At 40.4% G+C, this 56,901-nt stretch carries 64 protein-coding genes, 1 pseudogene, 1 riboswitch and 1 other annotated feature (1 of these 67 only partly in view); of the genes and pseudogenes, 9 read left to right on the forward strand and 56 right to left on the reverse strand.

Annotation, left to right across the window (positions count from 1 at the left end; all coding sequences use genetic code 11):
- The 31 genes from ACFSMW_RS05670 to gpr form a co-directional block, all read right to left on the reverse strand.
- Window positions 1-216, reverse strand: partial view of a pyruvate, water dikinase regulatory protein gene (locus ACFSMW_RS05670; protein WP_390353755.1) — the beginning only. 603 nt of this gene lie to the left of the window's left edge; only the first 216 of its 819 coding nucleotides appear in the window; the start codon lies at window positions 214-216; the stop codon falls past the left edge of the window.
- Window positions 217-273: 57 nt separating this feature from the next.
- Window positions 274-900 carry a helix-turn-helix transcriptional regulator gene (locus ACFSMW_RS05675; protein ID WP_390353757.1) on the reverse strand — a complete coding sequence of 209 codons (627 nt, stop codon included), beginning with the start codon at window positions 898-900 and terminating at the stop codon, window positions 274-276.
- 44 nt (window positions 901-944) lie between these two features.
- A complete protein-coding gene (gene glyS / locus ACFSMW_RS05680; protein WP_390353758.1) occupies window positions 945-3,029 on the reverse strand; it encodes a glycine--tRNA ligase subunit beta in 2,085 nt (694 codons plus the stop codon).
- Entirely contained in the window at window positions 3,029-3,907 is an 879-nt protein-coding gene (gene glyQ, locus ACFSMW_RS05685; protein ID WP_390353942.1) for a glycine--tRNA ligase subunit alpha, read from the reverse strand. Before glyQ ends, glyS begins: the two co-directional genes overlap by 1 nt.
- 59 nt (window positions 3,908-3,966) lie before the next feature.
- Window positions 3,967-4,142 (reverse strand) — a binding site (T-box leader).
- 53 nt (window positions 4,143-4,195) lie between these two features.
- Window positions 4,196-4,939 (reverse strand): DNA repair protein RecO, encoded by a 744-nt coding sequence (gene recO, locus ACFSMW_RS05690; protein WP_390353760.1) that lies wholly within the window; start codon window positions 4,937-4,939, stop codon window positions 4,196-4,198.
- Window positions 4,940-5,234: 295 nt separating this feature from the next.
- Window positions 5,235-5,369 carry a YqzL family protein gene (locus ACFSMW_RS05695; RefSeq protein WP_390353762.1) on the reverse strand — a complete coding sequence of 45 codons (135 nt, stop codon included), beginning with the start codon at window positions 5,367-5,369 and terminating at the stop codon, window positions 5,235-5,237.
- 186 nt (window positions 5,370-5,555) lie between these two features.
- Entirely contained in the window at window positions 5,556-6,452 is an 897-nt protein-coding gene (gene era, locus ACFSMW_RS05700; RefSeq protein WP_390353764.1) for a GTPase Era, read from the reverse strand.
- Window positions 6,453-6,997: 545 nt separating this feature from the next.
- Window positions 6,998-7,366 carry a diacylglycerol kinase family protein gene (locus tag ACFSMW_RS05705; protein WP_390353766.1) on the reverse strand — a complete coding sequence of 123 codons (369 nt, stop codon included), beginning with the start codon at window positions 7,364-7,366 and terminating at the stop codon, window positions 6,998-7,000.
- Window positions 7,356-7,820, reverse strand: a complete 465-nt coding sequence (ybeY, locus tag ACFSMW_RS05710) for an rRNA maturation RNase YbeY (protein ID WP_390353768.1) — start codon at window positions 7,818-7,820, stop codon at window positions 7,356-7,358. Before ybeY ends, ACFSMW_RS05705 begins: the two co-directional genes overlap by 11 nt.
- Entirely contained in the window at window positions 7,810-9,960 is a 2,151-nt protein-coding gene (locus ACFSMW_RS05715) for an HD family phosphohydrolase (protein WP_390353770.1), read from the reverse strand. Before ACFSMW_RS05715 ends, ybeY begins: the two co-directional genes overlap by 11 nt.
- A gap of 317 nt (window positions 9,961-10,277) precedes the next feature.
- Entirely contained in the window at window positions 10,278-11,240 is a 963-nt protein-coding gene (locus ACFSMW_RS05720) for a PhoH family protein (protein WP_390353772.1), read from the reverse strand.
- A 36-nt stretch (window positions 11,241-11,276) separates the two neighbouring features.
- A complete protein-coding gene (gene yqfD / locus ACFSMW_RS05725; RefSeq protein WP_390353774.1) occupies window positions 11,277-12,503 on the reverse strand; it encodes a sporulation protein YqfD in 1,227 nt (408 codons plus the stop codon).
- A gap of 14 nt (window positions 12,504-12,517) precedes the next feature.
- The gene (gene yqfC / locus ACFSMW_RS05730; RefSeq protein WP_390353776.1) at window positions 12,518-12,799 is read right to left on the reverse strand and encodes a sporulation protein YqfC; all 282 of its coding nucleotides are present in this window, start codon (window positions 12,797-12,799) and stop codon (window positions 12,518-12,520) included.
- A 105-nt stretch (window positions 12,800-12,904) separates the two neighbouring features.
- Complete coding sequence (locus tag ACFSMW_RS05735; RefSeq protein WP_390353777.1) at window positions 12,905-13,477, reverse strand: hypothetical protein; 573 nt, start codon at window positions 13,475-13,477, stop codon at window positions 12,905-12,907.
- A 29-nt stretch (window positions 13,478-13,506) separates the two neighbouring features.
- On the reverse strand, window positions 13,507-14,505 hold the full coding sequence (gene floA, locus ACFSMW_RS05740) for a flotillin-like protein FloA (protein ID WP_390353779.1): 999 nt from the start codon (window positions 14,503-14,505) through the stop codon (window positions 13,507-13,509).
- Between the two features lie 201 nt (window positions 14,506-14,706).
- Window positions 14,707-15,999 (reverse strand): NfeD family protein, encoded by a 1,293-nt coding sequence (locus tag ACFSMW_RS05745; RefSeq protein WP_390353944.1) that lies wholly within the window; start codon window positions 15,997-15,999, stop codon window positions 14,707-14,709.
- Between the two features lie 282 nt (window positions 16,000-16,281).
- Window positions 16,282-16,728 (reverse strand): GatB/YqeY domain-containing protein, encoded by a 447-nt coding sequence (locus ACFSMW_RS05750; protein WP_390353781.1) that lies wholly within the window; start codon window positions 16,726-16,728, stop codon window positions 16,282-16,284.
- Between the two features lie 14 nt (window positions 16,729-16,742).
- Window positions 16,743-16,919: a 30S ribosomal protein S21 gene (gene rpsU / locus ACFSMW_RS05755; protein WP_018931586.1), complete on the reverse strand. Its 177-nt coding sequence runs from the start codon at window positions 16,917-16,919 to the stop codon at window positions 16,743-16,745.
- Window positions 16,920-17,045: 126 nt separating this feature from the next.
- A complete protein-coding gene (gene deoC / locus ACFSMW_RS05760) occupies window positions 17,046-17,708 on the reverse strand; it encodes a deoxyribose-phosphate aldolase (RefSeq protein WP_390353782.1) in 663 nt (220 codons plus the stop codon).
- Window positions 17,709-17,850: 142 nt separating this feature from the next.
- Window positions 17,851-19,206: a tRNA (N(6)-L-threonylcarbamoyladenosine(37)-C(2))-methylthiotransferase MtaB gene (gene mtaB / locus ACFSMW_RS05765; RefSeq protein ID WP_390353784.1), complete on the reverse strand. Its 1,356-nt coding sequence runs from the start codon at window positions 19,204-19,206 to the stop codon at window positions 17,851-17,853.
- 13 nt (window positions 19,207-19,219) lie between these two features.
- On the reverse strand, window positions 19,220-19,966 hold the full coding sequence (locus ACFSMW_RS05770) for a 16S rRNA (uracil(1498)-N(3))-methyltransferase (protein ID WP_390353786.1): 747 nt from the start codon (window positions 19,964-19,966) through the stop codon (window positions 19,220-19,222).
- 11 nt (window positions 19,967-19,977) lie between these two features.
- Window positions 19,978-20,916: a 50S ribosomal protein L11 methyltransferase gene (prmA, locus tag ACFSMW_RS05775; RefSeq protein ID WP_390353788.1), complete on the reverse strand. Its 939-nt coding sequence runs from the start codon at window positions 20,914-20,916 to the stop codon at window positions 19,978-19,980.
- Window positions 20,917-20,993: 77 nt separating this feature from the next.
- The gene (gene dnaJ, locus ACFSMW_RS05780) at window positions 20,994-22,124 is read right to left on the reverse strand and encodes a molecular chaperone DnaJ (protein ID WP_390353789.1); all 1,131 of its coding nucleotides are present in this window, start codon (window positions 22,122-22,124) and stop codon (window positions 20,994-20,996) included.
- A gap of 144 nt (window positions 22,125-22,268) precedes the next feature.
- Window positions 22,269-24,098: a molecular chaperone DnaK gene (dnaK, locus tag ACFSMW_RS05785; protein ID WP_390353791.1), complete on the reverse strand. Its 1,830-nt coding sequence runs from the start codon at window positions 24,096-24,098 to the stop codon at window positions 22,269-22,271.
- A 34-nt stretch (window positions 24,099-24,132) separates the two neighbouring features.
- Complete coding sequence (gene grpE / locus ACFSMW_RS05790; RefSeq protein ID WP_390353793.1) at window positions 24,133-24,738, reverse strand: nucleotide exchange factor GrpE; 606 nt, start codon at window positions 24,736-24,738, stop codon at window positions 24,133-24,135.
- Between the two features lie 49 nt (window positions 24,739-24,787).
- Window positions 24,788-25,822 carry a heat-inducible transcriptional repressor HrcA gene (hrcA, locus tag ACFSMW_RS05795; protein ID WP_390353795.1) on the reverse strand — a complete coding sequence of 345 codons (1,035 nt, stop codon included), beginning with the start codon at window positions 25,820-25,822 and terminating at the stop codon, window positions 24,788-24,790.
- Between the two features lie 76 nt (window positions 25,823-25,898).
- Entirely contained in the window at window positions 25,899-27,056 is a 1,158-nt protein-coding gene (gene hemW / locus ACFSMW_RS05800) for a radical SAM family heme chaperone HemW (protein ID WP_390353797.1), read from the reverse strand.
- Between the two features lie 82 nt (window positions 27,057-27,138).
- Complete coding sequence (gene lepA / locus ACFSMW_RS05805; RefSeq protein WP_390353799.1) at window positions 27,139-28,947, reverse strand: translation elongation factor 4; 1,809 nt, start codon at window positions 28,945-28,947, stop codon at window positions 27,139-27,141.
- A 168-nt stretch (window positions 28,948-29,115) separates the two neighbouring features.
- Complete coding sequence (locus ACFSMW_RS05810; RefSeq protein ID WP_390353801.1) at window positions 29,116-29,442, reverse strand: hypothetical protein; 327 nt, start codon at window positions 29,440-29,442, stop codon at window positions 29,116-29,118.
- Between the two features lie 17 nt (window positions 29,443-29,459).
- Complete coding sequence (gene spoIIP, locus ACFSMW_RS05815) at window positions 29,460-30,626, reverse strand: stage II sporulation protein P (RefSeq protein WP_390353802.1); 1,167 nt, start codon at window positions 30,624-30,626, stop codon at window positions 29,460-29,462.
- Between the two features lie 129 nt (window positions 30,627-30,755).
- Entirely contained in the window at window positions 30,756-31,853 is a 1,098-nt protein-coding gene (gpr, locus tag ACFSMW_RS05820; protein WP_390353804.1) for a GPR endopeptidase, read from the reverse strand.
- A gap of 185 nt (window positions 31,854-32,038) precedes the next feature.
- On the opposite strand from gpr, the gene rpsT reads away from it, so the two are divergent.
- Window positions 32,039-32,305: a 30S ribosomal protein S20 gene (gene rpsT / locus ACFSMW_RS05825; RefSeq protein ID WP_390353806.1), complete on the forward strand. Its 267-nt coding sequence runs from the start codon at window positions 32,039-32,041 to the stop codon at window positions 32,303-32,305.
- Window positions 32,306-32,381: 76 nt separating this feature from the next.
- On the opposite strand, the gene holA is transcribed toward rpsT, so the two are convergent.
- The gene (holA, locus tag ACFSMW_RS05830; protein WP_390353808.1) at window positions 32,382-33,398 is read right to left on the reverse strand and encodes a DNA polymerase III subunit delta; all 1,017 of its coding nucleotides are present in this window, start codon (window positions 33,396-33,398) and stop codon (window positions 32,382-32,384) included.
- A 324-nt stretch (window positions 33,399-33,722) separates the two neighbouring features.
- Between holA and ACFSMW_RS05835 the strand changes: the two genes are divergently transcribed.
- Window positions 33,723-33,854 carry a YqzM family protein gene (locus ACFSMW_RS05835; RefSeq protein WP_390353809.1) on the forward strand — a complete coding sequence of 44 codons (132 nt, stop codon included), beginning with the start codon at window positions 33,723-33,725 and terminating at the stop codon, window positions 33,852-33,854.
- Window positions 33,855-33,963: 109 nt separating this feature from the next.
- On the opposite strand, the gene ACFSMW_RS05840 is transcribed toward ACFSMW_RS05835, so the two are convergent.
- The 11 genes from ACFSMW_RS05840 to ACFSMW_RS05890 form a co-directional block, all read right to left on the reverse strand.
- Complete coding sequence (locus ACFSMW_RS05840; RefSeq protein ID WP_390353811.1) at window positions 33,964-36,261, reverse strand: DNA internalization-related competence protein ComEC/Rec2; 2,298 nt, start codon at window positions 36,259-36,261, stop codon at window positions 33,964-33,966.
- On the reverse strand, window positions 36,258-36,839 hold the full coding sequence (locus tag ACFSMW_RS05845) for a ComE operon protein 2 (RefSeq protein ID WP_390353812.1): 582 nt from the start codon (window positions 36,837-36,839) through the stop codon (window positions 36,258-36,260). The genes ACFSMW_RS05840 and ACFSMW_RS05845 overlap by 4 nt, the downstream gene beginning before the upstream one ends.
- Window positions 36,840-37,000: 161 nt before the next feature.
- Window positions 37,001-37,615: a helix-hairpin-helix domain-containing protein gene (locus tag ACFSMW_RS05850; RefSeq protein ID WP_390353814.1), complete on the reverse strand. Its 615-nt coding sequence runs from the start codon at window positions 37,613-37,615 to the stop codon at window positions 37,001-37,003.
- Window positions 37,616-37,748: 133 nt separating this feature from the next.
- The gene (locus ACFSMW_RS05855; protein ID WP_390353816.1) at window positions 37,749-38,501 is read right to left on the reverse strand and encodes a class I SAM-dependent DNA methyltransferase; all 753 of its coding nucleotides are present in this window, start codon (window positions 38,499-38,501) and stop codon (window positions 37,749-37,751) included.
- Between the two features lie 11 nt (window positions 38,502-38,512).
- Window positions 38,513-38,860 (reverse strand): ribosome silencing factor, encoded by a 348-nt coding sequence (gene rsfS, locus ACFSMW_RS05860; protein WP_390353817.1) that lies wholly within the window; start codon window positions 38,858-38,860, stop codon window positions 38,513-38,515.
- A gap of 3 nt (window positions 38,861-38,863) precedes the next feature.
- Window positions 38,864-39,439, reverse strand: a complete 576-nt coding sequence (gene yqeK, locus ACFSMW_RS05865; protein ID WP_390353819.1) for a bis(5'-nucleosyl)-tetraphosphatase (symmetrical) YqeK — start codon at window positions 39,437-39,439, stop codon at window positions 38,864-38,866.
- Window positions 39,420-39,992 carry a nicotinate-nucleotide adenylyltransferase gene (locus tag ACFSMW_RS05870; RefSeq protein WP_390353821.1) on the reverse strand — a complete coding sequence of 191 codons (573 nt, stop codon included), beginning with the start codon at window positions 39,990-39,992 and terminating at the stop codon, window positions 39,420-39,422. The genes yqeK and ACFSMW_RS05870 overlap by 20 nt, the downstream gene beginning before the upstream one ends.
- A gap of 28 nt (window positions 39,993-40,020) precedes the next feature.
- Entirely contained in the window at window positions 40,021-40,311 is a 291-nt protein-coding gene (gene yhbY, locus ACFSMW_RS05875; RefSeq protein ID WP_390353822.1) for a ribosome assembly RNA-binding protein YhbY, read from the reverse strand.
- A 1-nt stretch (window position 40,312) separates the two neighbouring features.
- Complete coding sequence (aroE, locus tag ACFSMW_RS05880; protein WP_390353824.1) at window positions 40,313-41,155, reverse strand: shikimate dehydrogenase; 843 nt, start codon at window positions 41,153-41,155, stop codon at window positions 40,313-40,315.
- Between the two features lie 19 nt (window positions 41,156-41,174).
- On the reverse strand, window positions 41,175-42,272 hold the full coding sequence (yqeH, locus tag ACFSMW_RS05885) for a ribosome biogenesis GTPase YqeH (RefSeq protein ID WP_390353825.1): 1,098 nt from the start codon (window positions 42,270-42,272) through the stop codon (window positions 41,175-41,177).
- Between the two features lie 2 nt (window positions 42,273-42,274).
- On the reverse strand, window positions 42,275-42,790 hold the full coding sequence (locus tag ACFSMW_RS05890; protein ID WP_390353827.1) for a YqeG family HAD IIIA-type phosphatase: 516 nt from the start codon (window positions 42,788-42,790) through the stop codon (window positions 42,275-42,277).
- Between the two features lie 531 nt (window positions 42,791-43,321).
- Here ACFSMW_RS05890 and sda point away from each other — a divergent pair.
- Complete coding sequence (gene sda / locus ACFSMW_RS05895) at window positions 43,322-43,465, forward strand: sporulation histidine kinase inhibitor Sda (RefSeq protein ID WP_390353945.1); 144 nt, start codon at window positions 43,322-43,324, stop codon at window positions 43,463-43,465.
- Window positions 43,466-43,812: 347 nt separating this feature from the next.
- A pseudogene (locus ACFSMW_RS05900) lies at window positions 43,813-44,160 on the forward strand (sigma-70 family RNA polymerase sigma factor); the annotation flags it as partial.
- Window positions 44,161-44,183: 23 nt separating this feature from the next.
- On the opposite strand, the gene ACFSMW_RS05905 reads toward ACFSMW_RS05900, so the two are convergent.
- A complete protein-coding gene (locus ACFSMW_RS05905; RefSeq protein WP_390353828.1) occupies window positions 44,184-45,683 on the reverse strand; it encodes a recombinase family protein in 1,500 nt (499 codons plus the stop codon).
- 1,034 nt (window positions 45,684-46,717) lie between these two features.
- On the opposite strand from ACFSMW_RS05905, the gene ACFSMW_RS05910 reads away from it, so the two are divergent.
- Window positions 46,718-46,918, forward strand: a complete 201-nt coding sequence (locus ACFSMW_RS05910; RefSeq protein ID WP_390353830.1) for a helix-turn-helix transcriptional regulator — start codon at window positions 46,718-46,720, stop codon at window positions 46,916-46,918.
- Window positions 46,911-47,327, forward strand: a complete 417-nt coding sequence (locus ACFSMW_RS05915; RefSeq protein WP_390353832.1) for a YhjD family protein — start codon at window positions 46,911-46,913, stop codon at window positions 47,325-47,327. Before ACFSMW_RS05910 ends, ACFSMW_RS05915 begins: the two co-directional genes overlap by 8 nt.
- Here the strand turns inward: ACFSMW_RS05915 and ACFSMW_RS05920 are convergent.
- A complete protein-coding gene (locus tag ACFSMW_RS05920; RefSeq protein WP_390353834.1) occupies window positions 47,324-47,572 on the reverse strand; it encodes a hypothetical protein in 249 nt (82 codons plus the stop codon). The two genes, ACFSMW_RS05915 and ACFSMW_RS05920, sit on opposite strands and share 4 nt — an antisense overlap.
- A gap of 414 nt (window positions 47,573-47,986) precedes the next feature.
- On the opposite strand from ACFSMW_RS05920, the gene ACFSMW_RS05925 reads away from it, so the two are divergent.
- Both ACFSMW_RS05925 and ACFSMW_RS05930 read left to right on the forward strand, forming a co-directional pair.
- A complete protein-coding gene (locus ACFSMW_RS05925) occupies window positions 47,987-48,175 on the forward strand; it encodes a twin-arginine translocase TatA/TatE family subunit (protein WP_390353836.1) in 189 nt (62 codons plus the stop codon).
- 31 nt (window positions 48,176-48,206) lie between these two features.
- On the forward strand, window positions 48,207-48,353 hold the full coding sequence (locus tag ACFSMW_RS05930; protein WP_390353838.1) for a hypothetical protein: 147 nt from the start codon (window positions 48,207-48,209) through the stop codon (window positions 48,351-48,353).
- A gap of 76 nt (window positions 48,354-48,429) precedes the next feature.
- Here ACFSMW_RS05930 and ACFSMW_RS05935 read toward each other — a convergent pair whose 3' ends face one another.
- Window positions 48,430-48,750 (reverse strand): hypothetical protein, encoded by a 321-nt coding sequence (locus ACFSMW_RS05935; RefSeq protein WP_390353840.1) that lies wholly within the window; start codon window positions 48,748-48,750, stop codon window positions 48,430-48,432.
- A gap of 76 nt (window positions 48,751-48,826) precedes the next feature.
- Window positions 48,827-49,000: a hypothetical protein gene (locus tag ACFSMW_RS05940; RefSeq protein ID WP_390353842.1), complete on the reverse strand. Its 174-nt coding sequence runs from the start codon at window positions 48,998-49,000 to the stop codon at window positions 48,827-48,829.
- Window positions 49,001-49,687: 687 nt separating this feature from the next.
- Window positions 49,688-49,770: riboswitch (cyclic di-GMP riboswitch) on the forward strand.
- Window positions 49,771-49,781: 11 nt separating this feature from the next.
- On the opposite strand from ACFSMW_RS05940, the gene sinI reads away from it, so the two are divergent.
- Window positions 49,782-49,901, forward strand: a complete 120-nt coding sequence (sinI, locus tag ACFSMW_RS05945; RefSeq protein WP_390353844.1) for a DNA-binding anti-repressor SinI — start codon at window positions 49,782-49,784, stop codon at window positions 49,899-49,901.
- Between the two features lie 101 nt (window positions 49,902-50,002).
- Here the strand turns inward: sinI and ACFSMW_RS05950 are convergent, their stop codons facing one another.
- The 9 genes from ACFSMW_RS05950 to ACFSMW_RS05990 form a co-directional block, all read right to left on the reverse strand.
- Window positions 50,003-50,329: a hypothetical protein gene (locus ACFSMW_RS05950; RefSeq protein WP_390353846.1), complete on the reverse strand. Its 327-nt coding sequence runs from the start codon at window positions 50,327-50,329 to the stop codon at window positions 50,003-50,005.
- Window positions 50,330-50,378: 49 nt separating this feature from the next.
- A complete protein-coding gene (locus ACFSMW_RS05955; RefSeq protein WP_390353847.1) occupies window positions 50,379-50,942 on the reverse strand; it encodes a YiiX/YebB-like N1pC/P60 family cysteine hydrolase in 564 nt (187 codons plus the stop codon).
- 233 nt (window positions 50,943-51,175) lie between these two features.
- Complete coding sequence (locus ACFSMW_RS05960) at window positions 51,176-52,300, reverse strand: LysM peptidoglycan-binding domain-containing protein (RefSeq protein ID WP_390353848.1); 1,125 nt, start codon at window positions 52,298-52,300, stop codon at window positions 51,176-51,178.
- Window positions 52,297-52,716 carry a phage holin family protein gene (locus tag ACFSMW_RS05965; RefSeq protein ID WP_390353850.1) on the reverse strand — a complete coding sequence of 140 codons (420 nt, stop codon included), beginning with the start codon at window positions 52,714-52,716 and terminating at the stop codon, window positions 52,297-52,299. Before ACFSMW_RS05965 ends, ACFSMW_RS05960 begins: the two co-directional genes overlap by 4 nt.
- Before the next feature lie 165 nt (window positions 52,717-52,881).
- A complete protein-coding gene (locus ACFSMW_RS05970; RefSeq protein ID WP_390353852.1) occupies window positions 52,882-53,415 on the reverse strand; it encodes an HMG-box domain-containing protein in 534 nt (177 codons plus the stop codon).
- Between the two features lie 99 nt (window positions 53,416-53,514).
- Window positions 53,515-53,673: a hypothetical protein gene (locus ACFSMW_RS05975; protein WP_390353854.1), complete on the reverse strand. Its 159-nt coding sequence runs from the start codon at window positions 53,671-53,673 to the stop codon at window positions 53,515-53,517.
- A 64-nt stretch (window positions 53,674-53,737) separates the two neighbouring features.
- A complete protein-coding gene (locus tag ACFSMW_RS05980) occupies window positions 53,738-53,869 on the reverse strand; it encodes a CD1375 family protein (RefSeq protein WP_390353856.1) in 132 nt (43 codons plus the stop codon).
- A complete protein-coding gene (locus tag ACFSMW_RS05985; protein ID WP_390353857.1) occupies window positions 53,870-54,157 on the reverse strand; it encodes a hypothetical protein in 288 nt (95 codons plus the stop codon). It abuts the gene before it with no gap.
- On the reverse strand, window positions 54,151-56,901 hold a 2,751-nt coding region (locus ACFSMW_RS05990; RefSeq protein ID WP_390353859.1), incomplete at its 5' end, for a hypothetical protein. The genes ACFSMW_RS05990 and ACFSMW_RS05985, both read right to left, overlap by 7 nt.

Raw genomic sequence — 56,901 nt, forward strand, 5'->3', positions numbered from 1 at the left:
TCTCAGTTCAGCATCAACAATGGTAAAACCAATAAGTCCCTCATTTTCTTTTGCAAGGATGATGGCGTCATCAACTGTTTCTTTATCTTCTACATAAGGAATTCTTTGTATCTTATATTCTCCATTATTGTATTGACTCAAACCGGCTTTTATAACTAATTCCGCTGTTTCTCCCACAGAATCAGATAATACATAAGCAATCGGCCTTGCGCACATGGATATAACCCCTTTCTCCCCTGAACGAATGAAACATTCGTTGTTTCGATTACTCAATCATCTTTCGTCTGCTGTCAGTTCAACAAAGACTTTTGTGATGGTACTCTTTGTAATCCTGCCTGTAACTTCGAATCCGCCATCTGAGTCTTTTACAACAGGCACACCGTCGATTTGCTTTTCAATTAATAACTTAGCTACATCGATCAGTAAATCTTCCTTTTTGCAAACGGTGATATTAGGCATTCTGGTCATAATGATATGGACCGGAAGCTGATTCAAATCTTTTTGTCCGATAGTAGCACGGAGTAAATCCTTCCGCGAAACAACTCCGCTCAAGTATGACTTTTGATCCACCACGAATAATGTACCGACATCCTCTAAGAACATAGTGGATATCGCATCATAAACGGATACACTTTCCTTGACGACTATTGGTATGGATTGATATTCATGGACTTTAAATTTTTTGATCTTTTCAGTCAGCAGCTCGGAACCAGTTTTACCCGTGAAAAAATAACCGACGCGGGGCCTGGCATCCAGAAACCCGGCCATTGTCAAAATGGCCAAATCAGGACGCAGTGTGGCTCTCGTCAAATGTAATTTTTCAGCAATATTCTCACCGGTGATCGGGCCGTTTGCTTTCACAATCTCGACAATCTCTTCCTGCCTTTTTGATAATTCCACATTTATTCACCACCTGTCAGTCGCTAATATGGAAATTGACTTTCTTAATGATGCTGTTTCCAGGCAATTGCTGCAAAATCTGCAAACTCATAAATCATATTTGCCAGGTTTGCAAGCAGTGTCAAGCGGTTTTGTTTAAGTGCTTCATCTTTCGCCATGACCATATTATTGTCAAAGAAATCATGTATCGGCAATGCAAGTTCATCGAGCATAGTCAGAGCTGCGGCAGCATCATAACTATTATTGGCAGTTTCAAATGCTTCCCGCTTACTTTGGAATGTATCAAACAGCAGCCGTTCACTTTGTGTTTCAAAGCTTTTTTCATCGATGGTACCAGACTTTCCTTTGGATGCGAGATTCAACACACGGCTCAGTGCCTCTTGCGTCGATTTAAAGGTTTCATCATTACGTTTTTTTGAAAGAATACTTGCTTTTTCAAAGGTGTATGGCAATACACCGATACCGTTCGCAGTTACAGCTTCGATAACATCAGGTTCGATTGCCGCTTCTTTCAGCAAATAGACAACTCTTTGCGCGATAAAATCATGCAATTCCGTTTCAAAAATCTCTTTTTCCATTCCCTGAATTGAACTGGAAACAAACAATTCGCTGCACATAGCCAACAATTCTTCAACAGTGACAGACCAGTGCTGTTTATTCAAAATCCGCAATGTCCCCAGTGCCTGTCTGCGAAGTCCGTAAGGATCCTGTGAACCAGTAGGACGCAGTCCTGCATAGATGCCTCCTGCAATACTATCGAGTTTATCAGCTACACTCAACACTGAGCCGATGCTGGTCTTCGGCAATGGTCCTTGCGCATGATCAGGCAGATATTGCTCACCGATCGCCGTGCAAACCGTTTCTTCCTCTCCAAAATGTTTGGCATATTTTCCACCCATGATACCTTGCAAATCGGTAAACTCGTTTACCATATTCGTACTAAGATCGAATTTGCAAATCTCTGCAGCACGGATAGCCATCCGGGTTTGCGCTGGATCATATTGCAGCATTTTACAAATGGATTTTGTGATTAGAACGATACGATCCACTTTATCCTGATAGGTTCCAAGCTTCTCTTGAAAAACGACATTCGCCAATTTTCGTTGATAGAAGGCTATGTTTTGCTTGCGATCGGTATCATAGAAAAATTTGGCATCTGCAAGACGGGCACGCAATACTTTTTCATTCCCCCGCACTACTGTATCCAGATGCTTACTGTCTCCGTTACGGACACCAACAAAATAAGGAAGCAGCTGCTCTTTTGAATCAAAGACGGGGAAATAGCGCTGATGCTCTTTCATAGAAGTGATCAATACTTCTGTCGGTACTTCTAGAAAATCTTCAGAAAATGCACCGTGGAAAACAGTTGGATATTCGACAAGATTTCGCACTTCCTGCAGTAAAGAAGAATCCATCGGAACATGAACCCCTTCTTTTTTCTCCGTCTCCTGAATCCCTATTATAATCATCTGTTCTCTTTCTTTTGCATCAGCAATAACATATTGATTACGAAGAAGTGTTTCGTAATCAGAAGGGTCATCTATCACGATCTTGTCACCGAGGAAACGGTGGCCGTATGTGAGATTTCCTGTAGGCACATGGGCAATATCAAAAGGGATCACTTTTGAACCATATAATGCGACCAGCCAGCGAATCGGACGCACATAGCGTAAATGTTCCGCCCCCCAACGCATATTTTTGCCAAATTGAAGTGAAAGAATGACCTCTTTGAACGCTGGGAGCAGTTCAACAGATGGTTTCCCCGCAATCTGCTTATTGATAAAAATATAAGATACACCTTTTATTTCTTTAGTATAGATGTCTTCTACTGTTTTTCCCTGTCCTTTTGTAAATCCGATTGCAGCTTTCGTCCAATTCCCATCGCCGTCTTTCGCAATTTTTAATGCTGGCCCTTTTACTTCTTCCTCCATATTATCCTGGTATTCCGCTACATTGCAAATCTTGATGGCAAGTCGTCGAGGCGTTGAAAAAGATGAGATTTCTTCGTATGAAATCCTCGATTCTTTCAGCCACTGTTTTGTTTTTTCTAAAAGCTGTTGTTCAGCCTTGTCTATAAAGCGTGCAGGCATTTCTTCCAAGCCGATTTCAAATAATACATGCTCACTCATTAGGCTTCCTCCTTTTTGAGCATTGGGAACCCAAGCTTTTCTCTTTCAGCAACATAGTTTTTGGCTATTTCCCTGGCCAGGTTTCTAATCCGAGCAATATATCCTGTTCGCTCGGTAACCGAAATAAGCCCTTTTGCGTCCAGTAAATTGAACGTATGGGAACATTTCAAGACATAATCATATGCAGGGAAAACCAGCCCTTTTTGCATCGTCTGCTTAGCTTCTTTTTCATACATGTTGAAGAGCTCAAACAGCATTTCCTCATTCGATTCTTCAAATGTATATTTGGAATGCTCATATTCCGGCTGATAGAATATATCCCTAAGCTTAAAATCCCGAGACCATTGCAGATCGAAAACATTTTCTTTGTCTTGAATGTAAGAAGCGAGGCGTTCAATCCCATACGTCAATTCGACAGTAACCGGGTTTGCTTCCAATCCGCCTATCTGCTGAAAGTATGTGAATTGCGTGATTTCCATTCCATCGAGCCAAACTTCCCATCCAAGGCCAGCAGCGCCAAGTGTTGGGTTTTCCCAGTTGTCTTCTACAAAACGAATATCGTGTTCTAAAGGATTTATTCCAAGCTTTTCTAACGAACCGAGATACAATTCCTGAATATTTGCAGGAGAAGGCTTAATAATAACCTGGAACTGGTGATGCTGATATAGGCGGTTAGGATTTTCGCCATATCTGCCGTCAGCCGGCCGCCTTGATGGCTCTACGTAAGCGACACGCCACGGCTCAGGACCGAGACTTCTTAACAATGTCATTGGAGACATGGTACCTGCGCCTTTTTCAACATCATATGCCTGCATCAGCATACAGTTTTGTTCAGACCAATATGTTTGCAAAGTCAATATCATTTCTTGCACATTCATCATTCGCAACCTCCGATTTTAATGTCAATTAAAAAAACCGCCGCTATGCCTGAAAATGGCATAGGGACGGTTTTGATCCGCGGTTCCACCCTATTTGCTCCCATTTATGAAACGGGAGCCGCTTTATTAAACTGCTCAGAAGCGCCTTCTCTAATACACTGACATCCGGCTTTCACTACCCCAGACTCGCTTTGGTCAGAGACTATTAGGTACTACTCTTCATCATAGCAAACAATTTTGATTATGTAAAAATCATACGCCATGCCAGCGGGTTTTGTCAACCATGTGTTATTTCAACTTATCTAACTGATTCAGGAATCTTTTTGTTTTGAGAAAGTACCCGCCATACTGGTCATAATAAGCGTCCAGTAACATTCGGAGCCGATTCAGATTATCTGGTTTAACTGAAATCTGCCCTACTCGTTTCAAATCAGCCTTCGTAAAAAGATGAAGCAACTTGGCAACAGCGTCTGGAAGACCTATGGCATGCGGATCTTTGTATCTGCATTTCGGACATAATAAGCCGCCTTCTGCGATGGAAAAAGCAAAGGGGAATTGTTTCGATTCGCAGCTTACACAGTGATGGACTACTGGTGCGAACCCACTGACAGCATACAGTTTCAATTCATACATCATGATTGGAACCGCCATATCCTTACCGGCCGCAATCCATTCCAGTGTCAAATAAAGTTGCTGGAACAAAAAAGCATTTCCCTGCCTGTTTTCTACCAGTTTATCAGTAAGTTCGAGAATATACGAGGCATAAGCCGTTTTGAATATATCCTGCCGAATCTCACGAAAAGAGTGGATGACTTCTGCCTGTTGTATTGTGCCCAGTCCGGAAGACAAATAGGCCATGAATTCCCCATAAATGAATGGCTGCGTTACGGCAGCCATTCTGCTTTTCGGTTTTTTCGCTCCGCGCGCAACGGCCGAAACTTTTCCGGCATTTGCACTATATATTGTTACAATTTTATTGGTTTCTCCGTAATCTTGTGTCCTGATTACAATTCCCTTGACCTTATCCAGCACAACACTCAACCTTCCCTTTTTAAAAAGGTAAAATGCTACCAACGCATTTCTTGTTAGCTGAAAGAGCCTGTATGCTTACTCGTCCAGCCAGCCATTAAGCATCATCCAGTGCTGAAACCAGCATATCCCGTGTCAGTCCGATCCCAGAAAAAGAAAAGCTTTTCCAGCCTTGGCAGCTCCAATGGGAGCAGTGTTTCTATTTTTTCTAACTGTCTTGAACGAAATGCTTGGTCTTTATTCTCCTTTTTGTATCCACACTTAAAAAATCCATATTTCTTATCTGAGGCTGGGCATTTTAATCATTATTCGTCATTGCTGTGTCTATTTCATTATCTTCTCCAGCATCCGGCTGTGTTTCCAGTTCTTTCATCAATAAATAAGTCTCGATATTGCCGGTTTCACTGAATACTTTCCATGTTAAATCAATCAATTGAAAAACCACCTTCCTATACTTCAAAAGTATAATCCCGTGAGGCTTTAACAACCACATACAACATTATTTGTATACATTTAGAATGACCCCGATCGCTCAAACAATGACTCTTAATTTTTTCCAGTATAGATTTCCGCTAAGAAGGATCTATTGATCAGCATACAACTCTTGTCTGACTAAAAATCAATATTCGTCTTCCCGAAACCCGAATTGATGCAGTTGACCTTGCTTGTTACGCCAATCGGTCTGTACCTTCACCCATAGCTCCAGAAAAACTTTCGTGCCAAGCAGTGCTTCAATATCCTTACGCGCTTTAATACCGATTTCTTTCAGCATACTGCCTTGTTTGCCAATCAAAATCCCTTTTTGTGATTTTCGTTCTGTAATGATTGTAGCTTGTAAATATACCGCGTTTGATGGCCGCTTTTCAATACTGTCGATTGCGACAGCAACTGAATGCGGAATTTCTTCCCTCGTCAGCTCAAGTACTTTTTCTCTGATCAGCTCACTGATGATGAATCTTTCCGGATGATCAGTCACCTGGTCAGCTGGATAATACTGTGGACCTTCAGGAAGATGCTTTTTCAAAACCTCCAGTAAATTGTCCACGTTGTTACCTTCAAGCGCAGAAATCGGAACAATTTCTTCAAAGTCACATTTTTCTTTATACAATTCAATCAATTCCAGAAGTTTATGCGGATGTACCAAGTCAATTTTATTAATGACGAGGAAAATCGGGCTCTGAATGTGTTGCAGACGGTCCAATATATATTGGTCACCTCTGCCATAACCCTCTTCCGCATTAATCATGAACAGGATAGCATCCACTTCATTCAATGTGTTTTCAGCAATTTTCACCATGAAGTCGCCCAAACGATGCTTGGGCTTATGAATCCCTGGTGTGTCAATAAATACAAATTGTGCGTCATCCTGCGTTAAAACGCCTTGTATCTTATTTCTGGTTGTTTGTGGTTTATTGCTCATGATTGCTATTTTTTGACCGACAACACGATTTAAAAATGTTGACTTACCAACATTTGGCCGGCCGATGATAGCGATAAATCCTGATTTATGGTTCATTTTTCTGTTTCCTCCAAGGCGTCAAGTTAATACTTTATTTTATCATACTATAAAATAGCTTCCCTTTCATCCATTCGACAAAACCTTTAAAAACATCACAACATCAGACAACATCCTGTCCATAAAAAAAGGGTGAGACAAAACCCTGGGAAATGTAAAAAAGTTGAACGGCACCATCTTGACATGGAACCGCCCAACTTTTTTTATCTAGCTTAGTAATTTCGTTGATTTGCACGCCAGGCGCCCCGACAAGGGGTGTGCAGGCGTTGGCGCAAAGGCCGTATGCAGCTTTCCTTCCCTCATGTACTTTCTAAGAAAATCACTTCCTGCGGGGGCTTCAGACTCGTGCTGGGACTGCGATTACGCTTCCCAGCGAAAACCATTGTTCCCGCAGGAAAGGAACGCTTCGGCAGCATTCACATCGCACGCAGAAAAAGCGAATTTCTTTTTCAAGGAGTCAGCCGCCTTTCGCTCCAATCAACTAGAGGTGAAATGGCACTTTATAGCTGTTTTTGGATAGTTCTGTCCCTCCCTCTTTGAAGAAACTAATGCAGCAAATGGAGGAATTTCGGAATGAAGACAAGCAGACCAATGACGGCCGCAGTCAGTGCGGCCATTAGGACAGCACCGGCAGCAATATCTTTGATGGCTTTTGCCTGCGGATGTATTTCCGGTTTCATATAATCAATTAACCGTTCTACTGTTGTATTAATCATTTCCGCGACAAATACCAAACCGCTTACCCCGAGCACAAGACACCATTGAACGGCAGTAAGCTGCAAACAAAATCCAAAAATGACAACAAGCAGAAATATGAATATATGGATCCGAAAATTTCTTTCCGTCCGAACGACCTGCCAAATACCATTTAGTGCATACTGAAAACCGATCTGCTTTTTTTTGCTATCTTTCAAGCTTGAATTCCCCCAGAATATCATCTTGTTTTTGAAACATGATCTTCTCGTCTTCTGGAGTCATGTGATCATAACCAAGGAGATGCAGCAATCCATGGACAGCTAAAAAGCCCATTTCCCTTTCCAAAGAATGCTGGTATTCAACAGCTTGTTCTTTCGCTCTGTCTACAGAGATGAGAATATCTCCCAGAATAAGTGGCAAATTCTCCCCGATAATTTTCATTTCTTCCTCTGATTCTTCTTGAAGGGCAAAGGAAATGACATCAGTCGGCTGATCTTTATGACGATAATCGCGGTTGATCACCCGGATTTCTTCATTATCCACAAAGCTGACGGATAATTCTGCTGTATCTGCTATGTTTTCGTATTTTGCCGTGAAGTGTAACAGCCGCTTGATTAAATCTAGCATATCTTCAGTAACGGAATCGGTGTGATCCTGAAAATCAATGTGCATTTTTTGGTCTCTCCTTTACTGGGTATTTAATTCTTGAATGAAAAATACCTTTTAATGTCTCGCATATTGTCTGACGGACTATCTTTAATTCTCGAATGGACAGTGGGCTATCATCAAGCTGGTGATCCTGAATGCGATCAGTCACAATTGATGCAACAATTTCATCGATTTTCTGTTCTGTGGGCTCTTCCAATGATCGGACCGCAGCTTCAACAGAATCACAAATTGAAATGACAGCGACTTCTTTTGTCTGTGGTTTCGGCCCAGGGTAGCGGAAAAGTGCTTCCTTCACTTCAGGATTAGACTTTTTTTCCTTGTAATAAAAATATTTCAATAATGTAGTACCATGGTGCTGTGTGGCTATATCGATAATTTCTTTTGGCATTTTCTTTCGTTTAAGCATCTCAGCCCCATCATAGGGGTGGCGGATGATGATTTCTGCGCTTTGCTTAGGAGAGATGTAATCATGCGGGTTTTTAGTTCCCATTTGGTTTTCGATAAAATAAAGCGGTCTGACTGTTTTCCCTAAATCATGATAGTATGAACCCACCCTTGCCAGCAAGCCGTTTGCCCCAATTGCTTCACAAGCTGTTTCACTAAGGTTGGCAACCATAACAGAATGATGGTATGTACCCGGTGCTTCAGTCAGGATTTTTTTCAGCAGTAGTTGATTTGGATTGGATAACTGCAATAGCTTTATATCTGATAAGATGCCCAAAACTGATTCGAATAAAGGCAGCAGACCAATTGTCAAAATGATTGAAGCCAATGCTGAAGCAAATCCAAATCCTGTTTGTAAAAACAAATCTTTCACTGAATATTTTTCAAATGAAATGAATATAAATATCAGTACCGACAATACATTTACGATGGACAAGCCCAACCCGGCTTTTACAATAGCCAGACGATCCTTGACATTTCTTAGAAAAAGCACCGCTGCCATTTGCGAGAAGAAAAAATAGACTCCGGCTTCCACGTTCAGGGAACCTGGAATTTGGCCATTGAAAATCATCATGCTGAAAACAGCGTACAAACTCGCAAAAATGATCGCGATCCGTTCATTGAGCAATAATTTCATCAATAATACGCCAATTGCTGCAGGAACAATGTAGAACAATTGATTTGTCGGAGACATATACACACTGACCAGTTTCATCAGCGAAAGCACAATGACGCTTAAAAGTAAAACTGCCGCTGTTTTTCTCTTTACCATACTGCTGCTTTCTGCCAGCACATAAAATTCGTGTGCGATGATACCACATGTTAAAATCACAAAAATAGCCAAACCGATCAGCGGATAGATATTGCGTTCCTTATTCAGCAAGCCTACAAGCTTCAATTCTTCATATATTTCATTTGTTATTGTCTGGCCTTCCCGGACAATAATCTCCCCCGCGCGAATCATGACTGGTTCGACATTACCGGCAGCTGTTTTCCTTGCCTCGTTCGTTTTGTTGACATCGAAGAAGGAATTTTCTTCTACAGCAAATTCAGCAAACTTATAAAGCACTTGTTTCATCGCCTCATCAAGTTTCGAATATTTCACTCGGTCGCGTACTTCAGTTATACTGCTTTGCATTGTATCAGGGCGAACACCTTTTTCCAGCACCTGTTTCAGAGAAGCAAGAAATATTTTTTCGCCTTCGAACCGCTGTTTTTCAGGCAGCATCAGCAAGCTCGCAAAAGCACTGTCATTAATCTGTTCTGTGATTTCAGGTGACAATATCTGTTTCAGTTTTTCTAGTTTTTCCTGATGGGTGGGAGACACTTTCTTTTCTTTATTAGCAGAGCTGTTTACTTTTTCAGAGTCAAGCTTATTAACCGCGTCAAAAATTTCTTCGATATAAGCTATCCTTTCCGTTGTTATTTCACTTGATATATCATAACGATCCTCCACAGATTGAATCGCTTGCCTGGTTTTGCGCTCTGTTTCCTGCTGGTTTTCAATTGTGATTGGCGCATATATTGTCTGCTTAGCGATATTGAATCTTTCTATATTATAGGTTTTCGTATACACATTATTGATAGTAAGCAAGAATAGAAATAACGCAAGTATGCCTACAGGTAAAATGACTGTCAAACTTTTCGTACGGATAGTATGTATCACCAATTTTATTAGTCTTTTTATCCTGCCTGCCAATTGGTTTCCCCTCCCCATTAAGTGAAAATCCATTCAACGGAGGGTCTAACCTCTCCAGCTAAATGCCTGCCCCGCGCAATGTTTTACAAGTTGTTTCCACACTCTGACTAGTACGCCACTGTCCCAAGAGCCGCTTCTTGCATTCCGCCTCTACTGACATCGTGCTAAGTCGGGGCTTTTTTTACTCCGGCCGCCTAAATTGCCTTCCTCTATTGGGGTTGCGGGCGCTTTATGCTTACAAGATAAAAGAATACGAGAACCATTACCGCAATGGACGACACCTGATTATAAAAATCAGACTTCCGGACGAAGTCTGTTTATTGCTGTTTATTCTCATATGCATTGATTATTTTTTGTACCAGCGGATGTCTTACTACATCCGTTTGGTTCAAATATATAAATGATATTCCCTTCATATTCGCCAGCATTTGGCTGGCGGTGATCAAACCGGAATGAACGCCTTTAGGCAAATCAATCTGCGTCACATCACCCGTGATGACCATTTTGGATTCAAATCCCAATCTCGTTAAGAACATTTTCATTTGCTCAGGTGTCGTGTTTTGGGCTTCATCCAAAATAACAAATGCATCATCCAGTGTTCTCCCCCGCATATACGCAAGCGGCGCAATCTCGATTACCTCACGTTCTATCAAGCGCATTGTATGTTCTGCTCCAAGCACATCATGCAAACCATCATATAAGGGGCGTAAATATGGATCGACTTTCTCTTTTAAATCACCAGGCAAAAACCCCAGGCTTTCACCAGCTTCTACCGCGGGTCTGGTCAAAATTATCTTCTTTACCAGACCATTTTTGAGCGCATGGACTGCCATAACAACGGCCAAATAAGTCTTCCCTGTTCCGGCAGGGCCAATCCCAAAAACCAAGTCATTTGATTTGATGGCGGAAATATAGTTTTTCTGGCCAAGTGTTTTGACGCGAATTGACTTACCTTTTGCGCTTTTTGTAATTTCATCTTCAAATAAGGTTTCAAATTGTGCTATTTTTCCTTGTTGAGCCAAATCAGTTGCATACACGATGTCTCTCTGTGAAATAGCTAATCCTTTACGGATTACTGAGAGTAGTGCGGAAAGGATTTCTTTTACTGTTTGCTTATTTTGTTCCGTTCCTTTGACAGCCAGCTGTTCACCTCGTGTAATGATACTGACATGTAATTTATCCTCAATATATTTCAAATGCCGATCGTTGTTGCCGAATAATGCAACTGCCTCATCTGGTCCGCTTAACGCGAGGTCTATCGTTTGAAGTTTTTCTGACATAATCAATCTCCTTGGGACATAAATGAATATGATCATTTATTGTTTCTCATCATTTCCACTTATAGCTTGTGTTTGTACAATATTTTCTTCTACAGTCATATATATGGTTAGTTTAACTTTACCATGGTCTGTAGATTCATGCAAAATTTTTTCGGAGATGATCTTCGCGCCTTCTGGAAGCTGCATCCGCAACTGATGTTTTGCCTGGTTGACTCCTATTTTCATCGCTTCGGATTTCGTATGAGAAACATGTTTCGAACGCTTCTCATTCAACACCGACTCCACAAACGAAACTGGCAGTTTCCAATTGAAAAAATATATTGGTTTTTTATCGTTGTCCACTTGCATTTTTTCGAAATCCGGTGAACCAAAATGCCATACTGGCATTTGAAAATCAGCCAATTGTAAATAGTATTTTCTTTCTTGTTGCCCTGTCAATTCTTCTTTCGAGGTTTTCATTGGTACGGTGACATTGACCTCATACCACGTTTTAGCAATTACTTCTCCTTCAGCAGAAACAAGGATTGGGCTTTTTTCACTTTGCTTTGCCTTTTTATCGCTATTGTTTTCCTGTAAATTTCCAGATACAAGCACATCTCCCGGTTCGACAAAATCATTGACATATACTAATGGCCTTCCTTTGGACACGTACATTTTCTTAATAATCCCTTTTTTAGCTGCGATAAGATTTCTTGGTCCTGAGACAGGATCTTTTTTGACGACAATCTTTTCCACCCCTTCCAAATGGAAGGTTGTCCCCATTTTTTCTACGCCAACCCATAATAGTTCGGGAATATCCCGAAGCAAGTCCTGCTGTATATCACTGGCGGGTTCCAAAGAAAAAGTCCACGCGCCAGGATGAATACCATAGTTATTCAGTTCCTTGGCAATTTTCTTTTCAATGTCGATTGGAACACCGGTAATCTCCACTTTCCACACGATATTGGAAAGCAACAAGATTAAAAGTCCACTGAGCAGTGTAGCTGCCACTAATTCCTTTTTGCCAAGGAATCGCCCTATGATGAAGGGCATTCCTTTTTTACGGGAAAAAATTACTTTATAACCGGTATTTCTCCTTATTCTTCTCATCATATGGATGTCGCTTAATCTTATATTGCCTTCACATGTTTTGGGATTAACCTTTTTTACATTCCAGACAGGTATTTTATGATCGACACAACGTTGAAAAAATAATTCCGGCATCGACCCTTTTACCGCAATTGTCACATAACCTGTTAAAAGAGTTGCTTGTACGTGTTTCATCGTTTCCTCCTATCCTATTCCGGAATGAATCTGATATCTGTAATTTTTCCTTCTACCAGTATTTCTTCGGGCAGCATCAGCTTTAATACGAATGAACTGCCTGTCAGTTGAATATACCCTTGCGTCGTCTTCAATCGCAGTTCCGTGTCCGTAAAGATGGAAATTCCATTATGGTTTTCAATATAAGCATGTATTTGCCCGATCATGGTTACACGCGGGAGTTCATGGACTGCATCAGAAGGAAGTCCGAGATATTTTGTAAATAAAGGACGCAAGTATTGATGGATTCTTTTCAAAATTGCGGCCTCCTCTCACATTCATGTTTATGAAAATGGGAGCGCATTAAGAACCAAAAAAAGCTGTGTATCTGTGAGCACAAGCTCAACAGATACACAGCTTTTTTATCTTCCCCGTCGTTTTGCAACGACATTTTTATAAGGCTTTCTGCCTCTGGGGGCACCAAGAACCTCTGACATGATGATTCCTTCGATTAAACCATTCCTGGTCAATTGTCTTTTCATTTGTTTTCTAAAAGCCCTTTGGGTTTCACTTTCCAGTTTCTTCCCGTCTCCCAGTCCGTGAAGGGCTTTATGATTGTTTTCATCCATTTCTTCCATATTCCTGATGGCTTCAATTGTATGCATACGTCCTGCAAGGCGTTCCATTTGCTTCTGCTGCTGTTCCTCAATGGAAGAGGAAGACGCAGTCGAAATCTGTTTGTCGTACTTTGGTATCGAGACAGTATCCGACGGCCCAGAAGGTGTAGGCGTAGGTTTTGGAACGCGAGCAGTGCGTTGCTGGTTCTGCTGGCGCGAGGATGAACCTGGGCCCGGCCGATGCATTGGCGTATGTTTTTTTCTCTCATCAGTTTTGTTGCCAGCTTCCTTATTTCCGGACAAGAACTTTAAAATTCCGGCCCCGATTGCAAGGATAAGGATGAGGTTGCTGAAGATGAAGTCAAAAAAACTGTCCATAGAAACCCTCCTTACTTCATATACGGCAATCAGTTGTCATTATCATCATGGTCATCTTTATTGTCTGTCAGTTTTCCGATGGAATCACGCATATCCGTATCTGCATTGATATTTTCGTAGTTCAAATAATCCATCACACCCATTTTACCGGAACGAAGAGCTTCAGCAAGCGCTTTTGGAACTTCCGCTTCTGCTTCAACAACATGAGCGCGCATTTCTTGGACACGAGCAACCATCTCTTGTTCTTGTGCGACAGCCATTGCGCGTCTTTCTTCCGCTTTGGCTTGAGCGATATTTTTATCAGCCTCTGCTTGATCCGTCTGCAAAATCGCTCCAATGTTTTTACCGATGTCTACATCGGCAATATCGATGGATAGAATTTCAAATGCTGTGCCCGCATCAAGACCTTTAGCAAGTACCGTGTGCGAAATAGAGTCTGGATTTTCCAATACCTGTTTATGAGAGTTTGAACTACCAATTGTGCTTACTACACCCTCACCAACACGCGCGATAACCGTTTCTTCTCCAGCCCCACCGACCAGACGATCGATATTTGCTCTAACAGTGATTCGCGCCAGTGCTTTTACCTCGATTCCATCCATCGCAATACCGGCAATGAACGGCGTTTCAATCACCTTCGGATTTACACTCATCTGTACAGCTTCCAACACGTCTCGGCCAGCTAGATCAATAGCTGCTGCTCGTTCAAAAGTCAGTTCAATATTTGCCCTATGTGCGGCAATCAAAGCATTGACGACTCTGTCAACATTACCTCCTGCCAGATAGTGACTTTCCAATTGGTTTGTTGTCACACTCAAACCAGCTTTGTGTGCTTTAATCAACGGATTGATCACCCTGTTCGGGACAACCCGACGCAATCGCATACCCACTAAGGTAAAAATACCTACTTTTACTCCAGCTGCTAGTGCGCTGATCCAAAGCATCACAGGAATAAAAGTGAACAAGATCGCTACTGCGATCAAGATCAGTGCAATAATGATAATCGGCATCAAATCAACGATGTCCATTACGCAAACCCCCAATTATTTTTAATATTTCGCCAAATGGCAGCTTAATGTTGCCACGAATACGTAAAGCAGCAATTCTTTTTTGTTATGCAGCCTGGATTTTGGCGAGGCCAAACCTTCTTCCTAGATATATCTTGCTGTAAATAACCAGATACGTCAAGCGTTATATCGCAATATGCAACCATTTTTATACCAGGCTGGTTAATTATCTGGTTCTCTATCCGAATTTTCCCTTACAACAACTCGTGCTCCTTCAACTTTAATCACTGAAATAGTGCGATCCTTAGGTATGAAACTTCCTTCGGATACAACATCAATGCGCTCACCATCCACCAGCGCAGTTCCTGAAGGCCGCAGATTAGTCAATGTTTTACCGGAAAGTCCAATCAATTCAAGACGATTCTCAGAAGCGATATAGCCAAGCTCTGTTTTCGTGCTGTCACGAAGTATGATGTGCCTGAAAAGTCCTTTTTCCATTCCAATTACTTTGAATAAAATAATTGCAGCAATAACCGCTACCAAAAAAGCGATCCCAATACTGATGGACATGCTTACGATATTCGCCCCTGCTAAAAATAGAGAACCGACTACTGCAGCAGTTCCAAGCAGTCCAAGTATTCCTCCCGAAACAAAGAACTCGGCAATAATCAAAGCCAATCCTGCCAAGAGCAAAATGATCGTTTCCATACCAGCGAGCCCCGCCACCACGTGACCGTAGAAAAAGAGTAACAATGCAGCAATACCCATTGATCCAGGCACTCCAAAACCAGGGGAATATAATTCAACAATCAGACCAAGGCTGGCAATTGACAGCAAAATTGGCACAACCACAGGATTGGTCAAAAACCTGGCTATCTTTTCAGCGATTGTTGGCTGCGTTTCAATGATTGTTGCATGATCAAGATCCAATTCATGCAATAAGGCGACACGGTTAGGTGCGATTGCTTCGGCATAGCCTACTTCAACAGCCTCCTTTGGACCTAGTGTCAAAAATTTCCCTTTTGGAGCGCCGTACGTTGGTAGATCGACATCCTTATCCGCCATCGCAGCTGCGTATAAGGGGTCACGACCTTTGGATTCAGCTGCACTTTTCATTGCTGCCAGCCAAGCCGATTGTGCTTTTTTATCCGCTTCAGTGCCATCTTGATTGATCACCCCGCTGGCTCCTATGGTGGCTTGTGGTTTCATATAAATGCTGTCCGTATTCAAAGCAATATAGGATCCAGCAGATAACGCATCATTCACAATATAAGCGGTTGTCGGTATATCAGTGCTTTGCAATAGTTTTCCGATTTGTTTTGCGGCGTCTACCCTGCCTCCAGGTGTATCGATTTCAAAAATCAGCTGTTCAGCACCAGCTTCTATTGCTTCATTGATAGACCGCTCCAAGAAAGCCTCCAAACCACGCTCAACTTCCTGCTCAATCGGTATCACATATACCAGCTTGCCCTGCCCGTCTGTTTCTTTTGCCTTTGCATTGACGGGAACCGTCATTTGAGTAAAGATGAACAGCACGGCCCCAAAAAATACAGCATATGTAATCCATTGGTTCTTCAATGCACCACCCCCGTACGAATATGTCGGATGAATCTCGTCAAAAATGAATGATCCGGGCAAACAATTTACTGTGGGTTATACAACCCTTATGTATATATACGAATTTGTAAAGAAATGGTTTCAAAAAGGACGAAGTTATGTAAAAAACACATCCTCTATGGAATGGTAGCTGCCCTTCTAAATTAAAAGGGCCCCTTGAAAGGAACCCTTGCTCATTCATTAAATTAAATTGCTTAAAACCATTTTATTCACTTTCGAACCATCGGCTTTGCCCTTCACTTTAGGCATGACAGCGCTCATCACTTTGCCCATATCCTTTTTGGAAGATGCTTGGACCTCCAGGATGGTTTCCTGAACAATCGCCTCCAGCTCATCATCGGTAAGCTGTTTTGGCATGTATTCTTGTAAAATATTGATTTCTACTTCAAGTTTTTTAACAAGATCTTCGCGTCCAGCCGCTTCAAATTCATGGAGGGAATCTTTTCTTTGCTTTAACTCTCTTGATAAAATCGTTAATTCCTCATCTTCTGTGAGGTCGTCTTTACCAAGATTGATTGATTCGTTCTGCAATGAAGCCTTCACCATTCGGATTACGCTCAATCTTTCCTTGTCTTTACCCTTCATGGCTTGCTTCATATCATTGTTCAGTAGTGCCAATAATGACATTTCGTGCACCTTCTTTAAAATTTGCGCTTTCTAGCAGCTTCAGATTTCTTTTTGCGACGAACGCTAGGTTTCTCATAAAATTCACGCTTACGATATTCTGATAGTGTACCGCTTTTTGAAACACTGCGTTTAAAGCGACGAAGAGCATCCTCAAGAGACTCGTTTTTACGAACGCGAGTTGTGTTTGACATGCTAATTTCCCTCCCTCCGAAGCATAAAACAAATTGTACAAGCATATATTGAGAAATATGCCTTTAGTAATTATAATATATCCACTCAATCAGGTCAACTGCATATTTGCCCTGCATGTATAGTTTTTATTCATTTTCGCCGTTTTCTTTCATGATTGCCACGCCTGCACTAGCACCAATTCGTGTTGCTCCGGAGGCAATCATGCCTTTGACAGTCTGCAAATCACGCACTCCGCCAGATGCCTTGACGCCCATATCTTCTCCAACAGTCTTACGCATCAACCTGATATCCTCCATCGTTGCTCCTCCTCCGGAAAAACCTGTGGACGTCTTTACGAAGTCTGCCTGAGCTTCTTTTGCCAACACACAAGCACTCACTTTTTCTTCATGTGTCAGAAGTGATGTCTCAATAATCACCTTTGTCCATGCTGATTCGCCAGCAGCTTCAACTACTGCAGCGATATCTTCTCGAACAAGCTCAAAATTTCCGGATTTTAGTTCACCGATATTGATTACCATATCAATTTCTGTTGCCCCATCGGCAATGGCTTTCTTGCTTTCATAGACTTTTGTGGCTGTGGTGTTAGCGCCCAACGGAAAGCCGATTACTGTACAAACCCTTACATCGCTTCCCTTTAGCCCTTTAGCGCAATATGGTACCCAGTACGGATTAACGCAAACTGAAGCGAATTTATATTGTTTGGCTTCTTTAATCAGCTGATCCACTTGTTCTTTTGTCGCATCCGGCTTCAACAATGTATGATCGATATATGAAGCTAAATCTTCCATTTCCAGACTTCCTTTCCTGTTCATTAGCTAGTACATTTACAAAGGCATCATAGCATGTTACAACCAAAAAATCTATTTTCAAGAAGATGGATGGTAAATTCGGTAAAAAAGGATGCTCCTTACTGCAGGAACATCCATCTGTTTAATTAGCCTTCATCACACGTTGTTCCATGCCATCTTCTAAAACCCTGACGAACACCCCTTCATTAACAGGATAGCCAGATTTTAATATTTTAACGCGGACGATTTTGCCAATCATGTCATGGCTCCCTTTAAATTGCACTTTCAAGTAATTATCAGAGTATCCCACAAGCATATCAGGATGGTTTTCATCCGGTACTTTTTCCTCAGGGATTACTTCTAGTACTTCATTTTCATAACGAGAAGCGTATTCCTTGGCCAACTGGTCAGATAGTTCGATCAGTTGATGAACTCTCCGCTCCTTCACATCATCATCCACCTGATTGTCCATTCTCGCCGCCGGTGTACCGGTACGTCTTGAAAACGGAAAAACGTGCAGCTCAGAATAGCCAACTTTTTTAATGAATTCATACGTTTCCATAAACTCATCTTCGGTTTCCCCTGGAAATCCTACAATCACATCAGAAGTGATTGCCAAATCAGGCAATGCTTTTCTGATCTTGACAACCTTTTGATAATAATAATCAGAAGAATATTTTCTCCTCATTCTTGAGAGCACACTATCAGATCCGGATTGTAGTGGTATATGCAAATGGCGGACAATTTTTTCCGATTTATCCAGTACATTAATTACTTCATCAGTAATTTGGCTAGCCTCAATAGAAGATATTCTTATCCTTTTCAGCCCGTCCACTTTCGTTTCCAAGTCCCACAGAAGCTTCGCAAAATTATAATCAGCCATATCTTCGCCGTACCCAGCGGTATGTATGCCTGTTAAGACAATTTCTTTATACCCCGCATCAACTAATTTCTGTGCTTGTCCGATTACGTTTTCCGGGTCTCTGGACCGAAGCAGTCCGCGCGACCATGGAATGATGCAAAATGTGCAGAAGTTATTACAGCCTTCTTGTATTTTCAAAGAGGCACGTGTACGGTCAGTGAATTCAGGTACATCCATCTCTTCGAAAGTACGGTTTTTCATAATGTTCTTGACACCATTCACCGGTTCTCTTGTTTTTTGGTGCTCTTCAATGTAGCCAATCATTTCTTTTCTATTTTGTGTTCCACATACAACATCCACACCCGGTATCTCCAGTACTTCACCAGGAGAAGTTTGCGCATAACAACCTGTCACACAGATTACACCTTCAGGATTTTTACGAACGGCCCGACGGATAACCTGCCTGCTTTTTTTATCCCCGGTGTTGGTTACCGTACAAGTATTGATGACATATACATCGGATTGGCTATCAAAATCAACTCTCTCATAGCCAGCCTCCATGAACATGCGCCAGATACCTTCTGTTTCATAATGATTCACTTTACAGCCTAATGTATGAAATGCCACTGTTGGCATGAAAATACACCCCTTAATTTTCAAATTGATAGGAAATGCCTGCCAAGATATACATAGCAGCCGTTTCAGTCCTTAGTATGCGCGGACCAAGACGGACAGGCTGAAAACCACTTTCTTTCAGCTGCTGCGCTTCTTCGGAGGTAAATCCACCCTCAGGACCAATACAAGCCAATAAGCTTTGGCCCTTGTTCATTTCTTTCATTATTGTACTAAATGAGTTGAATTTTGCAACCTTTGCTTCCTCTTCATAAGCGAATATGCAGGTATCGAATTGTTTTCCGTATATCATCAGCTCATCGATATTCATCTGGTCGTGCAAAACAGGGATATTGCTGCGATGAGATTGTTCACTAGCTTCTTTGAGGATTTTTGTGAATCTTTCTGTTTTTTTCGCCATCTTTCCTCCATCCCATTTTACGACACTTCTCTCCGCTCTAAAAGGGATGAAGGCTGCTGCACCCAGTTCTGTACCTTTTTGTAAAATCAACGCCATTTTATCACTTTTGGGCAGGCCTTGGGCAATGGTTACTGCAATCGGCAGTTCAGGGTTATGCTCAAGCCACTGTTGAATCTGTAATTCAATTGATTGGGGACTTATACCGGTGATAGCGCACTTTGCTGCCCGGCCATCCGGATGAACACATATAACTTCATCGCCGATTTTTTTTCGCATCACTCTGCTGACATGGTGTACATCCTCATTTATTATGTTTACATGATCATTAACCCATTGGGATGCAGAAACAAAATATCGTTGCAAAGTATTACCTCCTACTGCTTTTGGGCGACAACGGAAACCCAATCATCCATTTCGTTTATTTCTTCGATGGAAAATTGATTTGCTCTCAGTTCATCCAGTACGAATTGTTTTTTTGCTTGAATGATCCCAGAGGTAATAAAATAGCCCCCTGTTTTTAAGTTGTTTCTCGCATCGTTCACAAATTGAACAATAATCTCTGCCAAAATATTGGAGACGATTAAATCGGCTTTTAACTCCACGCCTTGCAGCAAATTATTTTTCTTTACATTAATTTTTCCATGGACATGGTTAGAAAGGGCATTTTCCGTCGAACTTTTCACAGCTACATCATCCAGATCATACGCATGTACTTCTTTAGCTCCAAGCATCGCTGCAGCAATGCTCAGTACACCGGAACCCGAACCTACATCGATAACCAAATCACCAGACTGCAAGTATTTTTCAATTGCCTTTATGCTCAATATGGTAGTCGGGTGCGTGCCAGTTCCGAAGGCCATGCCCGGATCCAATTCAACTACAAGTTCCTCCTCTGTGGCAGCTTTATAGTTCTCCCAGGAAGGAGCGATTGTTATCCTGTCTGAAATTTTCACTGGTTTATAGTATTTTTTCCACGCTTCAGACCAGTCTGTTTCATCCACTTCGTTCAGCATCATTTGGTTGCTTCCTAAATGGATTCCATATTTTTCTAACTGGTCGATTTCTTGTTTTATTTCATCTGCTGTATCAGGACTAAAACTATTGATTGGAAAATACGCCTTAACATGGACACCTTCTTCAGGGTAATCATTCGGATCTAATGCAAAAATCTCTCCATAAACAGGATTTCGATCAATTACGAGATCCAGAGGGTCTTCAATAACGACACCGCTAGCTCCATTTTCGTGAAGAATGTTGGAAATTGGTTCAATCGCCTCGTTCGTAGTATGGATGCAAAATTCGGTCCATTTCATATGGTTCACACTCACTTATTTATTCAAATTTATAATGATTTTTCATGCTTATGTAAAATAACGGTAAAGAATTACCGTTATTCTCCCTTAAAAGCTTTTTTGAATCGCTGGAATAGTGTATCTTCCTGCTCATCAGTTGCAGCTTTTCCGTCGATTTCGTTGAATTCCCGCAACAATTCTTTCTGTCTTTCCGTCAATGCTGTTGGCGTCACTACCCGTACTTGAACGTGTTGGTCCCCATGGCCATACCCTCTTACGTTCGGAGCTCCTTTTCCTTTTAACCTGAAAGTCTTTCCTGTCTGCGTCCCAGCAGGAATTTTCAATCTCACTTTTCCATGGACAGTCGGGACCTCCACTTCATCTCCCAAAGAAGCTTGTGCGAAGGTCAGTGGCAGTTCGCAGAATATATTGTCCCCTTCTCTTTGGTAGAATTCATGACTTCGTACTTGAACGACTACATACAAATCACCACTTGGTCCGCCATTGCTTCCTGCTTCTCCTTTACCGGAAACGCGAATTTGCTGACCTTCATCGATGCCTGCCGGGATAGAAATATGGATTTTTTTCTGTTGTTTAATCTTTCCGGTTCCGCCGCATGTCGTACATTTCTCCGGTATAATTTTTCCAGTTCCGCCGCAATAATGACAAACCCTGCGATTGACGACCTTGCCAAACGGTGTGTTCTGTTCCGTGTTCAATTGTCCTGATCCATGACAGTGGGAACACGTTTTTGGTTTCGTTCCTGGTTTGGCACCTGTGCCATGACAAGTTTTACAGTCAGCTTCTGTCGGAATGTTTATATCCGTTTCTTTGCCGAATATGGCCTCTTCGAAATCAAGTACAATCGTATACTGCAGGTCTGCTCCCTGTCTTGGTGCATTTGGATCTTGTCTGCGTGAACCGCCGCCACCGAAAAACATATCGAAAATGTCCCCAAAACCGCCAAAATCCTGAGCGCCCCCGCCAAAGCCGCCAAAACCCTGACCCTGTGCTCCGGCATGGCCGAATTGATCATATTGGGCACGCTTTTGATCGTCACTCAGTGCTTCATAAGCTTCTTTCGCTTCCTTGAATTTGTCGGAGGCTCCTTCTTCTTTATTAACATCCGGATGGTATTTTCTGGCCAATTTCCGATATGCCTTTTTTATCTCATCTTTTGAAGCGTCTTTGCCAACGCCCAGTACATCATAATAATCTCGCTTGCTCACTTGTAAATCACTCTCCCGATCTCGGTTGCATACGTTTTATCTTACCATCTTTCTTTACTGATTGACAAACAGGCTCAATTCCTAAAAAAAGCCAAAGCCAAGATAACCCCGACTTTGACTTTTTTATAACTTCTGGATCAATTATTATTTATTTTTTTCGTCATCATCGACTTCTTGATAGTCCGCGTCCACTACATCGTCTGCCGAAGAAGCTTCATCGGATTGCTGAGCCTGGTTATCCTTAGCCATTTGTTCATAAAGTTTTACAGAAAGCTGTTGGACATGCTCTTCCAATGCTTGTTTTTTCTCTTTGATTTCCTCCATATTATCGCTTTCGAGTGCTTTTTTCAAATCAGCTTTCGCTGTTTCAGCTTTTTGTTTGTCATCTTCTGAAACTTTATCGCCAAGATCCTTGATTGTTTTATCTGTTGTGAATACAAGCTGATCAGCTTCATTTCGTAAATCGACTTCTTCACGGCGTTTTTTATCTGCTTCCGCATTTTCTTCTGCTTCTTTTACCATATTCTCCACTTCTTCATCAGAAAGCCCTGAAGAAGATTTAATGGTGATGGATTGTTCTTTGTTCGTACCCATATCTTTCGCACGTACGTTTACAATTCCGTTCGCATCGATATCAAAGCTTACTTCGATTTGCGGTACTCCTCGTGGTGCTGGTGGAATATCAGTCAACTGGAAGCGTCCTAATGTTTTATTGTCTGCCGCCATTTCCCTTTCCCCTTGCAGCACGTGAATATCAACAGCAGTTTGATTGTCAGCTGCAGTGGAGAATACTTGCGAATGACTTGTCGGAATGGTTGTGTTTCTTTCAATTAGTTTCGTAAACACAGAACCCATCGTTTCAATTCCGAGTGAAAGTGGTGTAACATCCAACAACAAGACATCTTTAACGTCTCCTTGCAATACGCCGCCTTGAATGGCTGCACCTAATGCTACCACTTCATCCGGGTTTACCCCTTTGGAAGGTTCTTGTCCAGTTTCTTTTTTGATCGCTTCCTGGACAGCTGGAATACGGGTGGAGCCGCCTACCAAAAGTACTTTATTTATTTCAGAGGCTGACAAACCTGCGTCAGATAATGCTTTTCTCGTTGGAACCATTGTCCGTTCAACAAGTTCAGAAGAAAGTTCTTCAAACTTAGCACGGCTCAATGACATTTCCATATGCAAAGGACCAGCCTCTCCTGCAGTGATGAACGGCAGTGAGATTTGTGTTTGTGACACACCTGACAGATCTTTTTTCGCTTTTTCAGCTGCATCCTTCAAGCGCTGCATGGCCATTTTATCTTTGGATAGATCAATGCCATTTTCTTTTTTGAATTCGCCAATCATATATTCGATGATAACATCATCAAAATCATCCCCACCGAGACGATTATCCCCAGCAGTCGCAACAACCTCGAACGTGCCGTCGCCGATATCCAAAATGGATACATCGAAAGTACCGCCACCAAGGTCATAGACCAAAATCGTCTGATCTTGCTCCGCTTTATCAATTCCATATGCAAGCGCTGCTGCTGTAGGTTCATTGATGATACGCTCTACTTCCAAGCCAGCAATACGTCCCGCATCTTTTGTGGCCTGACGTTCAGCATCATTGAAATACGCAGGGACTGTGATAACCGCTTTATCGATTTTTTCGCCTGTATAATCTTCTGCGTATGATTTTAGGTGCTGTAAAATGATTGCCGAAATTTCCTGAGGCGTATATTCTTTGTCATCGATTTTGACTTTGTAATCAGTACCCATATGGCGTTTGATGGATTGAATTGTATTCGGGTTCGTGATCGCCTGTCTTTTTGCCACTTCCCCAACTTGTCTTTCCCCATTTTTAAACGCTACAACAGAAGGTGTGGTGCGGTTGCCTTCCGGATTCGGAATGACGACTGCTTCACCGCCTTCCATCACTGCTACACAAGAATTCGTTGTTCCTAAATCAATACCAATTGTTTTACCCATAGTTTACTCTTCCTCCTTGAACGCTTGCTTCAAATTATTTATTTACTTTCACCATTGCCGGGCGAATTACTCTGTCTTTCAACAAGTAACCTTTTTGTAACTCCTCAACAATGATGTTGGATTCGTAATTTTCGTCTTCAGCTTGCATGACAGCATGGTGCATGTTGGGGTCAAATTCTTTCCCAACCGTTTCGATTTCTGAGAGACCTTCATTTTTCAGTGCTTCGAGAAGCTGGCGGTACACCATGTTCATGCCTTCCATAAATCCTGCAGCCTCATTGGAAACTTGCGTTTTCAATGCTCTTTCGAAATTATCCATAACTGGGAGCAACGCTGTCACTAAATCCTGCGCTTTGTACTTTTGACTCGCTTGCTTTTCCTTTTGGGTACGCTTTTTAAAATTATCGTACTCCGCCTGGATACGAGCAAGCTGATCAAATAATTTTTCTTTATCCTCACGAAGTTGCTCCATCTCTGTTTCAAGCTCTTGTTCTGTTGCGTTGAGCTCTGCGGCGTCACCACCATCTTGTTCAGATTCCGCATTTACGGATTCATTTTGGTTCTCCTGTGGCGTTTCCACACTTTCTTCCGTATTTTTTTTCATTTCTTCTTTTGTTTCTTCTTTTTCTAACTCTTCCATGAATGCCACCTCCATCTCAGCCGATGGTAATATTTTTTTACTTGTTTTCTTATTGTCCATTGTTTTTATACCATAAATACAATGCCTCTGTCATTTCATTCGACAATGCATTCAACAGTGTAATCACTTTGCGATATTCCATTCTTGTAGGACCAAGCAATGCGATCGTACCCATTTGCCCTTCATTAATGTCGTATGTTGCAGTTATCAGGCTCAAATCCTTTATAGCCTCTAATTTATTTTCGTGGCCGATAGAAATTTTAATGCCCTGGGTAGTCTGCTTCAGCAGATTAGCAACCTCATCTTCATTCTCCATCATTGCATAGAAGGTCCGTATTTTTTCTAAATCCTTGAATTCCGGCTGCATTAACATATTCGCTTTCCCGCCAATGTACAGTCTAGCCGGTTGCTCGCTGAAAAAGACTGTTGACAGATAATGAAACGCCTCTTGATAATCATTCATATACATCTTCATCAAAGAAAAAATTTCATTCTGAAGGATGTCGTGAAGACGGGTAAGTGGGACACCTTTCAGCCGGTCATTCAGTATGTTGATCATTTTTTCCAAATCGGAAGCATCCATTTCCGCAGGAATGGAAAATGATCGATGTTGGACATGTCCTGAATCAGTGACCAGTATTGCAACGGCTGTGTGCTGGGATAAAATCACTATTTGCAGCTGCTTCAATTTGGTTTCAACAATTTCCGGTCCCAGAATGATGGAAGTATAATTCGTCAGATGTGACAACACCTCAGCGGCTTTTTGTACCACTTGTTCGACTTCGTAGAACCCGCCTTTCATAAACTGTTTCATGATGCTAAGGTTGTTTTTTTGCAAATTCGGCACAATGATATGATCCACATAATAGCGGTATCCTTTTTCTGAAGGAATACGTCCGGAAGAAGTGTGTGTTTTTTCAAGAAACCCCATTTCTTCCAAATCGGCCATTTCATTGCGGATAGTTGCCGCACTAAAGTCAATGCTGTCTTTTTTTGAAATCGCTCTGGAGCCTACTGGATGCGCAGTCTCAATGAAATCATCAATAATCACTTGCAGAATTAATAATTGTCTCTTCGTGAGCACGATGATCACCTCTGTTAGCACTCCACTGCATCGAGTGCTAATGCTAATAATAAATTATCAAATCAGCATTTTTTTGTCAATAAACACGCTCCAAATCTTCCATTCCCAGTAGAAATTGCTCGAAAACATCATTCCCAAATAACTTGCCTTCTTCGGTCAAACGGAGAAAATCGTCTTCCAGCTTGACCCACCCCTTGTTTTCAAGATATGCAACTTCCTCCTTGTATAAATCAAACATCGAAAAACCAAATTTGTTCGCAAATAGCTTTATATCAATTCCTGCAGTTTTGCGTAATCCTAGGAACATCTCTTCCTCCACTTGTTCTTTTTTCCCGATTTTATCGACTTTTAAAACAGGACGTCCGTCCAAATTCGCCTGTTTGATATAAGCCGGAAGCGGTTTGATATTGATGGTACGCTCACCGGGCAAATATCCGGATGCTCCAGCTCCAAAACCATAGTAAAAGTCATTATTCCAGTAAGTGAGATTATGTTTGCTTTCGAAACCTGGTTTTGCAAAATTGCTGATTTCGTATTGGGAAATACCATGAGCAGCCATTTTTTTTATGAGTTCCCGATACATTTCCACTTCTTCTTCCTGTTCCGGACGGTGAAGCTGACCTTTTCGAAAACGGTTATAAAAAATTGTTTTTGGTTCGATCTGCAAGGCATATGCCGAGTAATGCGGGAGCTGAAAGGATATCGCCTCTTGCAACGTATCCGAAAAATGGCTGACCGTTTGTTTGGGCAAGGCGTAAATCATATCGATGCTGATATTTGAAAAACCATGTTTGCTTAAATTGTTTACCGTTGCATATACATCTTTGACTTGATGAGCCCTTCCCAATTCTTTCAGCATGGCATTGTCCAAAACCTGCACCCCAAGTGAGATCCTGTTCACTCCATACCCCTGCAGCAACTTTATTTTTTCTTCCGTTAAATCACCAGGATTTGCTTCCATTGAAAATTCTTCACATGTATCCACCGCAAATTTAGAATGAATGGTTTCCATCAGTTTTCGCAGCTGCCCAACGGTCAGTGCAGATGGTGTGCCCCCTCCGATGAATATTGTTTTCACACGGTTTTTGGAGTCAGATACAGCTGTAGCGATTTCGTTTTTCAAAGCTGCCAAATAGTCATCAGCCATTCTTTCATTGTAAAAGAACTTTGTGAAGTCACAGTAGTGACAAATATGATGGCAAAAAGGTATATGAATATACACTGAAGGTATCATGATAAAATCCCCTTAAAAAGAAATACAGGTTAGCCCCTGCTCGATAGCCGACAGCTAACCCTGTTGCAACCAATAAGTCTGCTTATTCATCATCCATTTGCAGTACGGCCATGAAAGCCTCTTGCGGTACTTCAACCGAACCAACCATTTTCATACGTTTTTTACCTTCTTTTTGTTTTTCCAACAGCTTGCGTTTTCTGGAAATGTCTCCACCATAGCATTTGGCCAAAACATTTTTACGCATCGCCTTGATGGTTGATCTTGCCACAATCTTGTTGCCGATCGCGGCCTGTACCGGTACTTCAAACTGCTGTCGCGGTATTAGTTCTTTCAGCTTATCGACAATCTGTTTACCCCGCTCATAAGAAAAATCCCTGTGAACGATGAAGGACAAGGCGTCAATCGTCTCTCCATTCAGCAGGATATCCATCTTCACCAGCTTGGACGGACGGTAGCCGATCAATTCATAATCAAAAGAAGCATAGCCCTTCGTATGAGATTTCAACTGATCAAAAAAATCATACACGATTTCGGATAACGGGATATGATAAATGACATTCACACGGATATCATCCAGATAATCCATATTGATAAACTGACCGCGTTTTTTCTGAGATATCTCCATCACTGCCCCTACGTAATCATTTGGTACCATGATTGTTGCTTCCACATATGGCTCTCTGATTTCCAGAATCTGCTGCGGATCCGGCATCAAAGATGGATTATCTACAAGAATGGCGTCTCCATTCGTCTGTTCAACTTCATAAATCACACTTGGTGCAGTTGTGATGAGATCAATATTGAACTCTCGCTCAATACGTTCCTGAATGATTTCCATATGCAGTAATCCCAAAAAACCGCAGCGAAAACCAAATCCTAAAGCCTGGGAGGTTTCAGCCTCATATTGCAGCGAAGAATCATTCAATTCCAATCTTTCCAGTGCTTCTCGCAAATCATTGTATTTTTTGGCTTCTATCGGATACAGTCCGCAATAAACCATTGGATTCATTTTTCGATAACCAGGAAGCGGTGCTGCAGCCGGCTTACTGACAGAAGTTATCGTATCGCCGACATGTGTGTCGGATACGTTTTTAATAGAGGCAGTCAAGTACCCTACATCTCCTACATGAAGCATCTTCCTGGCATCTGGCTTAGGATTAAAGACCCCGACCTCATTGACTTCGAATTCCTTGCCCGTCGCCATCATTTTGATTTTGTCCCCGACTTTAACAGTTCCTTCCTTGATACATACATAGGCAATCACCCCTCTGTAGGGGTCATACAAAGAATCGAATATCAGTGCCTGTAACGGGTTTTCTTCATCACCAGCTGGTGGCGGGACGGCTTCCACGATCCTCTCCAATATTTCATCAATACCTATATTTGCTTTCGCAGATGCCAAAATGACATCATCCGGATCGATGCCGATGACATCTTCCAATTCTTTTGTTACTTTTTCCGGATCAGCATTAGGCAAATCGATTTTATTGATCACCGGGATGATTTCCAGTTCATTATCAAGTGCCAAATAAACATTTGCCAAGGTTTGCGCTTCTATTCCCTGCGCGGCATCTACTACAAGAATGGCACCCTCACAAGCTGCAAGGCTTCTTGACACTTCATAGGTGAAATCGACATGGCCGGGAGTGTCGATTAAGTGAAATATGTATTCTTCACCGTTTTTACTTGTGTAGTGGAGCTGGACAGCATTCAATTTGATCGTTATCCCACGTTCTCTTTCCAAATCCATCGCATCGAGGAATTGTTCTTTCATTTCCCGGTGTGTCAATGCTTTTGTGTTTTCCAGTATTCGATCGGCCAGGGTAGATTTACCATGATCGATATGTGCTATTATTGAGAAATTCCGCACATTTGTTTGTTTTTTTGTCATCTATGTTTTCCACTCCTACATATCGCAGCTTCAAAATTCACATTTGCCGTCATTCATTCCTGAGTTTGATTTACAGCCGTTAACTAGCATTGATTATAGCAATTGGCCAACAGACTTTCAATAAGAAAAGCACAAGTGCTGATTGAAATAGGCACCCGTGCTTATATCTCAAAAAAATGCTTTTGCTATTTGATACAAAATGGAAGCAAGCATTTCAAAAATGTGCTGTACTCCGGAGCCCAGCAGCGATGCTGTCTTTTGCATCATGGAAGGTGATTCTTCCATGTCCACAATATCTCTTGCTGCGTCTGCTGTTTCCACCTTGTAAGTTTGTCTATCTTTATTTCGGTCAGAATTACTATTTTGTTCACTTATTAATACATCATTATCTATCATTTGATTTGAATCAGTAGCTGGGTGGTTGCGGTCGATCCCAAACACGGCGCCAGCCAGAAAAAAAACAACGAATAGCAGCAGTATGATAAAATAACGCACGCTGTTCAGCCCCCTTGTCATTTATTGACTTTTTCAGCATCCCAATAGTACTCACTGAATACATCTGCTAAAGCATCTGCAGTATGGTACACTTCCTCTAGTTTGTTATCAATTCCTCCAACCTCAAGTAAAATGGAATTGTTGGATAAATCCTGGTTGAAGACCCCATTTGTGCCCTTCCCTTTTTTTGTTAATACCCCTCTGCTTAGACCAGGATATTTCTTCTCCAAAAGGTAATGAAATTTTGTAGCAAAAGCGAGATTTTTCTCATAGGATGCGTATTCTTCTCCTATGACAATCATCACTCTTCCATACGTTTTTCCGTTTATTGTTTTCGTTGTATTTTCCCTTCTGCCCGTATCCCGATGGATATCGAATACATACTGGATATCTTTGTTGTTCGCAAAAGCATCTTGTACAACTTCACGTGAAGCTTGGTATGATTGAGCATATTGCCAGCCTTTTTTGTTAAGTATCCCCATAATATCCGCATCGCTTATTTCAGTACCGATTCCCTCAGCCTTTAAACCTTGTGAAAAACGTTTGCTGATTTTAGTAACGTTCACCTTATTATCGTAAGCCTGGTCCGGATTCGTCACGCCTGGCAAATTTGGCAAAAAAGACTCCGTATTATGTGTATTGTAAACATAAACGACTTTCTTATTTCCCGTACTAGGGGCATTTTTCTCCTCATTTTCTCCCTCTTTTTCCACCTGCTTTTCTTTTTCATTCACTATCGCATCGCGATCTTTCGAAACCTCCTCAAGGGGCGGGGACGATTCAATAGGCAGATTCGTATAATCCGTCCCTTCCCCAGCAATTAAAATGTTGTTATCAAAAATCGCGAACCCTGGAAGTTCATTCCCAAGCAGGCTTCTGGGATCATTGGGTTTTATACTCGTCGCCAGATGCAATACTGTTGCAGTTACTTTCGGCATGTGGTGGTCATCGGGATATGCCTGCTTGAATGCTTTATTTTCCATACCGAGCAAATATAAAAAAGTAGGGCTCTCTATTTTTTTGGTCCATTCAGATATCGCTTGAGATGAAAAACGGTAAGCAGGCGATATAGTAGTCAGAAGTCCGATCAAAACGAACAGAACGACCATGCAAAGAAAATAAAAACCGCTTCTTTTCATCACTTTTGGGATTCGTATCTGTATATTCATTTTTTTTCGTTTCATGGTCCACCTCTTTTAAATTTCGTCCATATTCAAATCTATGAAAGTGACAAGTTAGATAGAACCATGATTTGCTAGATTTCCCAGCTGGCATGAAAAAACATGTCCCGGCTGTGCCAGAACATGTCGTGTTCATCTTGTATAGAATGAAAAGTTATCCACATCTACCTTCTCGTGCATTGCGGCGTTAATCCCCGACGCTATTAAATGAGCCATGTCTATCATGAATCCATCCACTTCTTTTGGTGTAACCATCATATTTTGTCCTATTGGGGTCAACACATCTGATATCAAGGCGCGCTTTTCTTCGTTTGATAAGTTCCCCACCAACCCAAGAAATGTTTTCCGTTGTTCTTCATCTGGCAAATCATCTTGTGTGAATTTTTTGCTGCCAAAAGAGAAATTCCCTGGTGTCAACGCCTTAGAGGGACGACTGTTTTCTTTCCACTCCCTGCCAAAATGTTTAAGCAGAAAATCGATTGTATCGCTTGCAATCGTAACAGCATCAACCACAGTTGGAACCCCTATAGCGAAAGTTGGAATCCCCAGCGTTGCTTTGCTCAATTCCTTGCGTTTATTTCCGACCCCGGACCCAGGATGAATACCGGTATCAGATATCTGGATGGTCTCGTTAATACGTTCTACTGATCTGGAAGCCAGTGCATCTACAGCAATAATAAAATCCGGCTTATATTGTTCGACAATACCGAAGATGATATCGCTGGTTTCTATTCCAGTAACCCCCATCACGCCGGGCGACACAGCTCCTACTGGCCGATATCCGTCTGCAACAGTTTCATGCTCCAATTTGAATAAATGGCTTGTAACCAGAATCTTTTCAGTTGTCATTGGCCCCAGCGCATCCGGAGTTACATTCCAGTTGCCCAAACCGACAATTAATCCGACCGCATCGTGGGTGATTCCACTTTTTTGCAACAGCACCTCCAATTCTTCCGCGAGGACTTTTGCAGCGTTTTCCTGTGCTTTTGTGTCCTGACGCTTGACACCGTCTGCATATATTGTCACGTATGTACCTGGTTTTTTGCCGATCAATTCGCCTCCCGCTTCATCAATAACAACATCCGTGATTTTAATGCCATTGTTAACTCTTTCTTTTGATAGCACACCTTTTATTTTTTGTTCTTGCTGTTTTTCTTTTTCAACATACATATCCTTGGCTTCGACAGCCAAATCTGTTCTGACCTGGCGTGGCATTTCCTGATTGTGCATGAATTAATACACATCCCTTCACTTTCTTGAGGTAATTCTTTTGTTTAGGCTTTGCCATTTACCTTCAATTCATGCAAAAACATTGCTTATATGATTTATTTATATTGAAAACAGCAAAAACCTTTGATAAAATATCATTTGTCCATATTGTGATGTAAACGATGTGTACTTCGGGAGGTGAAATAATGGCTAATATCAAATCTGCTAAAAAACGTGTTGATATAAACAACAAAAAACGTGCCTTGAATCAATCTGCAAAATCTGAAGTACGTTCTGAAATCAAACATGTCGATAAGCTGGTAGAAGCAAAAGACGCAGAACAAGCAAAAGCAGCTTTGCTTACTGCAACTAAAAAAATCGATAAAGCTGTACAAAAAGGCATTATGCATAAAAATACTGCGAACAGACAAAAATCTCGTCTTTCTAAAAAGGTTAACAACCTTGGTGCATAACCTGATTAAAAAAGACCCCGACGTGGAACTTCAAGCGCGTCCGGGTCTTTTTTAATATGTTTTTCGAAAAATCTTCTTACGAGGCGGTGATCAAATCATGAACCAGTAATTCAAACGCTATATTTTTCTCCATTTTCCCCTGCTTCATATCACTGTCAGCATTTGCCAATTTATCCATAATAAAATGCAGCTTGTTCAGTGTAAACTGCTTCTCCCTGTTCCAAGCCATTTTGATGACATAAGGGTGAGCCCCGATCGTTTTTTGAATTTGACTTTGTCCATAACCTTTTTCTTTCAACAGTTTCACCCTGAAAATCATGCGAAATTGGAAGGCGAGCAAGCCGATCATGGCAATTGGTTCCTCTTTTGTTTTTTCCAAATCCTTCACAATAGCAATTGCCTTATACAAGTCGTGATCCATCACGGCATCAACCATTCTTAGGGATGTACTCGCAACTGAATGGGAGATAAGTCTTTCTGCAATCTCCTTTGTGATTACCCCCTCTTCTCCTGCATAAAGTGCTAATTTATTCATTTCACTTTCCATGAGCTGGAGGTTCGTAGACAATTCCTCTTCCAGGATCTGCATCGCTGATGAATCAATCATGATTTTCATTTGCTGGGCAATCGTCTTGATCCATTTGTCCAGTTCATACGGTTTGACCTGATTACATTCGACCACCGTCGCAGCCTTTTTCAGAAGCTTTGCTATTTTTTTACGTTGATCTATCTTTTCATAATCTCCAATAAAAACCAGTGTCGAGTAATCGGCAGGAGAGGAAATATATTCCTGAAGTGTATCCAGCTTATGTTCAAAAGGTAATTTGTCCGGGTTCGCTTTTAGAAATACCGGATTGCTTGCAATAATTAGTTTGTCACCGCCAAAAAAAGGATATGTCTGTGCATCAGCAATTACTTCCTGCACAGGCACTTCCTGAAGATCATATGTAATGAAATTTTCTGGATCCGTAACCACGCTCTGATAAAAGCCTTCCTTCAGCTTTTGGATAAAATAGGGTTCCGTTCCATATAATAAACAGACACGCGGAACTTGTTTTTTTTTCAATTGCTGCACCAGTTCCATATAATTCATTATTTACACTCCCCGCCTTTCTCTTGCAAATATATTATATCTGTAATATGCGGAGAGGACAAATGGAGGGAGAAAATGCTGGTCACAGCATTTTTTTCTCCCCAATCTATAGTGAACATTCAGCGCCCAGCCCTAGAAACTGGGCGCCAAACGATATTTGCTTGTACCTATATATTAACCAGGCAATGCAAAACTATAGCTGACAACTCTTTCTAATCTTGGTGCTTCTTTGGTTTTTACTGAGTTAGGTTGTCACCATCTGAGGCTGTGGTGGATTTTTTTAGCCTTTTCGTTTATACTGTTAATGAAATAGGAGGGATAAAAATGAATGAGTTTGAAAAAGATCCACAGTCAAAAAATCTCGATGTCGCTGATTCCATTAAGGGATTCACATTCTCTTTTCTTTTCTTTGTTATCATTTTTGCGATTGGTGTCACCATTAGTGTCATGCATTAAGAAATACTGTATTTGTTTTTATTGTACATACCTAAAGAGACTGGAGGAACAGTCTCTTATTTTATTGTGTTCTGCACTGGTAACATCAATTATGTTTAACTAAGATACTTTATGGCATATAAGGAAAAAATGTTCCTGTATTTCGCTTATATTTGTAAATTACCGCTCCGTTTTGATCTGTGCGCCATATGATTACTTGGTTCTCGTTTAAAACATCCAACACTTCCTCATGTGGATGGCCGTAACGATTTTTCCTGCCAGCTGAAATGAGTGCAAATTGCGGATTCAGTTGTTCGATAAATTGGCTATGTGACGAGTTTTTGCTGCCATGATGCCCTACCTTCAATACGTCTGCCTGCAAATCAGGATAGGTTCCCATGATTTTTCTCTCTGTATCTTTGCCAATGTCACCTGTAAACAACCAGGATTTCCCACCGAATTCTGTCCATATGACAAGGGAGTTTTCATTGGCTGACTCCGTTTTAATTATGGGGGATACGACTGCAAATGCCTGTCCGGCCAGTTCAAGCCGCCTGCTTTGGCTAATATGATATATTCTGGTACCGTGCCGGTTCCATAGGTCCCTTTGTTTTTGTCCCAACTGATAAAAATGGCTGATAATAATTTTCTTTACATGCATGTTTTCAACCATGAAATCGACACTCCCCATATGATCCACATCCTCATGGGAAATGAATATGCCGTCAATCACAGTAATGCCTTCTTTATCTAAATACGGTTTAATGATCCTCATATATACACTTTCGTTGGCTTCGCCAGTGTTAAAATCAAATCTGGCCCCCGCATCAATAAAAAATACACCCTTTCGATGCGGCAACTCTAAAATGAAAGCATCACCTTGGCCGATATCGAGCATGGTCAATTTTCCATATGGGGAAAAGTAAGGCCCTGATATTACTCCTATTACCAAACATACCATTAAAATTCCTTGCAGGAACGCCTGGTTTAGTTTGTTTCTCTGTAAACTCACCATCAGTAAAATGAGCAGAAAATAATAAATTAATTGTGCAGAGCCCGGGAAATCCCCATATACCCAAGGATACGATGCCACCTCATTCATATAATTCAGTAAATCAAGAAAAAACGAATGGATTTTTTGAAAGAGTATGTCAAGCCAGAAAAACAATGAACTGAATGGGGAAAGCAACAGTAACATGAACATGAGTGGAATGACGAAAAATGAAAAATACGGGACGACAAGCACATTTAATAAAATAGATAACGGTTGAAAGGAAGAAAAATACAGCATTTGTATCGGCAGAATCACCATCTGTGAAATAAAACTAATGAAAAGCATTTGAAACAATAGGGTTGGGGTCTTTGCGAGCCACTGCCGCGATAAAATCAAACTGAAAGTAACTAGAAAAGACAATTGGAAACCCACATGAGATACGATGTACCTATCCACGAAAATGATCATCAAAAATACAATTGCAATAATATCTGAAATTGTCATCTTTCTGTTCGCAACAGAAAATAAAATTAGCAGCATACCCATTAAACCAGCCCGAATAACAGAGGGCTGTGCACCCGCAACGATACAGTATACCGGTAAAAAAAGGAGAATGCTCCATTTTGCTGTTTCTACTGTGGCAAAACCAGTTTTGACCAATAGGAAATAAATCAGTCCGGTGATCAAACCAACGTGAAGTCCAGAAATGGCCAACAAGTGAGATAAACTCCATTCCCTAAATATATGGATTATGTTCTCAGGGATGGATGCATCCTCACCAAGCACAAGTGCTTTAAGCCAGGCGGAAGTCATTTCGCTATAACTGTCGTCAGCCGTTTTTAGCAAATCTTTACGCTTCTCGTCAAACACATGCAGAATGGATGAGCCTTTGCATGTTATATCGGACGCTTCTGAGAGTACCATTTGAAAATCGATACCTTGATCTTGAGAATACTTTTGAAAATCAAATTCACCTGGATTAGTGCCAGAATCCGGGACCTCCAATTTACCTTTTATGGCGCAATCTGCCCCACGTTTAAACGACTGTATCTTTTTTTCAAATGCCTTTTTCGTTTGTTCTGTTAAAAACAAAATTGTCTGAATTTTTTTATGGGTTTTACATTCTTGCAGAAGGAAGGAAATTTTCTTTTCATCAGTTTCAACGGGAGAAATAATTTTTCCGTTTAAAGAGGTTGTTGTCATACTTATCGTTGATGGGGCTAAGTCAGCAGGGGGTTGTGGGGATGGCAAGTATACATAAAAAAATGAAAATGCGAGGACAGTTATTACCACTGGCTGTTTGCCCAACCGCTTCCAGAGCAGTAAAGCAAACATCCAGATTACGATGATGAAAAAAAGTGTGTTTTTTTCAATACGGAGACTTATGAAAGCGGCCGCGGCTGCAATGGCAGGAAGATGCCAGTATCCTCTCATCTCGTACTTTCTTGCGGGATATTGCCAAACAATATTTCCTCTTCGGTCCGCAGCTTATCATATTCATCCTGACTGACGGAATTTCTGAGTTTATCCAGCAATCCTTTCACAAACTCATGCTTTTCCTTATAGTGTGTGTCGACAGCCAGGTAGTCGAGACTGACTTTTTTTGTATGAACGCCAGCTTCTTTATATAACTGAATCGCATATTCATTATTATGATAGTCATCTGCATAATAAACATTTTTGATACCTGCCTGAATAATTTGCTTACAACACTGCAGACAAGGGAAATGTGTTACATAAATATCTGCATTTTTCGTAGGGACACCAAATTTGGCGCACTGCAACAGAGCATTTGCTTCAGCATGGACAGTTCTGACGCAATGACCGTCAATTACATAACAGCCTTCATCAATACAATGAACACTGCCTGACACACTCCCATTATAGCCTCCTGCGATAATTCGCTTTTCCCTGACGATGGTCGCCCCAACCATCAAACGTGTACAAGTACTTCGCAAAGCCAGCAGGTGACTTTGTGCCATAAAATATTGATCCCATGATATTCTTTCCAAATTTTGTCACCTCTTGTCAACTTTTGCATACCATATGACCAGTTTACAATCAATTGCAAATAGCCGTCAATATCCCAGTTATTGAATTATCCTTAAAAGACAGCGAGTAATTGTCGATGGTGAAGAGAACACTTGAACATACCATGAGCTACCAGCTTCTTTTAGGGTACTTGAATAGATTCGCGTATATTTTCAAGTGTTTTCTCTCCGATGCCTGGAATTTCCAACAATTCTTCCACTGACTGAAACATGCCATTTTCTTCACGGTACTGTAAAATCGCATTCGCTTTCGAAGGACCAATGCCGCTTAACGATTCCAATTCTTCCTGTGTAGCTTGATTAATGTGTATTTTTTCTTCGCTTGTCTCATTCATAGCTGCTTGGACAGTTGTTTGATTATTATCTTCATTCTTCAGTGGCACGGCGATTACCATTTCATCTTGGACTTTTTGGGCGAGGTTGATCTGTGACTCATCGGCGTCCTTCGTGAAGCCCCCGGCAAGCTGGATAGCATCGTTCACTCTCGCGTCCTGGGCTATCTCATAAACTCCCGGTTTCACAACGCTCCCTTTGATGTCCACCATGATCATTTGATGAAGCTGTTCCTTTTCGTTCAGAGAGGAGGATGATGATTCAGGCTGGTCAGCTTGAATATCTGTAAATGGCGTCTCCGTTATGTCTTCTTCATCACTTTTCATTTGGGATAAGAGCAAAAATACTGCAACCAACAGACCGGATGGTATAATAATGAGGAATTTTTTAGGCAGGCTGTTCACGGGGCACCCCTTCCTTTTCAGGCAGTGATTCGGGATTCCTTGTGAAGATGGCAGCTCACTATATTATATAATTCGACATCATGGTGTAAAATCCTGCTTGCAAACAAAAAAGATCGGAAATTTCCGATCTCCATTAGAAAACTTTTTCAGCGATAAAAAAAATCCGCTCTGTTTCATCAGAAACAGGATTATTTAATCCAAAGTCTCCGCATACACTCTTCACTGCAAAACCACTTTCAAGCAGCAATGATTTATAAAATGCCACATCGTAAGTTCTCTGGTGATGTGTTTCTTCAAAACGCCGATAAAGCTCACTAGACTTTTCCCTGACAAAAAAAGTAAGGTCATGATACATTTCACCAGGCATGTCCCCAGCAGTACAAAACCAAATATAAGAACAATCCGCTTCTTCCAAGGCAAAAGTATGATCTATCAGATCAGCTTCCACATGAGAGATGGAATGAACATCGAATACGAACAGTCCTCCTATTCTCAGGCTTTCAGAAGTGGCTTGAAAAACTTTTCGTAAATCCTCTGGCTCCACGATGTAATTGATGACATCACAAAAACTGACAGCGGCGTCCAATTCAGACAACCCCTGAAGCTCCCGTAAATCCTGGTGGAGGAATTCGATCGGCACTTTCTGTTTGTCTGCTTTCTGTGCTGCAATCGACAGCATATTTTCAGAGTTGTCAATAGCTATGACCTGGTAATTTTCAGCGGCAATGCGCCAGGCGATTTCCCCTGTCCCACATCCCAAGTCTGCAACCCGCTTTCCAGACAGTTGATATTTTGAAAAGACCTCTTTCATGAAAGTCACCCATTCATCATAAGGGGCGTCAGCCATGAACCGGTCATAATAAAGAGCAAGCTCTTGATATGACATATACAATCCCTCTATTTCATTTCCAGTGCCAAACGAGGTGCGTCTCCCCATAGGCGTTCCAAATTGTAATATGAACGTTCATCACGATGGAAAATGTGACAGACAATGTCTCCAATATCCACAAGAATCCAGCGAGCCTGTTCAAACCCTTCCATGCGTTTGATTGAGATATCATTTTCTTCCATTTTTTCTTTGACTGCTCTTGCAATCGCTTGAACTTGCCGCTCATTGCTTCCATGACAGATCAGGAAATAGTCCGCAATCAGAGAAATATGCTCCATATCCAATGCAATGATCTCTTCTGCTCTTTTGTCGTCACACGCTTGTGCTGCGAGACTTAGCATCTCTTTTACATTCATTCATTAATTCCCTCCATTAATTCTTTTCGTTAAGTCATTATATGCATAAAATGTGTCGGGGTAAATCGGATTCCCTTTTTTCAACAAGTATGCAATCGTGTTGCTTGAAACCATCCATGCAGTTTTGACCAAATCGTGTTCTGCCATCTCCCGTATCTTATCCAGCCCGGGGAAATCTCTGCCCGGTTCGATATAATCAGCGACAAAAACGATAAGTTCTAAATCGGACATATGTGCTTTGCCAGTTGTATGATAACGGACAGCACTCTGAATTTCCCGATCCTTTATACCGTGCTCCCGCTCTACCAAAATGGAACCAACAGGCCCATGCCATAATTCCGGATGGTAATACAATAAATCTTTGGGCAATTCAGGACTCTGTAAAATCCAGCGCTTCATCTCATTTACTGAGCGGTATTTCGCATAATCATGAAAAACCGCCGCAAATTGTGCTTTATTCTTTGAAGCGTGAAAACGATCGCTTAATTCAGCGGCGGTATCAGCTACACGAAGGGTGTGTTCATAGCGTTTCGTTGTTAAATAAGGCTTAACAGCTGCTTTAGCTTCTTTGAGATCCATATATATCATGCTCCTTTATAAAATCATGTACAGCATCAGGAACAAGATATTTCACAGACTCCCTCTTCTTGAGGCGCTCACGGATAACGGTGGATGAAATTTCAATCGTCGGGACTTCTACGTCCATCACCGGATAGGGAGTCTGAAGCGTGTATCCCTTCCTTTTCACACCCACAAAGTCAATTAGTCCAATCAATTCATCGATTCGATGCCAATTTGGCAGATACTGTACCATATCAGCACCAATAATAAAGTGAAAATGTTCATTGGTAAATTCTTTTGTCAACGTTTGAATCGTTTCAATAGTATAGGATTTACCTAATCTTTTCACTTCTATCGTATTCATATGAAATGCCGGATTATTCCTTATCGCCAGTTTCACCATTTGCAGACGCTCATCGACACTCGCCCGAGCTTCCCGTTTGTGTGGCGGTTGATTAGAAGGGATGAACCACACTTCATCAAGCATCAGCTGTGATCTGACTTGTTCCGCTATAATTAAGTGTCCCATATGGGGCGGATCAAAAGTTCCTCCCAATATTCCAATTTTCATGCTGTCATGTCCCCTATTGGTTTGTGCCTCATGGCAGTTTAATTTGTTTATTTTCTTCCGATTCCCTGTATAGAACAATCTGATTCCCGATAATCTGTACAATTTCAGCTTCTGTCCCAGCCTCCAGCTGATTTGCAACCTCGGTTTTTTCTTCCATATTGTTCTGCAAAATATGCACTTTGATCAGTTCACGTTTTTCAAGTGCTTCACCAATTTGTTTGAGCATATTATCGCTCACCCCTGATTTCCCTACCTGGAAAATGGGTTTTATATGATTTGCTTTTGCTCTTAAAAAACGTTTTTGTTTTCCATTCAACATATTATCTTCCTTCCAAGACAGCTTTTAATTCGATATCCATCGACTGAACATCCACTTTACACTCCGTCCATATTTCAAATGCGTACCTCGCCTGATGCAAGAGCATGAGATGCCCTTGATGGATCCTGGCTCCTCTCTGTTCAGCTTGCTTTAACAGTTTGGTCATGATTGGCTTATAAACAATGTCACTGACAATGGTATTCGTACGAAGTTTCCCTAATTTGACAAGTTGGCCCTCGTCATCTGGTTCCATACCGACCGAGGTAGTTTGAATGATCAGATCATATTTATTTATTGATGCTTCTGCATCTTCTAAGGAAAGCACTGCACTACTAGTATTACCAGAATTTAATTGAGACAATTTTTCTGCACTTGCCCTCGTTCTGTTCGCAATATCTATGACAGGCATGCCTGTTTGCAGCATGGCGGCATAAATACCTCTTGCTGCTCCCCCTGCACCCAAAATCAAGATTTTTTTGTCAAGCTCATCCAAAAAGTCAGGAAATCTTGTACCAATAGATCTGAGAAAACCAATGCCGTCAGTATTGAAGCCCACCCATTTCCCATCTTTTTTGGTAACTGTATTGACCGCCCCAATAGAAGCGGCATTGTCAGCTAATTCATCCAAAAAAGGAATGATAGCCTCTTTATATGGAACCGTGACGTTGAAGCCATGCATATCTCCTGATAACAATTGGGTAATCTCCTGAGCAAAACGGTCCGGAGCAATTGCGATTTTCCGATACGTTCCTTGAATCCCGGATTTTTGGAAAAATTGCTGATGAATCCAGGGCGATAATGAATGTCCAACGGGAAAACCAATCACACCAAAATGCTGCACCATTCTCCTAACTCTCCCCTCATTAAATCAAAGAACTTCTGATTGAAGCCCCCACACCTTCCGGACTGTGGGCTTCCACAGTCACATTTCCCAGAACGCTTATCCAGCCCAGCCCCGGAAAAACGATATCAGTCTTTTCGTCACCAATTCGAAAAGCATGCTTTACCAATTTAGGCAACGTCTTCATAGTTTGTTCGTCAGGCGGAAGCAACAACTCCCCGCGATGATTTGCATACAGTTCGTCCGCCTTTTCCAATTTTGTCCGATGAATCGGGAGATCATTGGAGAAATAGCAAATGAACGACTGCTTGTCGCCTTTTACAAAATCAAGTCTGGCCAAGCCGCCGATAAACAACGTTTGCCCGCTATTCAACTGGTACACTCGCTGTTTTATTTCCTTTTTAGGATGTATCTTCTTCAAATCCTTCTCAGAAACATAATGGGCCATTTGCCGCTTATTAACAATACCAGGAGTATCAATCATCGCAGAGTGTTGATCAAGTGCGATGCGGATAAAACCCAATGTGGTACCAGGAAAATAAGAGGTTGTAATCACATCCCCGATGCCTGTGGATTCTTTTATCAAGCGGTTGATGAACGTCGATTTCCCGACATTCGTTGTACCGACAACATAAACATCTTTATTCTTGCGATAAGATGCCAATGTCTGAGCCAGTTCTTCTATTCCAGTACCTTTAGTAGATGAAATGAGAAAAACATCCTTCACTTTAATGCCATACTCGTTAACCGTGCTTCTTAACCAATTCTTCAGTTTTTGTTTATTTGTCGATTTTGGCAGCAAATCAACCTTATTTGCTGCCAAAATGACTGGATGGTCTCCTACGATCCTTGATAAGCCATGAATTAAGCTTCCAGCTACATCAAATATATCAATGATATGAACAACCAGGCCCTCTTTATCCTGGATGCTCATGACCATATCCAAGAAATCCGATTCATCCATTTCCACATCTTGAATTTCATTATAATGCTTCAGACGGAAGCAGCGTTTACAAAGTAAATCTTCATTTTGCAAAGAAGACTCTGGGGTGTACCCCGCTTTCCCCGAATCCGAGGTTTGTATTTTGGCACCACACCCTTGGCAATACAATTCATCCATGTTTATTCCTCCCATGTGATCTTACCTTTCTTACGGAGTTTTCCTAAAATATAACGCTCTATTTTACGATTTAACTTTGTGATTTTCCCGTCAGTTTGTACGATGGGGACGACTAGTATGGTATAGAGCCCTGCCATATTTCCACCAAGAATATCGGTCATTAGCTGATCGCCAATGACAACCACCTGTTTTTTTTCAAGCTTCATTTGTTTAGCGGCAGTTTTAAAAGCTCTTTTCAAAGGTTTTCTAGCACTGTACAAGAAAGGAGCAGACAGTGGCTCACAGAAGAATTGTACCCTTTCTTGATTATTATTGGAAACAATTGTTATTTTTATATCGTGTGCTTTCATTCGTTCAAACCATTCAGTCACTTCTACCGTTGCCTCTTTTTGATTCCAGGCAACAAGTGTATTATCCAAATCAGTAATGATACCTTTGATCCCGTTTCTTTTCAAATCCTCAGGCTGGATCTCGAAAATGGATTTCACATGTTGGTTCGGCAAAAATAAATTTAACAATTAATCTACATCCCGTCTATTAGTTCGTATAAAAGTACATACTAATCCTATTATAAATCTTCGAGAAGATAAAGTGAAACTTTCATTGTCCTGCACAATATTGGTCTTTCGAACGGTCAACAATTGCATTGGCGATTAATATTTTCATGTTTGCTAAAAATTCCAGTTTTTCAAAGGATATCTCTTGTAACATTATGTATAAACAGCGGTTTTCTTGAAGAATCGTTCGACAAATTACTGCAAATTTCGAATTGTGGATAACTTTATCAACATTATTCACCTTGAAATACCAATATTTACTTTACTTTTCACTGTTGTGTTCACAAGTTATCAACATCCTATTGTAGACAAACTCGCCTTGTTTACCCTACTGAATCGTGTTAAATTATTAGTAGTTTTAAAGACTTAAATGAAGCAAACATTGAAAATGTTATTGAATACCGCTGTTTTAAGTATACAGGCAGAAACATCATATTTCTTGTACTATTTTGCCGCATAGCACTATTCATATAGGAGGGCTGAAAAATGGCAATGGAGTGCTTATCGAATGAACTGCTTCTGGATTCTTATCACAAAGCAAATGAATTAAAATTGAGCCCCGATTTCATTTTATTGATAAAAAAAGAAATCGAGAAAAGAAATTTAGCTCATAAAGTACATGCAATTGCCGAATAAAACATAAAATGAAACTGACATTCAGCGCGATTCATTTACGCTGAATGTCAGTAAAACACTCTGGTAATTACCGCGGCTTCCTCTGACAGCTGAGGAAAAGAGTCTACAATGCTTATACCGCTAATCAATTTCCCGCCAAAACCTGTCGCTTCCCTGCAGACAGGTTTTTTAGCATAGAAACAAACATCAACTCATCCGTCATGACTGCCCCCAGTCCAGCTCTTCTTTAGCAGGACCTGATATATAACCAAGAAGGAGAAAAGTATAGGGACAGACACATGACAAGATATGCCCACATACACTCTTATTATAGGCTGGTTGCCTAATCAAACAGGAGGTGTATGTGTTTGTCCGCTATTTTAAGCGCGCTGGCAGTGTTAATCAAAGAAGCATTATTCTTCGTATCATACGTGAAAAATCACGCTTTCCCACAACCACTGTCTCCTGAAGAAGAAGCAAAATATATTGCTGAAATGCAAAACAACAGCGAAGAGGCAAGAAATAAACTCATCGAGCATAATTTGAGACTTGTCGCGCATATCGTGAAAAAGTTTGAAAATACTGGCGAAGATATGGAGGATTTGATTTCCATCGGTACAATCGGGCTTATCAAAGGAATCGAAAGCTATTCCGTCGGCAAGGGAACAAAACTTGCTACATATGCTGCTAGATGTATTGAGAATGAAATTCTAATGTCTACAGGGCACTACAAGGCAAACTAAAAAGTAAGCACATTGACAGTTTCCGGATCAACGACTTCCACTTCACGAATAATCATTCGTAACAGCTTTTGTCTCTGCTCCACTTTCAGATTTGTTCCCTTCACAGTCAAATAATACTTAACAGCCTCTTCTAATGCATAAACACTTTTCTCTGTTCTGTTTTCTTCTATTATATTGTGGTTCAACTCGTCAAGTTTTTTCTGAAGTTTTTTTTCCTCCTTCTGCAGCTCTCTCATTTTCTCCTTGATCTCTTCCATGTCAATTTCATCATCCTCTGTAATACTTACCAAATTGAGCAACCTTTTTCGTCCATTTCTAGATTTAGTGACTCTTTCTTCTAGGTGCTTTATTTCATCCTGCACATATGTTTTTTGTGGCGCATCTTTATGTTCGTTTAGTTTTTCGGGATTATCCAAAAGTTCTACAACCATTGGCCAGACTATGTTATTTAATTTATTTTCCGACATCATTCGACCGCAACCCTTGTCTTTAGCACCAGCATAGTTCCTCCTGCATTCATATACGTAATGGTCTTTTCCGTGTGACTTTCTTTTCCTTCCGGTCATGGTACCACCACAACGTCCACAACGGACCATGCCAGATAATAGATATTGGTGATGTATTTGCGATGTATGTCTTCTCTTTATTTGTCCTAGTAATGTTTGTGCATAGTCAAATTGCTTTTGTTCAATAACTTGTGGGATTTTGCTTTCAACCCATTCCTCCTTTGGTCTGATCCTGCCTTTTTTATATTCTTCTCCAGCCTGTTTTTTGACGTAATCTCCAACTGTATCGTATTTGTTCTGATAATATGTACCTGTGTATGATTCATTCAACAAAATTTGTCTTACTACTTGACGATGCCATACCCTGCCGCCCTTTTTGGTTGGGATACCTATTTCAGTCAAATGATGCGCAATGCCGTTGATTCCTCTGAGTGGAGAATTTGGGTCGGTAAAATAATTGAAAATCATTTGAACAGTTTTTGCTTCCTTTTCATTAACAATGTAGGTTTTCTTTTCTCTATCATAATCGTATCCATACAATTTGTTATTTTTCACCACAAAACCTTGCTTTGCCTTACGATATCGTCCGGTCATTGTATTATGCTTAATTTTAGCCTTGTCAAATTCTGAAAAAGCACCACGCACCTGAAAATAAAGTTGACCTTCTGCATCGTTCTTATAATCACTTTTAACAAATGCCAATGTGACATTATGCTTTCCTAGCTTTTCAGTAATTAATAATTGGTTAAGCAGTTTCCTTGATAGCCGATCTGGGTCATAACAAATAACTTTGGTGACTAAACCTTTCTCTACATCTTCCAGAAGTCTGGTCAACTGTGGGCGGTTTAGTATTTCCCCAGTGTAGCCATCGTCAATATATTTAAGGACTTTTTCTGTCTTTGCAAGTTCAATACAATCTTCAATCTGTCCCTCTACGCTGTACCCCTTTAACTGTTCCTCCGTTGACACCCTTACATAAATCGCAATCATCTTTTTCTTCAAACTCCTTCCTATATAATTGCAACAAATATTCATAGCAAGAATTTATATTTTTTTCGAAATAAGGACCTTTTATAATTTTTACGTTCATGATGCATCACTCCCCCATTTAATGGGTATGTGATAGCTGTTTGTCCCTATTCATGAACGTTTGTTCTTATTATAGCATAAAAATAGGGGGGCTAATCTCCTTCTTCGTAATATCCTGCCTTTGTAAATCTTTTATAAAGAAAGCTTATTCTCCATTTAAAACAGATATTCATCTTAACTCATATGGTCCATACCTTAATAAATTTTAAATTTAATTCCTTACTTATTACATGCAGCCGATAGTTTATCTTTTCGTAAATCAGATAAAGTGTACCAAATTAATGTTGGATGATTGTGGAACTGCTGAAACATGGCATTGAAAAGACTCTTATATTTTTTAATCTTATCCTGGTTGTTGCGCATCGTTTGTTCATTATCAATTTCAACAAAATAAACACCCCTTTATCTTTAAACAACGCATCAGAAACAATCTGATTATCTCCCCACATGGCCGGTACTTCAATACGCCAGCTTTTTGGCATACCCAGCTTTAAAACAGATCATTCCGCATTAAAGTGTGAGTGATCCAAGAGCGCTTTAATTCTTTGTTACTCCCAACGTGTTGCTGACCCTTACTGGATAGCCGATCATCCCACCAATCCGGAACTTGCGAGCCTATTCCTAATAGCATAATAGCATACTATCACCCCTTCGATTTCATATTCTAGCAATGAACAACGGTTTGCCATATGCAGAAGTTAAAATATCAATGGTTTGAGCAATCAAGACAAGCATGTAATTTCCATATCAATTAAAAGAAGAAGCGAAAGCAGATGAGTTTAAGGGTTTCGAATTCGCATATACAACCGACTCAATAAATGTATATACATTCATTTACCACTTATGTATAATTTTTTTACCTTTTTTGGTGAATTATTTTTATTTAAAGGATTTAATTGCTTGTCCGTAGAATTTATAATATAGGTGATGAAACGGTGAAATTAGTCATAGGTGAATTAATTGAAAAAAGCGGATTGAAGAAGAAGTATATTTGTGAGCAACTGCAGATAACCAGGCACACATTGAAAAATTGGATTGAAGGCAAGACCTTCCCCAGACTCGACCAGGCTGTCCAACTCGCTGACCTGTTACAATGTAAGGTAGACGATCTATACGAAAGGGATTCAAATGATTAACTTTCCGGAAGAAGATGAAAAGATCCTGAAAAGGAATCTGTTTTTATCGAAAGCAATCAAACAGATTGAAGAAGATAAAGCATGTTTCGAAGATGCTCCACTGAAGATCAACGACCTTTATGTGGACATGTTGGACAGGATGTTAACAGCCGCCAAGGATGAGCGCAGGGAATTAACTAAGACTATGCAGGATAACAACTTGAAGTATGTATTTCGAGATGAGGACAGGTTATATACGGGTTACGAGTTTTTCAGTAATGCTAAGCATAAAGAAGTAAGATATTTTAATCCGATGATATTAAAACATACAAAGGATGTTATTGGAAAATTGATGCAGAAGGACGGGGAGCCCCACAGGCCTGAGGGCTTTTCGGTTTATTTTTATTCAACAATCGCGCCCGTTTCTTAATCAAAGGTTTTTTTATTTGCCCATCTATAAAGCCATATCAAAGGAATAATAACAACAAACGGCAATCCAATGATTAGAAACAAAAAAGGTATAATATATGCACTTCCGCTAAAAATACCAAAAAAATCATTAATGTCCGTTTCCACACCAGAAAGAACAGCATCAGATACAATCCTAGCTAAAAAGATCATAAAAAAACCAGAAATACTTAGTTTAAGACCGAAATTAAATGCTCTGTACAACATAGAAATTCTCCTTTAATTTAACAGAATTAATCACCTATAAGATTAGCATATTTTACAAAAAAAGTAATTATTTAATTGTAAAAAAAGATGGAGAACAACACTGTTGGGTTTTCAATCAATCTATTTTTCGATAGATTACAGAGAAAAGTTGACACCTCACCTTTTAATATCAGCATGCAGCCGCAGCACCAAGGGCTAATTAATTTCGTGATTTTATCCTGCCAATTAATAAACCCACCGAGATTAGAATAATAATTGCCATTCCTTATTTTTTAATTGTAACAAACAATATATGCTATTGGAAACTGATAATACTTGGACCACAATTACATATAAATAACATTTTATGATAAAATAAATTACGTAATACTCTCGTTATAATAAAGATACTCATATTGAAGGAGATAAAATTTCATGCTTTCAAATATTGGTGTACCTGGGCTTATTTTGATCTTGGTAGTTGCATTAATCGTCTTTGGACCAAGTAAACTTCCGGAGATTGGCAAGTCTGTAGGACAAGCATTATCAGAGTTTAAAAAATCAGCACAGCAAATAATGAGCGATGAGAAAAAAGATAATGACGATAATGATTCAAAAGGCTAATGACAGGAATCAGGAATGGGGAGGGATTAGAATGAAGGAAAACAAACAATTGGATAAACACATCAATGAAAAAGACCAACTTGACAAAAGTGATTCTTTTACAGCTAATTTTTTTGTAATTGCTTTGTTTGCGGGACTTGTTATAGCCGGAATTGTGTTCTCTGGAGTAGCGAGTTAAGGTAGAAGTGAAAGCCCCTACATGAGTGAGGGCTTTTTTACTTTTATTAAACAATTGCGCCCGATAGTTGAAAAGGTCATATTCCAGACATTCCTGCAATTATAACAAAGGTAGTCCAAAGAAAACCACAAATTAATATAATAAATGTCGCTATCCCCAACATTGACAGTCCAAATATTAAATTTCCTTTCACGTTTACTTTCCTAGTAATTGCTACGACTATGAAAACTATACCCATCAACCAAATAAAATAAGTGAAAGCAACTCCAACCCAATACCAAGTCAAATCATTTCCCCAGTATGCCATACTTTGAAATGCACTACTCATTAAAAATACGCCTATTGCACATAACAGCGATAAAAACACAAAAAATTGTTTCGTTTTGATTAAGTTCATCTCATTTCCCCTTTTACTTATGCCATAAAATGGCCCAATTCTTGAATACTGATATGCAGCAAATGCTCCCGATTGTTTAAGATTTTCTTTTACCTGTTGCGAACATCCCAATGATTAAAATAATAATACCTATAACTCCTCCTAGGAAATAAGAAATATAAAAAGCCGAATCTCGTATTAAGCGAATTAAAAATGATCCGCCAAAACCAATGGTCACAATAATACCAATGGTCAATAGCAAACTCTTCATGGTTTCGCCTCCCCATTAAACACTGTTCAATAATCTGCCCTGTTTACGAATTATTAGTATTTAATTTACTGTATATCTTATATACAATGCTGCCAAAAGTAAACTTAATAATGAGATAATAATAGCAACTATTTGGCTGAATGTCTTAATTACTCCTGTCAGATGTAACTTATCATTAATCACATAATTCGCTAATTGAATTAAACCAAACACAATACCACCGAGACCGCCAACGCAAATAAGATCAAAATGACTTGTGATATCGTGAGTTTTCTTAATTTTTTTATGCTACCATCACTAATTGAAAAGCATATATAAGACAATGGAAGTAACAACAAGTACCAACTTGCATAACTAAATGCAATCTAAGAAATCCCAATTACTAAAAGTAGAATCCATCCGATTATGTTAAATGCTTTTCTGTTCATTTTTCCTTTCGACCTTTCCTTTCTAACCCTTATACAATCTAGCCCGTTAATTGAATAACCCTATATCACTTTTATCCTCAATAACTATATTCGACATTTAGCGATGAATTCCTGCATGAATCAAACATTCCACTCCAATGATTATAAATACGCGAAGGATGTTATTGCGGAATTGATGCAGATGCTTGACCACGAACCTTGTCGAGAGAATATCCTTACAAAGCATAGATCTAAAGCATTATAATCAAGCTGGTACATAAAACATTAAAAACAAATCGACTGAAAGGACGTGACTCAAAGTCACAGGTCTAAGGAACACGCTATGATGGCTGGGCTGCAGAATAGGAGTGAACATGCAGAAGTTAGACGCTGAATGGATGGAACTCATTATTACTGCGAAACAATTAGGGTTGAATAAAGAGGGTGTAAGAGAGTTTTTAAAAGAGAAGTTATACAATCACAATGAAGGATAGCCCCCACAGATGTGAAGGCTTGTTCTATTCCATCAATAGCAGAACCGAATAAGCATTTTAACAGAATATAAAAGAACAGCATTACTTTTATTTCTAGGGTATTAGTTTCTTCTATAAAACGGTATCTTTTCGTATTCAAAAACTTTATGTTTTTTTATTTTATATTCGTAGCTTTGTAATTTGTTTTCAGTTCGCAACACAACTCTGCCACCATATTTTTCTCCATGGGGTTCCTTAAAGTTATAGTTACCTTTTACTGATATGATATCTTTATCTTGATAGCCTTTTTCTTCTTTTAGATAGTTTAACATAATGTTTTCTACATCATTAATTTTTTTTGGATTACCATAAAAAATTAGAAGATAACCGCTCCGTATACTGAACACTAAGAGAATAATTGCTAAAATTGCAACTAATGTCTTTTTCATTTTATCACCTGAATTTTTTGTTTGTATCAAGTTAGCTTAAAAGAACTTGTTATAAATCTCCCTTACCAATTAGACCTTTTTTATATACCAATTTAGGCTTCGCGGACGAAAGATATACTCTACTGTTTAAAAAGTTATACGGTGGCCAAATTGTAAGTTTGCCTTCCATAGCAGCTTCTACTGGAAAAATCCCTTGTGTATGTAATGCATAAATTTGCCAAACAAGTTTAGAGCAATACGTGTAATGGTTATCTAATAAATTATTAGTTATTTTATATGGAACTTTCGCACCATCCCATGTTTTAGCAAAAGAAGCTGCATCTCTAGCTGCTTTTACGTTGCCAATTCTCACAACTTTAGTGGTGCTTCGATCTGAGAACCAAGATTTCAAATTATAGATTTTAGGAAAATATCCTGGACCTTTAGTTTCTAGGTATCTATTTTTATCCACCACAATCCCTGCATGTCCTAAAATACCGCTTGATGATGTATCACTTGTCACCAATATATCGCCAGGTTTTGCTTCTGTGCCATTGGGGTAATTATATGCCAATGCAGGGGTAACAAAACATGACAAAAAAACCACACAAAACAAAAGAATTCTTTTTCCCATTATTTTAGACTCCTTCTCTTAATAATATAGATAGATTTTCTGCTCTCCTTTCTGTTTTTCTAGGAACATTATTTTTTCTCACAAATCAAAATATAACATATAAAATAGAAACTGTATATTGGGAAAGTCAATGATGATGGAATCCATCATGAAAAAAATAGTCTAAAAGCACGTATTAGCTCGCTTATTTTTTGCCCTTTGAATGGTGAGCCCTCACTCATGTGAGGGCTATTTTATTTCACTCTTAATTTTTGACCAATCTTTATCAAATTCACGTCGGAAAGTTTATTCCAAGATTTTATCTGTGCTTGTGTGCTGCCATACTTAGCAGCCAGCCCCGACACTGTATCTCCTGACTTTACCACATGATATTTCTTAGCCGTTGCTTTCTTCTTGGGTGAAGATCCGGTTACTTTTATTTTTTGACCAGCGTATATCTTATTTGCATTCTTAATGCCATTTAAGCTGACCAGCTTGTTAACAGTAGTTCCATACTTTTTGGCAATACCGGACAGCGTGTCTCCCGATTTGATTATATAAGTTGATGCTTTGGCAGCAGGTTTTGAAGCTGCTTTCTTTGCTTTCAACTTCAATTTTTGTCCTACCTTGATAACATTTTTATTCTTAATCCTATTCCACTTAACCAGGTTGGCCACACTAACGCCAGACCTTGCAGCTATCTCGCTTAAGGTATCACCAGACTTTACCGTATATGTGGCACCAGTAATTTTATTGCTTACTTGCTTCGAACCGGTTTGTGTTTTAGGTTTGTCTACATGTTGGACAATCTCGCTCCACGCTCCAGGCGCTTTCTTAATATCGTTTCTATCAATGGCAACACCAGCTACAACAATGTCATTTTGGTATTGGTGCATGTGGATGAAACCAGCAATTCTGCCACCACTCCAAGCATAGGTTTGCCAATAATAGTCGCATAAGCCTTTAACAGCTTGGATGACATCAAAAGAGCCATACATACCCACCTTATAATCCTTTAAGGTTGCTTTTAAGGTTTTGACATAACTTTTAATTGCAGGCATATGCTTTTGCTCTGCCCCAAAATCTACAGCAAAATAAATAGCCGACCCTGTAGGCTGGCCGACTGTTTTTGCATATTTCTCTGCTTCTTTTGCATCTAATTTCGCTTGGCTCTCGGTATGGTACCCTGCATAGTTGGCACTCTTTTGAAAGATGCTTATTAATTTCAGCCCAGCGTTTTGAATAGCTTGCGCTTCTGCTTTATCAAATGTTTTCCAGTTGTTACCCAGATACCTGGCTACATAGTCGAATCCTTGTTGCTTTAACCTCTTTGCACTTGCCGCCGTTAGTTTGGTGGCGCAATCGAATCCTTTTGTCATTTTTCATCGTCTCCTTTTTCTGAAGTGAATTCTTCTCTGACTTCTTCTGGAAGTGTTTTGCTACTGTTTTCGATATTTTTTAGCTTTTCGGCCAGACCAGTTGGTACAAGAACACCAACGTCAGCTAAATTTTCAATGATAGATAAGCCTTCATTCGTCAAATAAAAAAGAACAGTCGCATATGCAACCATCCCATTTAAATCCAACACCTGATCCACTACATTTGCCAAGATGATAACAACCAATACAAGCACTTTTCTGGCATAGCCAAACAGCGATTTCCGACTCCAAAGATTACGGTTTTTCCAAGCTTTGAACAATCCGGTTACGATGTCCAGTGCCATCAGCAGCAACAACAAATGTAAAAATTTTACTTCTCCGAATAAATACAGTCTAGCAGCTTCTAAATGTTCCAAATTAAAACCTCCCACGCAATCATCTCCTTATTCATATTTGATTGACCCCCTTTAAACATTATCTATCTCGTACCATATAAATAAACCGTCACAGATATCCCATGACGGCTAGGGCAGTGTACGCTGCCCTTTTTTTGTATTAAAAAAGCACCTCGTGTAGGGTGCTTAATTATCTTTTTGGTTTGCAGAAATAAATTTATAGTCATTAGAATTAAGTTTGGAGTCATTGAAACCTGCATCTTTCCTCATCTCCAATATTGTTGTGGCATATCTTTGTTGAAGTATTTCCTGTGTATCACTTGCCAACAATGCATCTATAAAATTATTTAATGAGTTCATTACCTCATCTGATGCCCATAAATGCATAGTGTCAAAGTTTTTAAAAAAGTCGTTCATAGAAACTTTTTGTTCATTTTCAAAAAGCGCCCTCATCGAAACCGCCATTTTTTCATATACTCCTCTTTTTCTTAACAGTAAATCATTTTGGTCGTAATGGATATTTCTTAATCTTTCTAATTCGAAGCTCCCTTTTTGTCTAAGTTTCTCTAATTCTTCTTGATATACTTTCTTTTCTTTCTCAATTATTCTTTTTGCCCATAATTTACCTAGCCATCTTGATAATCCAAGAAGAACAACAGTTGATCCGCCGAAAGATAAGATTATAGCTCCAGCAGTTTCAAAAATAATTTTAGCTCCCATTTAACCCCTCCCAAATACTACATTCGACAAGAAGGGACAAAAGTCCTGCATTCAACATAAAAAATGAACAACCTATTAATCCTTGATAAGCTACTCACCTTAATCATTAAACTCTTTCATCTTCTCTTCTAGTTCTTTCATGATGGTTTTTGTTTCAGATTCCAGTCTTCTAACTTTGACCGCTGAATCCAACATTTCGCCTTCTTTAGCTTTTAGTTCATTTCTTAGTTTATTGATATCTTCATATATGGGATCCATAATCTTCCCCTCCAGCCTTTATATCGACAGGAGGGAGAATGTATTCAAATAAAAATAACGCCAATTAGGCGCTAATCAAATCTTCTCGACCTTCTGCTTTCAAAAGCGCTCGTACATCTTCTCTCCAAATGCCAGGAACACGTTTGAATGTCCAGTTACCTTCAATGATCTCTGTCGCAAACAGCATAGCCAACATTTACTCACCTCCTTCAAGTGCCGCGATTCTTTCGGCTAGTTCTAGTATTGCAATTGACCGGACTTCCTCTTTCGACGGCTTCTTTTTATCGTTTTCCTCAAGTAGCTCTTTATTACGTTCTTCGTCAAAGATAAGATTACCTTCCACGTATTTCCAAGCATGGGAGTCACTTTCAAAGAAATCATGACCCATGTCGATTTCTAGCTCGACCTCATCATCTTTTGAACGAGTGCTTCCCCAACCGTCCACATAACCCTTGTCATCACTCTCAAAATATATTTTTACCATTCATACACACCTCTCAGTGCTAGAACACTGTTTTTGTCGTTGTTGTTGTAGCTTCTTCCTACAAATGATTCGTTCTTGATGTACAGATACTTATACACTGCATTTGAATCCCGTTGTAAGTTAACGATGACACCCATACTATTGTTAAACCAAGCGTGGAGCTTAGGAATGAACGTGTATTGGAAGTTATGTTGCTTCAACCCGTCTCCTTTATCGTATCCGGACCATTCCAAAACCCACCCATTCTGACAATCCATAAGCGCCTTGCTGGGAGTAATTGTCTGTGTTTCCGTAGGATACCTCTCACCGCTCCATAAAGATTGCTGCTGGAAATCGATTAAATACTTACCTTTCGTGATTTCCCAAATACTATCCTCCGGTTGATAAACCGCAGCATGTTCATCGGCAATCATTTGCACACCATCGCACTGTACCCAATTGCTGTCTCCTCCGGAGATAATAACTTCTAAAGAGTCCCCGATACCAAATGATGATGGTACTTCAAATGTTGTGGCGTGCCGTTCAAATGCGTAATCATCGCGAACCCTATCAAAAGTAGAATTAACAATTTTACTTTGACGTGTACCAGCTGCGTTAATGTGCCATATTTCAATTCGAGGAATACCACCATCTAGTTTCCACTGTCGTTTAAAATGTGCTGAAACAGTGTATTTAGAACCCGCTCCCACACCGTCAAACACGTATTGTCTAACATAATGAGCATTCCGAACAACAATCGCTTTATCGCCGAATATCGGTAAGCCATCTTTACTTGCGGGTCCAAACTGTACGGCTACTTTCGGGCTTCCCACAGTTTCCCAGTTTGTCTTATCATAGGGATCATTATCTATACCGTGGTCAATCCAGTTATGCTCAACACTATCACTCTGCAAATCATCGGCCGTTTTAACAAGTTCAAACGAGTGGTCTTTAATGACGTTTCTTTTTGGAGTGACACTGTACAGGGTGGATGTATGGTCATCCTGTATTTTCAAGTCGTCATTTAGTACAGACACTTTGCCGAATGTACCACTAGCGCCTTCTAGATCACCAGCGTATTTTGCGTTTCCCTTTGTATCGAAATAAAGAACATCTTCCCATGGGGCTGTCTTGCTTGCCCGACGTTGGGTGACATAACCCAGCGTGCTATTCATGACAGTACGAACCAGACCATCACCACGGGCTGTCATGAAACCTTCTTGATTCGTGATAGAAACCCCGTTATAGTCCTTACCTTGCATAATACCGTTAGCTTCAATAAAATCCTCTGCATCGTTTAAAGCATCAATATAGGCAGCTTCAGAAACTTCGGTTGCATGTTCTTTGGCGTTTTTTTCCGCTTGATCGGCTTTCTTATCGGTGTATGCTTGTTTATCTTCTGGTGCAGAATCATAAGCACTGGCAACATTACCTTCTTCAAGCTGTGGCTCAAACATAGAAAACTTGGTTGTCGTTCCTTCTGGTTTTGAATTGTCGTAACGGATATACAACCTTGTTTCTATAAGATACTTGTCACCGGTTTTGAAGTGTATTTCGCATTTTTGGTAGTTGTTCGTTACTTTTTGGCTTACAAAAGTACCACCCATTGAAGTTCTTCCTGAGCCGTCAGAATCGTATTCCCAAGGAACAAAATAGATATTGTCAATTCCAGTTCCGTGATAAATCCACGCTGAAAACACATATTCCGTATTAGGTTTTAGAGTCAGATAGTGGTTTCCATTTTCTTGTGGATTCAAGACATATTCTTTTGAACTGCCATCGACTTTCGACCAATATCTCAGTGTCTTCCTTCCGTCAAAAGGACTTCCGACCAAGTTAACCGTTGTTATTTCCGGTGTACCAGCACTTTTCGTGTACCAGTAGTTTGATAAAACATCTTTAATATCCACTGTTTCATAATCTGTGATTGGCCATAAGTTTCTGCCCCCGGGCTTGACGTTGTCATACAATGGGGACCACGTGTAGTCAACAGGGTTATTGCTTTCCGTTGCGCTCGTCTTGTTATACGCCAACCCCAAATACCTTTTGTCATCTGGACTGTCGCTCATGCCATTTCCTTTATCATCATCGGCATATTTAACCCAGGTAAAGCGGGGCTGTCCATCCTTCCCCGGTTCACCCGGAACACCTTTGTCACCTTCTATTTTTGCCCACTCATAATCAGCATACTTGGTTGATTTAGTTGGTGTCGTTTTATTATAAGCCAGACCAATATACTTCTTGCCGTCCGGGCTATCTGACATACCCGATGTCGGTGTATCGGCATATTTAACCCAAGTATATAGTGTTTGACCATCTTTCCCCGGAGGACCTTGCACGCCTTCTGGACCTGGTTCGCCATCCTCGCCGTCAAACACGTTACTTATCGTGATTCTACCGATTGACATCGTTGTTCCGCCCTGTGAAACTTCAACTTGATACGTCGCTTTTTCGCCGATATCAGATGCTGCCACACTGACTAATTTCCCCGAAGCATTCCAACCGCTTACAGGTACGCCGCGTTTATCTCGCTTTGTCCAGTAGTAGTTATAGATGGAAGCGTCTTGGTCAACTTCTTCACCGGACAAGAACGTTTTAACAGTTAATTCTGTTTCCCCTTCACCGTTTTTAAACACGTCACCAGCACTGGATAAAACCGTTACACTGATAAGCCTTGCCAATTTGCGGCGGATCTCCGCTTGCAGCTCCTTCCAGATTGAACGAATTTCTTCTTCGGTGTATTCGATATAATCGCCAAGTGTAAC

Origin of the sequence: Tigheibacillus halophilus, from assembly GCF_042683165.1 — a bacterium.
GTDB classification, from domain to species: domain Bacteria; phylum Bacillota; class Bacilli; order Bacillales; family Amphibacillaceae; genus Tigheibacillus; species Tigheibacillus halophilus.

Coding starts and splice junctions, on each gene's coding strand:
- era (WP_390353764.1), bottom strand. CDS start 6,452: ATGAACCATAAATCAGGATTTATCGCTATCATCGGCCGGCCAAATGTT.
- yhbY (WP_390353822.1), bottom strand. CDS start 40,311: ATGTTGAATGGAAAACAAAAACGTTTTTTAAGAGCAAAAGCAAATCAT.
- rpsT (WP_390353806.1), top strand. CDS start 32,039: ATGGCTAATATCAAATCTGCTAAAAAACGTGTTGATATAAACAACAAA.
- ACFSMW_RS05870 (WP_390353821.1), bottom strand. CDS start 39,992: ATGAAAATTGGAATATTGGGAGGAACTTTTGATCCGCCCCATATGGGA.
- ACFSMW_RS05920 (WP_390353834.1), bottom strand. CDS start 47,572: ATGTTGTACAGAGCATTTAATTTCGGTCTTAAACTAAGTATTTCTGGT.
- ACFSMW_RS05960 (WP_390353848.1), bottom strand. CDS start 52,300: ATGACAAAAGGATTCGATTGCGCCACCAAACTAACGGCGGCAAGTGCA.
- glyS (WP_390353758.1), bottom strand. CDS start 3,029: ATGAGTGAGCATGTATTATTTGAAATCGGCTTGGAAGAAATGCCTGCA.
- mtaB (WP_390353784.1), bottom strand. CDS start 19,206: ATGCCAACAGTGGCATTTCATACATTAGGCTGTAAAGTGAATCATTAT.
- yqeK (WP_390353819.1), bottom strand. CDS start 39,439: ATGGATCTCAAAGAAGCTAAAGCAGCTGTTAAGCCTTATTTAACAACG.
- ACFSMW_RS05835 (WP_390353809.1), top strand. CDS start 33,723: ATGAATGAGTTTGAAAAAGATCCACAGTCAAAAAATCTCGATGTCGCT.
- grpE (WP_390353793.1), bottom strand. CDS start 24,738: ATGGAAGAGTTAGAAAAAGAAGAAACAAAAGAAGAAATGAAAAAAAAT.
- rpsU (WP_018931586.1), bottom strand. CDS start 16,919: ATGTCAAACACAACTCGCGTTCGTAAAAACGAGTCTCTTGAGGATGCT.
- lepA (WP_390353799.1), bottom strand. CDS start 28,947: ATGACAAAAAAACAAACAAATGTGCGGAATTTCTCAATAATAGCACAT.
- ACFSMW_RS05855 (WP_390353816.1), bottom strand. CDS start 38,501: ATGTCATATCAAGAGCTTGCTCTTTATTATGACCGGTTCATGGCTGAC.
- deoC (WP_390353782.1), bottom strand. CDS start 17,708: ATGGAAGATTTAGCTTCATATATCGATCATACATTGTTGAAGCCGGAT.
- ACFSMW_RS05970 (WP_390353852.1), bottom strand. CDS start 53,415: ATGGGAGCTAAAATTATTTTTGAAACTGCTGGAGCTATAATCTTATCT.
- ACFSMW_RS05745 (WP_390353944.1), bottom strand. CDS start 15,999: ATGACGGTTCCCGTCAATGCAAAGGCAAAAGAAACAGACGGGCAGGGC.
- ACFSMW_RS05750 (WP_390353781.1), bottom strand. CDS start 16,728: ATGTCATTATTGGCACTACTGAACAATGATATGAAGCAAGCCATGAAG.
- ACFSMW_RS05980 (WP_390353856.1), bottom strand. CDS start 53,869: ATGTTGGCTATGCTGTTTGCGACAGAGATCATTGAAGGTAACTGGACA.
- ACFSMW_RS05905 (WP_390353828.1), bottom strand. CDS start 45,683: ATGATTGCGATTTATGTAAGGGTGTCAACGGAGGAACAGTTAAAGGGG.
- ACFSMW_RS05720 (WP_390353772.1), bottom strand. CDS start 11,240: ATGTCAGAAAAACTTCAAACGATAGACCTCGCGTTAAGCGGACCAGAT.
- ACFSMW_RS05985 (WP_390353857.1), bottom strand. CDS start 54,157: ATGGTAAAAATATATTTTGAGAGTGATGACAAGGGTTATGTGGACGGT.
- ACFSMW_RS05940 (WP_390353842.1), bottom strand. CDS start 49,000: ATGAAGAGTTTGCTATTGACCATTGGTATTATTGTGACCATTGGTTTT.
- spoIIP (WP_390353802.1), bottom strand. CDS start 30,626: ATGAAACGAAAAAAAATGAATATACAGATACGAATCCCAAAAGTGATG.
- hemW (WP_390353797.1), bottom strand. CDS start 27,056: ATGATACCTTCAGTGTATATTCATATACCTTTTTGCCATCATATTTGT.
- ybeY (WP_390353768.1), bottom strand. CDS start 7,820: ATGCACATTGATTTTCAGGATCACACCGATTCCGTTACTGAAGATATG.
- ACFSMW_RS05935 (WP_390353840.1), bottom strand. CDS start 48,750: ATGAACTTAATCAAAACGAAACAATTTTTTGTGTTTTTATCGCTGTTA.
- sda (WP_390353945.1), top strand. CDS start 43,322: ATGGAGTGCTTATCGAATGAACTGCTTCTGGATTCTTATCACAAAGCA.
- glyQ (WP_390353942.1), bottom strand. CDS start 3,907: ATGAATGTGCAAGAAATGATATTGACTTTGCAAACATATTGGTCTGAA.
- ACFSMW_RS05930 (WP_390353838.1), top strand. CDS start 48,207: ATGAAGGAAAACAAACAATTGGATAAACACATCAATGAAAAAGACCAA.
- aroE (WP_390353824.1), bottom strand. CDS start 41,155: ATGGTGCAGCATTTTGGTGTGATTGGTTTTCCCGTTGGACATTCATTA.
- holA (WP_390353808.1), bottom strand. CDS start 33,398: ATGAATTATATGGAACTGGTGCAGCAATTGAAAAAAAAACAAGTTCCG.
- rsfS (WP_390353817.1), bottom strand. CDS start 38,860: ATGAATGTAAAAGAGATGCTAAGTCTCGCAGCACAAGCGTGTGACGAC.
- ACFSMW_RS05735 (WP_390353777.1), bottom strand. CDS start 13,477: ATGGACAGTTTTTTTGACTTCATCTTCAGCAACCTCATCCTTATCCTT.
- sinI (WP_390353844.1), top strand. CDS start 49,782: ATGCAGAAGTTAGACGCTGAATGGATGGAACTCATTATTACTGCGAAA.
- ACFSMW_RS05840 (WP_390353811.1), bottom strand. CDS start 36,261: ATGAGAGGATACTGGCATCTTCCTGCCATTGCAGCCGCGGCCGCTTTC.
- yqeH (WP_390353825.1), bottom strand. CDS start 42,272: ATGGATGAATTGTATTGCCAAGGGTGTGGTGCCAAAATACAAACCTCG.
- yqfD (WP_390353774.1), bottom strand. CDS start 12,503: ATGAAACACGTACAAGCAACTCTTTTAACAGGTTATGTGACAATTGCG.
- dnaK (WP_390353791.1), bottom strand. CDS start 24,098: ATGGGTAAAACAATTGGTATTGATTTAGGAACAACGAATTCTTGTGTA.
- floA (WP_390353779.1), bottom strand. CDS start 14,505: ATGGACATCGTTGATTTGATGCCGATTATCATTATTGCACTGATCTTG.
- ACFSMW_RS05950 (WP_390353846.1), bottom strand. CDS start 50,329: ATGAAAAAGACATTAGTTGCAATTTTAGCAATTATTCTCTTAGTGTTC.
- ACFSMW_RS05925 (WP_390353836.1), top strand. CDS start 47,987: ATGCTTTCAAATATTGGTGTACCTGGGCTTATTTTGATCTTGGTAGTT.
- ACFSMW_RS05975 (WP_390353854.1), bottom strand. CDS start 53,673: ATGGATCCCATATATGAAGATATCAATAAACTAAGAAATGAACTAAAA.
- prmA (WP_390353788.1), bottom strand. CDS start 20,916: ATGAAATGGACCGAATTTTGCATCCATACTACGAACGAGGCGATTGAA.
- ACFSMW_RS05955 (WP_390353847.1), bottom strand. CDS start 50,942: ATGGGAAAAAGAATTCTTTTGTTTTGTGTGGTTTTTTTGTCATGTTTT.
- gpr (WP_390353804.1), bottom strand. CDS start 31,853: ATGCACAATCAGGAAATGCCACGCCAGGTCAGAACAGATTTGGCTGTC.
- ACFSMW_RS05915 (WP_390353832.1), top strand. CDS start 46,911: ATGATTAACTTTCCGGAAGAAGATGAAAAGATCCTGAAAAGGAATCTG.